The organism is Xanthomarina sp. F2636L, assembly GCF_026410195.1.
In the GTDB taxonomy this organism is placed as follows: Bacteria; Bacteroidota; Bacteroidia; order Flavobacteriales; family Flavobacteriaceae; genus Xanthomarina.
On sequence record NZ_JAPMLM010000057.1, the window covers coordinates 57,672 to 115,342 of the forward strand.

The 57,671-nt window shown below is 34.1% G+C and carries 45 protein-coding genes and 1 riboswitch (2 of these 46 cut by a window edge); of the genes, 37 read left to right on the plus strand and 8 right to left on the minus strand.

Going from position 1 to position 57,671, the window contains the following annotated elements:
- Positions 1–205, minus strand: partial view of a gamma-glutamyltransferase gene (gene ggt, locus OS191_RS03520; RefSeq protein WP_267154339.1) — the 5' portion only. Its footprint begins 1,523 nt before the window's first position; the window shows 205 of its 1,728 coding nt (coding positions 1–205); the start codon lies at positions 203–205; its stop codon lies beyond the left edge, outside the window.
- On the minus strand, positions 202–810 hold the full coding sequence (locus OS191_RS03525; protein WP_267154340.1) for an acyl carrier protein phosphodiesterase: 609 nt from the start codon (positions 808–810) through the stop codon (positions 202–204). The genes ggt and OS191_RS03525 overlap by 4 nt, the downstream gene beginning before the upstream one ends.
- A gap of 88 nt (positions 811–898) precedes the next feature.
- Between OS191_RS03525 and glmM the strand changes: the two genes are divergently transcribed.
- A complete protein-coding gene (glmM, locus tag OS191_RS03530) occupies positions 899–2,281 on the plus strand; it encodes a phosphoglucosamine mutase (RefSeq protein ID WP_267154341.1) in 1,383 nt (460 codons plus the stop codon).
- Positions 2,282–2,388: 107 nt separating this feature from the next.
- Here the strand turns inward: glmM and OS191_RS03535 are convergent, their stop codons facing one another.
- Positions 2,389–3,279: a lysophospholipid acyltransferase family protein gene (locus tag OS191_RS03535; protein WP_267154342.1), complete on the minus strand. Its 891-nt coding sequence runs from the start codon at positions 3,277–3,279 to the stop codon at positions 2,389–2,391.
- Between the two features lie 63 nt (positions 3,280–3,342).
- Between OS191_RS03535 and OS191_RS03540 the strand changes: the two genes are divergently transcribed.
- Entirely contained in the window at positions 3,343–3,993 is a 651-nt protein-coding gene (locus OS191_RS03540) for a rhomboid family intramembrane serine protease (RefSeq protein WP_267154343.1), read from the plus strand.
- 56 nt (positions 3,994–4,049) lie between these two features.
- Here the strand turns inward: OS191_RS03540 and OS191_RS03545 are convergent, their stop codons facing one another.
- Positions 4,050–5,177 carry a TlpA disulfide reductase family protein gene (locus tag OS191_RS03545; RefSeq protein WP_267154344.1) on the minus strand — a complete coding sequence of 376 codons (1,128 nt, stop codon included), beginning with the start codon at positions 5,175–5,177 and terminating at the stop codon, positions 4,050–4,052.
- Positions 5,178–5,294: 117 nt separating this feature from the next.
- On the opposite strand from OS191_RS03545, the gene mnmE reads away from it, so the two are divergent.
- The 21 genes from mnmE to OS191_RS03650 all read left to right on the plus strand — a co-directional run bounded on the left by mnmE (position 5,295) and on the right by OS191_RS03650 (position 28,684).
- The gene (gene mnmE, locus OS191_RS03550) at positions 5,295–6,683 is read left to right on the plus strand and encodes a tRNA uridine-5-carboxymethylaminomethyl(34) synthesis GTPase MnmE (RefSeq protein WP_267154345.1); all 1,389 of its coding nucleotides are present in this window, start codon (positions 5,295–5,297) and stop codon (positions 6,681–6,683) included.
- 153 nt (positions 6,684–6,836) lie between these two features.
- Positions 6,837–7,256 (plus strand): helix-turn-helix domain-containing protein, encoded by a 420-nt coding sequence (locus OS191_RS03555; protein ID WP_232225197.1) that lies wholly within the window; start codon positions 6,837–6,839, stop codon positions 7,254–7,256.
- Positions 7,257–7,262: 6 nt separating this feature from the next.
- On the plus strand, positions 7,263–8,357 hold the full coding sequence (locus OS191_RS03560; protein ID WP_267154346.1) for a site-specific integrase: 1,095 nt from the start codon (positions 7,263–7,265) through the stop codon (positions 8,355–8,357).
- Positions 8,357–9,361 carry a DUF6617 family protein gene (locus OS191_RS03565; RefSeq protein WP_267154347.1) on the plus strand — a complete coding sequence of 335 codons (1,005 nt, stop codon included), beginning with the start codon at positions 8,357–8,359 and terminating at the stop codon, positions 9,359–9,361. The genes OS191_RS03560 and OS191_RS03565 overlap by 1 nt, the downstream gene beginning before the upstream one ends.
- Before the next feature lie 210 nt (positions 9,362–9,571).
- Entirely contained in the window at positions 9,572–9,874 is a 303-nt protein-coding gene (locus OS191_RS03570) for a helix-turn-helix domain-containing protein (RefSeq protein WP_027885460.1), read from the plus strand.
- On the plus strand, positions 9,871–10,167 hold the full coding sequence (locus tag OS191_RS03575; protein WP_267154348.1) for a helix-turn-helix domain-containing protein: 297 nt from the start codon (positions 9,871–9,873) through the stop codon (positions 10,165–10,167). Before OS191_RS03570 ends, OS191_RS03575 begins: the two co-directional genes overlap by 4 nt.
- Positions 10,154–11,062, plus strand: coding sequence for a BT4734/BF3469 family protein (locus tag OS191_RS03580; RefSeq protein WP_267154349.1), 909 nt, complete (start codon positions 10,154–10,156; stop codon positions 11,060–11,062). The genes OS191_RS03575 and OS191_RS03580 overlap by 14 nt, the downstream gene beginning before the upstream one ends.
- Positions 11,059–12,798 (plus strand): DUF3987 domain-containing protein, encoded by a 1,740-nt coding sequence (locus tag OS191_RS03585; RefSeq protein ID WP_267154350.1) that lies wholly within the window; start codon positions 11,059–11,061, stop codon positions 12,796–12,798. Before OS191_RS03580 ends, OS191_RS03585 begins: the two co-directional genes overlap by 4 nt.
- A gap of 163 nt (positions 12,799–12,961) precedes the next feature.
- The gene (locus tag OS191_RS03590; RefSeq protein WP_267154351.1) at positions 12,962–13,252 is read left to right on the plus strand and encodes a helix-turn-helix domain-containing protein; all 291 of its coding nucleotides are present in this window, start codon (positions 12,962–12,964) and stop codon (positions 13,250–13,252) included.
- Between the two features lie 23 nt (positions 13,253–13,275).
- Positions 13,276–15,339 carry a Piwi domain-containing protein gene (locus OS191_RS03595; protein WP_267154352.1) on the plus strand — a complete coding sequence of 688 codons (2,064 nt, stop codon included), beginning with the start codon at positions 13,276–13,278 and terminating at the stop codon, positions 15,337–15,339.
- 86 nt (positions 15,340–15,425) lie between these two features.
- Positions 15,426–15,797: a hypothetical protein gene (locus tag OS191_RS03600; RefSeq protein ID WP_267154353.1), complete on the plus strand. Its 372-nt coding sequence runs from the start codon at positions 15,426–15,428 to the stop codon at positions 15,795–15,797.
- 118 nt (positions 15,798–15,915) lie between these two features.
- Positions 15,916–20,331: a CusA/CzcA family heavy metal efflux RND transporter gene (locus OS191_RS03605; protein WP_267154354.1), complete on the plus strand. Its 4,416-nt coding sequence runs from the start codon at positions 15,916–15,918 to the stop codon at positions 20,329–20,331.
- 16 nt (positions 20,332–20,347) lie between these two features.
- Entirely contained in the window at positions 20,348–21,556 is a 1,209-nt protein-coding gene (locus OS191_RS03610) for an efflux RND transporter periplasmic adaptor subunit (RefSeq protein ID WP_267154355.1), read from the plus strand.
- A 107-nt stretch (positions 21,557–21,663) separates the two neighbouring features.
- Complete coding sequence (locus OS191_RS03615) at positions 21,664–21,993, plus strand: P-II family nitrogen regulator (RefSeq protein WP_113966046.1); 330 nt, start codon at positions 21,664–21,666, stop codon at positions 21,991–21,993.
- A gap of 20 nt (positions 21,994–22,013) precedes the next feature.
- Positions 22,014–22,427 carry a Fur family transcriptional regulator gene (locus OS191_RS03620; protein WP_113966047.1) on the plus strand — a complete coding sequence of 138 codons (414 nt, stop codon included), beginning with the start codon at positions 22,014–22,016 and terminating at the stop codon, positions 22,425–22,427.
- A gap of 56 nt (positions 22,428–22,483) precedes the next feature.
- Positions 22,484–22,846: a DUF3703 domain-containing protein gene (locus OS191_RS03625; RefSeq protein ID WP_113966184.1), complete on the plus strand. Its 363-nt coding sequence runs from the start codon at positions 22,484–22,486 to the stop codon at positions 22,844–22,846.
- Positions 22,843–24,789 (plus strand): heavy metal translocating P-type ATPase, encoded by a 1,947-nt coding sequence (locus OS191_RS03630; protein WP_113966048.1) that lies wholly within the window; start codon positions 22,843–22,845, stop codon positions 24,787–24,789. The genes OS191_RS03625 and OS191_RS03630 overlap by 4 nt, the downstream gene beginning before the upstream one ends.
- A gap of 100 nt (positions 24,790–24,889) precedes the next feature.
- Positions 24,890–26,083, plus strand: coding sequence for an IS256 family transposase (locus OS191_RS03635; protein ID WP_267154356.1), 1,194 nt, complete (start codon positions 24,890–24,892; stop codon positions 26,081–26,083).
- 854 nt (positions 26,084–26,937) lie between these two features.
- On the plus strand, positions 26,938–27,234 hold the full coding sequence (locus OS191_RS03640; RefSeq protein WP_267154357.1) for a helix-turn-helix domain-containing protein: 297 nt from the start codon (positions 26,938–26,940) through the stop codon (positions 27,232–27,234).
- A 246-nt stretch (positions 27,235–27,480) separates the two neighbouring features.
- Positions 27,481–27,954, plus strand: a complete 474-nt coding sequence (locus OS191_RS03645; RefSeq protein ID WP_267154358.1) for a DUF6943 family protein — start codon at positions 27,481–27,483, stop codon at positions 27,952–27,954.
- 88 nt (positions 27,955–28,042) lie between these two features.
- Entirely contained in the window at positions 28,043–28,684 is a 642-nt protein-coding gene (locus OS191_RS03650; protein WP_267154359.1) for a DUF6266 family protein, read from the plus strand.
- A 485-nt stretch (positions 28,685–29,169) separates the two neighbouring features.
- Here OS191_RS03650 and OS191_RS03655 read toward each other — a convergent pair whose 3' ends face one another.
- The 3 genes from OS191_RS03655 to OS191_RS03665 all read right to left on the minus strand — a co-directional run bounded on the left by OS191_RS03655 (position 29,170) and on the right by OS191_RS03665 (position 33,135).
- Positions 29,170–30,468, minus strand: a complete 1,299-nt coding sequence (locus OS191_RS03655; protein WP_267154360.1) for a BspA family leucine-rich repeat surface protein — start codon at positions 30,466–30,468, stop codon at positions 29,170–29,172.
- Between the two features lie 347 nt (positions 30,469–30,815).
- On the minus strand, positions 30,816–32,024 hold the full coding sequence (locus OS191_RS03660) for a M24 family metallopeptidase (protein ID WP_267154361.1): 1,209 nt from the start codon (positions 32,022–32,024) through the stop codon (positions 30,816–30,818).
- 157 nt (positions 32,025–32,181) lie between these two features.
- Positions 32,182–33,135: a tRNA dihydrouridine synthase gene (locus tag OS191_RS03665; RefSeq protein ID WP_267154362.1), complete on the minus strand. Its 954-nt coding sequence runs from the start codon at positions 33,133–33,135 to the stop codon at positions 32,182–32,184.
- A gap of 653 nt (positions 33,136–33,788) precedes the next feature.
- Between OS191_RS03665 and OS191_RS03670 the strand changes: the two genes are divergently transcribed.
- From OS191_RS03670 to OS191_RS03730, 13 genes are all read left to right on the plus strand, one after another.
- Positions 33,789–34,202, plus strand: a complete 414-nt coding sequence (locus OS191_RS03670; protein WP_267154363.1) for an HYC_CC_PP family protein — start codon at positions 33,789–33,791, stop codon at positions 34,200–34,202.
- Positions 34,203–34,331: 129 nt separating this feature from the next.
- Complete coding sequence (locus OS191_RS03675) at positions 34,332–38,138, plus strand: efflux RND transporter permease subunit (protein ID WP_267154364.1); 3,807 nt, start codon at positions 34,332–34,334, stop codon at positions 38,136–38,138.
- The gene (locus tag OS191_RS03680) at positions 38,135–39,367 is read left to right on the plus strand and encodes a TolC family protein (RefSeq protein ID WP_267154365.1); all 1,233 of its coding nucleotides are present in this window, start codon (positions 38,135–38,137) and stop codon (positions 39,365–39,367) included. Before OS191_RS03675 ends, OS191_RS03680 begins: the two co-directional genes overlap by 4 nt.
- An 81-nt stretch (positions 39,368–39,448) precedes the next feature.
- Positions 39,449–42,166, plus strand: a complete 2,718-nt coding sequence (locus OS191_RS03685; RefSeq protein WP_267154366.1) for a heavy metal translocating P-type ATPase — start codon at positions 39,449–39,451, stop codon at positions 42,164–42,166.
- A gap of 6 nt (positions 42,167–42,172) precedes the next feature.
- A complete protein-coding gene (locus tag OS191_RS03690; RefSeq protein WP_267154367.1) occupies positions 42,173–42,655 on the plus strand; it encodes a DUF305 domain-containing protein in 483 nt (160 codons plus the stop codon).
- Complete coding sequence (locus tag OS191_RS03695) at positions 42,645–44,405, plus strand: efflux RND transporter periplasmic adaptor subunit (RefSeq protein WP_267154368.1); 1,761 nt, start codon at positions 42,645–42,647, stop codon at positions 44,403–44,405. Before OS191_RS03690 ends, OS191_RS03695 begins: the two co-directional genes overlap by 11 nt.
- 35 nt (positions 44,406–44,440) lie before the next feature.
- Complete coding sequence (locus OS191_RS03700) at positions 44,441–44,917, plus strand: heavy-metal-associated domain-containing protein (RefSeq protein WP_267154369.1); 477 nt, start codon at positions 44,441–44,443, stop codon at positions 44,915–44,917.
- A 240-nt stretch (positions 44,918–45,157) separates the two neighbouring features.
- Positions 45,158–45,676 (plus strand): c-type cytochrome, encoded by a 519-nt coding sequence (locus tag OS191_RS03705; protein WP_267154370.1) that lies wholly within the window; start codon positions 45,158–45,160, stop codon positions 45,674–45,676.
- Between the two features lie 192 nt (positions 45,677–45,868).
- A riboswitch (SAM-I-IV-variant riboswitch) is annotated at positions 45,869–45,965 on the plus strand.
- Positions 45,966–46,168: 203 nt separating this feature from the next.
- The gene (locus tag OS191_RS03710) at positions 46,169–47,335 is read left to right on the plus strand and encodes a Pycsar system effector family protein (protein WP_267154371.1); all 1,167 of its coding nucleotides are present in this window, start codon (positions 46,169–46,171) and stop codon (positions 47,333–47,335) included.
- Positions 47,336–47,354: 19 nt separating this feature from the next.
- Positions 47,355–49,691 (plus strand): hypothetical protein, encoded by a 2,337-nt coding sequence (locus OS191_RS03715; RefSeq protein WP_267154372.1) that lies wholly within the window; start codon positions 47,355–47,357, stop codon positions 49,689–49,691.
- Between the two features lie 17 nt (positions 49,692–49,708).
- The gene (locus OS191_RS03720; protein ID WP_267154373.1) at positions 49,709–53,374 is read left to right on the plus strand and encodes a metallophosphoesterase; all 3,666 of its coding nucleotides are present in this window, start codon (positions 49,709–49,711) and stop codon (positions 53,372–53,374) included.
- Positions 53,375–53,605: 231 nt separating this feature from the next.
- A complete protein-coding gene (locus tag OS191_RS03725) occupies positions 53,606–54,823 on the plus strand; it encodes a serine hydrolase domain-containing protein (protein WP_267154374.1) in 1,218 nt (405 codons plus the stop codon).
- Between the two features lie 169 nt (positions 54,824–54,992).
- Positions 54,993–55,514 (plus strand): hypothetical protein, encoded by a 522-nt coding sequence (locus OS191_RS03730; protein ID WP_267148220.1) that lies wholly within the window; start codon positions 54,993–54,995, stop codon positions 55,512–55,514.
- A 65-nt stretch (positions 55,515–55,579) separates the two neighbouring features.
- Here the strand turns inward: OS191_RS03730 and OS191_RS03735 are convergent, their stop codons facing one another.
- Complete coding sequence (locus tag OS191_RS03735) at positions 55,580–56,311, minus strand: YoaK family protein (RefSeq protein WP_267154375.1); 732 nt, start codon at positions 56,309–56,311, stop codon at positions 55,580–55,582.
- A 179-nt stretch (positions 56,312–56,490) separates the two neighbouring features.
- On the opposite strand from OS191_RS03735, the gene OS191_RS03740 reads away from it, so the two are divergent.
- Positions 56,491–57,671: the 5' portion of an FUSC family protein gene (locus tag OS191_RS03740; RefSeq protein WP_267154376.1), read on the plus strand. Its footprint extends 1,042 nt past the window's final position; the window shows 1,181 of its 2,223 coding nt (coding positions 1–1,181); its start codon is at positions 56,491–56,493; its stop codon lies beyond the right edge, outside the window.

A 57,671-nucleotide genomic window follows, 5' to 3' on the forward strand; every position in this document is an offset into this window, starting at 1 on the left:
AAGCCATTTCTGTGGCCATCATGGCATCAAAGACGTTGCCTCCTTTTTCCAAAATGTCGCTTCCAATTTTAGACGCTTCTTTTCTGGCAGAAACAACCATGGCTTTTTGTGTGATGAGCCCACGTTGAATAGGCGTTTCTTTAGTAGTTGTTTTACATGAAAGAAAACAGCCTATGATAAAAATGATTAGTATTTTAATTTTCATAATTGTTCGGAAAATTTATCAGTTATTTCTTGTCTCTTTAAATTAGCGAAGCTTATTAATTCTTTAAAAAAAAGTGTAAATTCTTCTTCAAACTCTTTGTAATATTGCTTTAGTTCTACGGTAGCCTTGTTCATCCCGGATATAAATTTTGTTCGTCGGTTCATCCCTTCTAATACGCTTTGTATCCCTTCAATACTTGCATAATTTAGCAACCAATTTCCAGAAATCATATAAGGCATCATGTGTAGTGTTCTTTCTGGGAGAATTTCGAAATGTTTTTTAGTTATTTCATAAAAATTTTGAACATATATATCTAATGGTATTTCAGAATAATTTGACCAGTTTTTTGCTAAAAAATGATCGTAAAAAATATCTACAATCACCCCGCTATAATGGCTATAATTCTTATGAAGTCTTTTGGTACTTTGCCTTACAATTGGATGTGCATCTGTAAACGTATCAATTTCCCGATGTAGCAAAATACCAATCTGTACGTCTTTAGGATAGGTTTTATATTTATTTCCTCTGATTCCATCGGCCATAAAGTTGCCCATAGTTACAAGTTCGTTATTTCCAGATAGGTAGATATGTGCAAGAAAATTCATTCTGTGAATTTACAAATTACTCCTGAGGTTTTACAATTAGATTTACAATTTGTAATTGTATATTTGTTTAAATTAATATAAACTATTTATGACATTAATAAAATCTATATCAGGAATTCGTGGAACTATTGGAGGCGATGTAGGAGAGAATTTAACGCCAATTGATGCGGTTAAATTTGCTTCGGCCTATGGCATTTGGCTAAAACAACAACGTAATAAAAAAAACTACAGAGTTGTGGTTGGACGTGATGCTAGAATTTCAGGAGAAATGATACAGAATTTAGTGATGAATACGCTGGTAGGTTTGGGAATTCATGTTATTGATTTAGGGCTTTCAACTACGCCAACTGTAGAGATTGCTGTACCCATGGAACATGCAGATGGTGGGATTATTTTAACAGCCAGTCATAATCCTAAACAATGGAATGCTCTAAAACTTTTAAATGCGAAGGGCGAATTCCTAAATGGTGAAGAAGGAGCTAAAATTTTAGAAATTGCTGAAAGTGGTAGCATGTCGTTTTCTGATGTGGATAGTTTAGGTAGAATTTCTAAAAATGAAGCTTATATCGACATTCATATAGATGAGGTCTTGAACCTAAAACTAGTAAATAAAGAAGCTATTGAAGCAGCCGATTTTAAAGTGGTTGTAGATGGTGTAAATTCCACGGGAGGAATTGCAATTCCTTTATTATTGGACAGGTTAGGGGTGGAAGCTGTTAAATTGTATTGTGAACCTACCGGACACTTTCCTCATAATCCTGAACCTCTAAAAGAACATTTAACAGATCTATCTGAAGCTGTAGTAAAAGAACGTGCCGATTTTGGAATAGTAGTAGATCCAGATGTAGATAGATTGGCTTTTATGGACGAAAAAGGCGAGATGTTTGGCGAAGAATATACTCTTGTGGCTTGTGCAGATTATGTGCTAAGTAAAACCCCGGGAAATACAGTTAGTAATATGAGTTCCACAAGAGCTTTAAGAGATATTACCGAAAAACATGGAGGAACTTACGAAGCTAGCGCCGTGGGCGAAGTGAATGTGGTTGAGTTAATGAAAAAAAATAACGCTGTAATTGGTGGCGAAGGCAATGGAGGAATTATTTATCCGGATTCTCATTATGGACGGGATGCGTTGGTTGGAGTTGCTTTGTTTTTAAGTTTATTGGCTGAAAAACAAATGAAAGTAAGCGAATTGAGAGTGAGTTATCCAAGTTATTTTATGAGTAAGAAAAAAATAGAATTAACACCAGATTTGGATGTAGATGCTATTTTAAAGCAAATGGAAGCAAAATATGCTCATGAAACTTTAACGACTATTGATGGTGTGAAAATTGATTTTGCTAATAGTTGGGTGCATTTACGTAAAAGTAATACAGAGCCCATTATTAGAGTGTATACGGAAGCGCCAACCCAAAAGGAAGCAGATGAATTAGCAGATAAGATAATTGCTGAGATTAATTCAATTTCTTAATAAAGTAATTTATACAAACTTCCTTATTTGTTTGATGAGTCAAATAAGAATTGCTTCAAAAATTAAGGTTTAATCTTAATAACAAACATTTATAGAGCATACACATTTTACTTATAGCTCTCAGGCACTTTATCTCTGTGTTTCCAGCGTTTATGTGTCCAAAGGTAAAATTCTGGAGCTTCATTAATTTGTGCTTCTACCAATTTTATAAATTGATCTGTAATTTCGTAATCTGGATAATCTTTTGGATTGTAAGCAATGGTTTTAAAAGAGGTTTCATAATATCCACGCTTTAATTTTTTTACACCGAAAAATACGACCGACATATCTATTTTTTTTGCTAACATCTCAGCACCTGTGTGCACAGGAACAGTTATACCCATAAATTTATTCCAATGAAAGGCTTTATCGTGTTTTGGGGATTGATCTGATACAAAACCACAGACGGTAACTTTGCCTTCTTTTTTTGCTTGTAAGAGTACAGAAATACTTTCTTTTGTGGTTATTAAGTGACTATTATATTTAGCGCGAATCCGTTTAACCAGTCGATCAAAATATTTGTTGGCAAGGCGTTTATAGATGGCATATCCTTTAACATTCATATAGGTTTGAAGGATAAAAATCCACTCCCAACTTCCATAGTGTGCGCACATTAAAGCAATACTTCTGTTTTCTTTTTCAAGCTGTTGTATCAACTCGATATTAGAAAACGTAAAGCGTTTTTTCATCTCTGCTTCTGAGATAGTCATAGATTTGATTGATTCTACAATCATATCACATAAGTGATGATAGAATTTTTTGGTGATAATTTTAATTTCTTTTTCAGACTTATCAGGAAAAACAAGATGTAGATTCTCTTTAACGGTTTTCTTTCTATAGCCTATTATATGGAAGATAAGTATAAAAACTCCATCTGAAAAAAGGTAAAGCAATCTAAATGGAAGTATGGAAATACCCCATAAAAACGGATAAATTAAAATGTAAGCAAGAAATTGCATGAATTAATTTTAGATTTGCAGAAACAAATATATGTTTTATTTAAAAACTAACGAATAGAATTTATGGGCAATTTAAGTCTGGTGTTACTTGTAATAATAGCTGCAAATGCGATTATCTCTTTTAAAGGGTTTAAGGATTTTGCTTTTTTTGAAAAGTACAAGTTTAATGTAGGAAGTATAAGTAGAGGAGAACAATTTAGAATGTTTAGTTCTGGATTCTTGCATGTGGACATGGCTCATTTGTTTTTTAACATGTTTACCTTGTATATTTTTGCTGATATTGTTGTAGCCTATTTAGGCACTTTATATTTTTTAATAATCTATGTTGGAAGTTTGTTATTAGGGAGTTTGTTATCATTCTATTTTCATAAAAATGAATATCATTATAGTGCAGTAGGAGCAAGTGGTGCCGTAACAGGAATTTTATATTCAGCTATTTTGTTACGCCCAGATATGAGTCTATATCTCTTTTTTATTCCCATTCCTATTCCTGCATATGTATTTGGGATAGGTTATTTGTTATATTCAATTTATGGGATGAAAAATCAATTGGGAAATATTGGACACGATGCCCATTTTGGAGGAGCTATTGGTGGCTATGTCATAACTTTAATCCTGGCTTCATGGTTGTTTAAAGAACACTTATTAATGATTGTATTATTAGCTATTCCTATTATACTTTTGTTTGTGCTAAAGAAACTTGGGAAGTTATAAAAACAACAAAGCCTTTCAAAATTTTGAAAGGCTTTGTTAAACTAATACATTTGTTTTTAATTTAAAAGCTCAGCAATTTTAGCTTCTAAAGCATTGCCTCTTAAATTTTTAGCTACAATAACTCCTTGGCTGTCCAAAATATAGGTAGCAGGAATAGATTGAATGCTATATAATTTAGCTATAGGATCGTTAAAGTAGTTTAAATTTGATACTTGGTGCCAAGTAAGATTGTCTTTTTTAATAGCCTCTACCCAAGCTCCTTTGGCATCTTTCTGGTTAGGAGTCCCATCTAGAGACACGCCAATAATTTCAAGACCTTTATCGTGATATTTCTCATAGACTTTTACAACGTTTGGATTTTCTTTTCTACAAGGTCCACACCAGGCAGCCCAAAAATCAATAATAGTTACTTTTCCTTTAATATCTTCTAAACTCACTAATTTACCTTCTGGATTAGGAGCCGAGAAGTTTGGAGCCATACTACCAATATCGGTTGTTGCTTTTGTAAGATTTTCACTAATTGCTTTTCCAAATTTACTAGAAATAACTTCTTGAGAAAACGTGTTAAATATGTTTTCAGCTTCTGTTTTGTTAATTCCTTTTGCTAAAAGAATGTTTACAAGAATAGCAGCGCTGGTAACCAAATCTGTATTGTTTTTAACCAGTTCCAAATGCTTGGCATGAGTTTCTTCTATTATTTTGGTAAATTCCGACTTTATTTGGTCCATTTTCACGGTGTCTCCTTTGCTGTTAGCAGTTTTATATTGTTGACCAAATTGGGCATTTTTCATTTTTAAATCCTCGGAGTCTTCTTGATATATTTTTAATAAATCGTTTTCTTTACTACCAGTTATTACAGATTTTTCAATTTTGTCTGAATTAAGCTTGATTGAGACCTCTTCATTTTTCAGCATAATAGGCATAAACCCTGGAATACCATCGACTGCTAAGTAGTAAAGGTCTGTAGCTTCTACCTTTCCTTTTAAGTTTAATGCGCCATTTTCTATGGTAGTTGAATCTAAAACAACTTCTTTATTGGTATTAAGACTAATTAATTTTACTTTCTTATTGTTATTGGACGCATCGATTTCACCTTTAATGATAAAGCCATCATAAGCAGGTTCATCTTTGCAAGAAAATAACGTGATTAGAATAAGTAAAAGTGTAATCTGGTTTCGTAACATGTTTAAATAAATTTAAATTAATTTTTGCAAATATAATAGGATTTAGAAATATAATTTGTTAAGAATAGCTTAATAAATAGTCCTGATTTTGTGCTTGTATTTTAGTATTTTTGCAAGATGACACAAAACGATACTATTATAGCTTTGGCCACAGCTTCTGGAGCAGGAGCTATTGCTGTTATTCGCTTATCTGGAACTGACGCCATTAGCATAAGTTCTAAATTGTTTAAATCCATACATGGTAAAGATTTAGAGTCTCAAATAACACATACCATTCATTTAGGTCATATAATGGATGGTAATCGAACCATAGACGAGGTTTTGGTTTCTGTTTTTAAAAACCCGAAATCGTACACCGGAGAAGATGTCGTTGAAATTAGCTGTCATGGTTCTGTTTATATTCAACAGGAAATCTTACAACTGTTTTTGCGACATGGCTGTAGAATGGCAGATGCTGGTGAATTTACTTTAAGAGCCTTCTTAAACGGGAAATTAGACCTAAGTCAGGCTGAGGCTGTAGCCGATTTAATATCTAGCGATAATGAAGCTTCGCACCAAATAGCTATGCAACAGATGCGTGGAGGTTTTTCTTCGGAAATTGCTAAACTTCGGGAAGAATTACTAAATTTTGCCTCGCTAATTGAACTGGAATTAGACTTTGCAGAAGAAGATGTGGAATTTGCAGATAGAACGCAATTTAAAGAACTTGTAGAGCGTATTACATTAGTTTTAAAAAGACTAATTGATTCTTTTGCCGTTGGTAATGTGCTTAAAAATGGAATTCCAGTAGCTATTGTTGGAGAACCAAATGTTGGAAAGTCTACGTTGTTAAATGCCTTACTAAATGAAGAAAGAGCCATAGTTTCTGACGTTGCTGGAACCACGAGAGATACTATTGAAGATGAAATTTCTATAGGAGGTATTGGTTTCCGTTTTATTGATACCGCAGGAATTAGAGACACAAAAGATGTGGTTGAAAGTATTGGTATTAAAAAGACTTTTGAAAAAATTGAACAAGCTCAAGTGGTTATTTATTTGTTCGACTCTACTAATTTTAAAGCGCAATGTTCGGTTTTTAAAGTAGAGCTGGAAAAAATTAAAAATAAGTATCCATTGAAACCGTTACTAGTTATTGCTAATAAAATAGACAAAGTAGACGATGTACTTATTGCAGAAATGCAAGCTGAAATTCCTGAGATTCAACTGTTATCTGCAAAAACAGGTTTCGGGGTGGAAGAGTTAACAAACAAACTTCTTAATTTAATAAATACAGGAGCTTTACGTAATAATGAAACAATTATTACCAATACACGTCATTACGACGCGCTTTTAAAAGCATTGGAAGAAATTCAAAAAGTAAAATACGGTTTGGAATCTGATTTGTCTGGCGATTTGCTTGCTATAGATATTCGAGAAGCGCTTTATCAGTTTGGATTAATAACAGGAAGCGTTACTAACGACGAGCTTTTAGGTAATATATTTGCCAATTTTTGCATCGGGAAGTAATTAAGCTTCTTTTGGTTGGTTTTTGCTTGTTTTTCAGCGGTTTACATATTCTTTTTTGTTGCCTAATTGCCCTTTTTTAACTATATTTGTTTCATATATGTTGCCCAACATACGGATTTGTTGCCCAAATCTGTTGGCAAAAATAAAAGCGAAATGATGCACCATATTGCCCCACGTTGCACCATAACGCTACATAAAGCACCATTTATGAGCAGTAATTTATACATCCCGAAAACTTGTAAGCATTGCGGTAATGCTTTTACAGCACGTACTACAGTAACTAAATACTGTGGTAATTCTTGCGCTAAAAAAGCCTATAAGGCCAGAAAACGTAAAGAAAAAATTCAATCAACTCTTAATGCTGATATGAAGCAAAAGAATGAAGTGGTTGAGGTTCAAAATACAAATGCTGTAAACAATAAAGATTTTTTAAGCGTTACAGAGGCTTCTCAATTAATTGGTGTTAGTAGATGGACCATTCAAAGAATGATTCAACAAGGACGTTTAAAAGCTGTTCCTTTTGGAAGAAAACGTATTGTAGCCAGATGGCAAATAGAAAACCTTTTTAATTAGCATCCTATGAAAGTAACATTAAGACAACGCAAGAAGAATGACAAAATAAGTTTGTATTTAGATTACTATCATAAAGGCAAACGTAAAACCGAATATTTGCGTTTATACCTTACACCTAACCCTAAAACTAAAACCGAAAGAGAGGTTAACAAGAAAGCCAAACAATTAGCGGAAACTATTTGCGCTCAACGACAGATTGAAATTCAAAACGGTATTTATGGATTCCAAGATATTGAGAAATTAAAAGGGAGTTTTATTACTTATGTAACAGCATTAGCAGAGAAAAAGAATACAAGCTCTGGTAATTATGGTAATTGGAACAGTATGCTAAAACATCTAAAAACTTTTTGTCCAACAGACGTAAGTTTTCAAGATATTGATAAGGATTTCGTAGAACGCTTTAAAGAGTATTTAGATAAGGATGCTATGGCAAGAGCAGGTAAAAAATTATCTCAAAACTCTAAATATTCTTATTATGGTAAATTTAATGCAGCATTAAAACAAGCTGTTAAAGATGGTATTTTAAGAATAAACCCAGCAAATGGTGTTGAGTATTTTAAACAAGGTGAACCTCAACGAGAGTTTTTAACTTTGGATGAATTACAAATAGCAGTTAACACAGAATGTGAGTTACCACTTTTAAAAAGTGCTTTTATATTTTCTGCGCTTACCGGTTTACGTTGGTCAGATATTGAAAAACTGATTTGGTCAGAAATTCAACATTCTAAAGAAATGGGCTATTATATTCGTTTCAGACAAAAGAAAACAAAAGGAGTTGAAACTTTACCTATTTCAGACCAGGCAGCAGGATTTTTAGGAGATAAAGGTAAACCCGAAGAAAAAGTTTTTCAAGGTTTACATTATAGTGCTTGGTCAAATTTAAAGTTGCAACAATGGATGCTTAAAGCAGGAATAACAAAAAATATCACGTTCCATTGTGCGCGTCATACCTATGCAACTTTACAATTAACTTTAGGAACAGATATTTATACTGTTTCCAAGTTATTAGGTCATAAGGAATTGAGAACTACGCAGATTTATGCAAAAGTTATTGATGACAAAAAGAAAGAAGCTGCTAATAAAATTAAATTGGATTTATAATGGCTAAAGACCTATTTATTGACTTACTGTATGTGGAAAAGGTTACTGACGATAAAAGAACCGACAACCAATTTAAAGAGCTTTTAAATGGCTTTAAAAAAGAATATCCTATAACTACGCCTAATTATGAAATCGACTTTAAAAAAGCATATTCAAACAAGCGTAAATATTACTTTAAACTAATTGAAAACGATTATATCAAAAAGTTTAATGCTATTAATGATACCCTTGAAGCAAATTCAACACCTGGTCATTTGTCTTTCCTCTATGACAAAGAATTTAACCGAATTACAAATTATTTAACCCAGATTAGCAATTACATTTCTGAAAATGATCTTGATGAAAGTTTATATTTAAAGCCTACTAATAATGACAAATCAGATGAAGCTTATATAATTTCATTTTTAAAAGCAAATGCAATGATGCTTTTTATGGAGCTTCAAGAACGATTTTCAGATTTAAGTGATACAGAAATTTATACTATCGAAGAGCTACACGAAGTATTTTTTACCGAAGAACCACCACAAGAATTAATTATAAATGTTTATAGCGGTGCAGAAATAAAGACAGTTAGAAAACCTAAAAAACAAAGTTCTATATTTAAAGCTATACAAGGCGATTTTAGAGCGGAAAACAGCGAGGTATTATCATATAACGAGTTAATAGACAAAACCAAACAAAGAGAGTTTTCTAAATTAGAGGAAACCTTAAATGAAAAAAACATCATCGATGATAAATACAACTTTATCAAGAAAAAAGGTAATAAAATATTACTTGCAGCTTTTATGGTTAAACTAACAGAAGCTAAATATTTTAATGAAAGACTGTTTTTTAATGATAACCCACCAAAAAAAATACAACGTAAACATATTTATAAATTCTTTGCTTATCGTTATGGTCCAAGTAGCAATGCTAATAGAGAGTACCGTAATTTTTTAGGTACAGAAAAAAGAGCTTATCAAAATTTGGTTGATACTAACTTTTGGTTAGACCAAATTAAATAAATCTTCACTTTTATAAAGTGGTATTATCTCTACTTAATACCAAATAGATAATACCAAAAACAATTTAACTTATTGTTTTTCAATGGCTTAATAATACCATTTTTTCTCTTTTCTATTATACCAAACACCTTTTTCCATATTTGCTATATCCTTGACAATCAAGGGTGACTTTTGCGCAGAAGTCCATTTTTAAATTAAAATTATAAAAAGATGGACGTTAAAATTATAGAACGTTTAGAAAGCATCGAAAAGTTGTTAATAGAACAACAAACGTTGCAAAAGCAAGTATTGAACTTCAATGAAACTTGCAAGTATTTAGAACTATCACAATCGCACTTGTATAAACTTACAAGTACGGGAGCCATTCCACATTATAAACCGAATGGAAAAAAAATCTATTTCCAACGTCAGGAGTTAGACCAATGGTTACTACGTAACCGTATGGATTCCCAAGATGAAATCGAACAGCAAGCTGCCGATTACCTAATCAAAAAAGGAAAGGTAAAGTTATGACTGAAATAATCGATTTACTCTTGGCACTCTCACAAGAGATTAAGGATATAAAAGCACGTATCGAATTAATAAGAGCATCGAGAGCAGAATGCTTAAAAGATACGTGGATTGACAATCAGGACGTAATGCAAACGCTACATATTAGCCAACGTACATTACAAACGTTCCGAACAAATGGTACGATTCCATATAGCAAGGTACAAGGTAAATTTTATTACAAGGTATCAGATATAGAGGAACTATTACAGAGCAATTATTACAACCCAAATTTCAAATGCGATGGAAATAAGTAAAGAAAACATCTTGAAGAAAACGCATTACGGTTTAAATATATATGCGTATGTATTAAGGCAGTATTATCCCAAATCAACAGTCCTTTCCCTAAAAGGAAAGGACTGCGGGGTAACCCGTAACCCTTTTAACGGTGGTAAATCAACTTTGCAAATTAATGTTGTCAATAATAGAGCGGTGCATTACGATACAGAGTTAACCGATTTTAAAGGTGATGTTTTTGATTTTGCATCTTATCATTTTAAACTCGTAGATGATGAAGAATTGTTGCTAAAAATTAACAAAGAACTACATCTAAATCTTGAAGTAAAGCAAGAAGATGAATTATCCTGGTTAGATGAACCCGATGATACTTGGTATGCTTACAGCAGTTTTTACAAAGCACCAATTAGAAATGTGTTTCCAACTGAAAAAGTACGATTACATCAAATATTGGAGCGTATTACAAGCGATAAGTATAAAAGTATCACAGAGCAATTTAGAGCGATTAAAGACCCAAAAGAAGCACGAAAATTTAAAGCAAATCATTTTGATTATGTAACATTTTCAGGTGTGTTTTCTAAACGAAATGATGATAGTTTAATTGAACACTCATCATTATTGACAATCGATTTTGACCATTTAGAAAATCTTGAAGAACTAAAACAACAATTATTAAACGATGAATATTTCGAAACCGAATTGTTGTTTACATCACCTTCAGGAGAAGGCTTAAAATGGATAATTAGAATCGATTTATCCCAAGTGTCACACAATGAATATTTTATTGCGGTGGCCAATTACATAAAGCAAACATATAACATTGAGGTAGACCAATCAGGTAAAGACATTTCCAGAGCGTGTTTTTTATCCCACGATCCATTGGCATACCTACATAAAAGACATCAGAAATTATGACAAAAATATTTAACCCAAAAGATTGGTTAGCTGTTCCAGAGCAAAAAGAAGTACCTAAAAAACCAATCAACAACAACCCAACAACAGTTGTTGCAAATGATATTGAATCATATGTCAGCGCATTAGAACAATCAGGTATAGACATTACAGATACGTATGAAAAATGGCGTGATATTGGATTTGCAGTTTCAGAAGAATACGGAGAAGCTGGACGTGATTACTACCATAGAATAAGTAGAAATTATTCAGGTTACGACCATAAAGAATGCGACGAACAGTATAATAAATGCTTACAAGCAAAAGGACACGGTATAAGCATTGGTACTTTATACCACCATTTACATCAAGTTGGTATTAAACCACAACAGCAACAACAAGTTGTTGAAGTGTTGCAACAGTCAGAAGAAGTAAAACAACCATTGCCAACAATACCAACAACAGTTTACAACAATATTCCAACATTTTTGCAACAAGTAATACAACCTTCAAGCAGTAATGAAGAACGTGATATTTTGTTGTTGGGAGCATTAACAGCATTTAGTGCCTGTTTTCCAAAACTATTTGGTGTGTATGACCAAAGTAAAGTATTTAGCAATTTGTATTTATTTGTTACTGCACCAGCTTCAGCAGGAAAAGGAAGATTAAACCAAATTAAAAATTTGGTAAATCCTGTTCACAAACAACAACGTGAACAATCCAAAATCCTAAAACAACAACATCAAGTTGAAATGGCAACTTATAATATGAATAAGGGTAAAAGTGAAACAATGGAGAAACCAAATAAACCACCTGAAAGAATGTTGTTTATCCCTGCTAATAATAGTGTAACAGGTGTTTATCAATTAATATCGGATAATGAAGGTAGAGGGTTAATTTTTGAAACCGAAGGAGATACTTTAGCACAAGCCTTTAAAAGTGATTACGGTAATTATTCAGATGGTTTTCGTAAAGCATTCCACCACGAAACCATTAGTTATTATCGAAGAACAGATAGAGAATATGTTGATATTGAAAGACCTTGCTTATCAACAGTCCTATCAGGTACACCAAAGCAAATTCAAGCGTTGGTTCCAAGTGCTGAAAATGGGTTGTTTAGTCGTTTTATGTTTTATTATATGAATATCAAACCGACTTGGAAAAACGTTTTTCAAACAGGCATAGCAAATGGTTTAGATGAATACTACGACCAATTAGGAAAGGAATTTTTTGAGCTATATAAAACTTTAAAAAACAACCGACCTATTGAAGTAAGGCTAACAACAGAGCAACAACAAAAATTCAATGTATTTTTTGAAAAACTACAAACCAAATATCTAAATCTACAACCAGATGATTATATAGCAACTGTAAGACGATTAGGTTTAGTTTCATTTAGAATTATGATGTTATTTTCTGTGTTTCGCATTATGGAAGATGGCGATGTTAACCAAGTTAGATATTGTGAGGATATAGATTTTGAAAATACATTGGAAATAATTAGTGTGTTAGTAAAACATAGTAGTAAGGTTTTTAATGATTTGCCTATTGAACAAAAGCAAGTTAAACGAGCCAATCGAAAAGAACGTTTTTTAGAAGGATTACCTTATCAATTTTCAAGACAAGATTACCTAAATATAGCCGACAAAAATAAAATACCCCACAAAACAGCTGAAGGCTATATTACCAAATTTGTTAGTGCGGGATTAATACATCGAGAAGCACAAAATAATTATACAAATCCTGCAAAGGCACAATAAGGTTATTGAGGATTTTAAGGAAACAAGGGTTTGCAAATTTACTGCATATCCTCATATTCTTAACTTCCTCATTTTCTGTTTATAAGTGTTAATATCTTTTTCTTACTTCTTACTTTCTTTTTCTTACATTAGACAAATATTGACAAGTCGAAATATCCCAAAAATGACATTTGGTGAATACATCAGAGAAATACGAGAAGAAAAGCAATTATTATTAAGAGAAGTTGCTTCTCAAATGAATATAGATACCGCATTATTAAGTAAAATTGAACGTGGCACTCGTATAGCTCGTAAAGAACAAGTTGAAGCATTAGCTAAAGCATTAAAGCAAAACAAAAGTGAATTACTTCAATATTGGTTGGCAGATAAAATTGTCTATATGTTAAAAGAAGAAAAAAACATTACGGAAATCCTCAAAATTGTAGAACAAAAAATTAATAGATTGAGCAAGTAGTAGAATTAATAAACCCAAGTCTTATGAGTCAGGAACTTTATTTTAATATCATAACATTTGATTTACCAGACAAACCAATAACTTTTTACTTCAGTAAAGAGAAAATTGGTAATGCACAAAAGTTGTATAAAACAAAGTTTCCAACCAATATAGAAGATTTGTTTCCTGGTATAAAAGAAGAAAATCCTGATTTTATCTACACATCATTTATTTATGAAAAGGAAGGCTATTTGCCTTTAAAACTCAATTTAAAAGAACAACCAACTGACCTTATAAAGCATTATTATAATTGGCGAATTAAAAAATACTTTAAAAGTATCAACAAACTGGTTGATAAGAACTTTGTAAAAGACAACCAAATATGGGTGGGTAATAAATTATATAAAAACAACAATTTTTATAAATATTTTAAATTTACAGTAAAAGTTCAGATTAAGGAAGTTAGTGAATATGGTGAGTTAGTTGTTTCTTATGATGGTATGGCCAAAGTGTTCAAAAAGCCAATTTCAGAAATCATAAAATACACTTCAACAACTAACCTCAACAATATAATTTATAAAAAGAGGATTTTAAAATACCATAAAGATAAACAGTACATAGAAGATAATACAAAGGCTTATGCAGTTTTAAATAATGATTTACGTAATGCTTTTAAAATTAAACCAGAGCCTAAAGACGATTCTAATAAATACATTAACTATAAACAAAAAATAGATAAGTTTATTCAGAGCTTCATTTTAAGTGATGATTTTAAAGCAATTATTGCAGTAAATAACGACGATTACTTACCAGTAGAAATTAACCGTATTCGAGAAGTAGATGATATATGTAATGAATTGGTTTTTCAAGATGGCGTTGGCAGAGTACCTAAATCTGATTTTAGAAAGCTAAAACCTTTGAATCCTTGTCAGTTAGATAATGTGCATTTCTTTTTCATTCACCACACAAGTTATACAAAAGAGGTAGCAACATTGCAAAAATTATTAGAGGATGGTACAAGTTGGTATAAAGGTTTAAATATTTATGCTGGGGTATTAGCACATTTTGATAATAGTGTCAACATAATATTTGATGATTTAGAGAACCCATTACCTCAAATAAAAGATGGTATTAAAAAATTTAAATCAGACCCTAACATCAATTATGTAGCTATTTATTTAAGTCCTTTTAATAAACACGAACCTAATCTTGAAAAGAAGTTAGTGTATTATAAGGTTAAAGAGCAATTACTTTATAAAAGAATTATATCTCAAGTAATAGATTTTGATAGATTTAGAAGAAACCAACACAAATTTATTTATGATTTAACCAACATATCATTAGCCTTATTAGCAAAATTAGATGGTACACCTTGGCAACTTAATGTTAAACCAAAAAATGAATTGGTAATTGGTGTTGGTGCTTTTAAAAATACCGAAGAAAATATACGTTATGTAGCAAGTGCATTTAGTTTCAAAAACAATGGCAGGTTTAATGAGTTTCATTATTTCAGTAAATCTGATGTCAAACAATTAGGTAACGCTTTAAGCGATGCTATCTATCAATATGTACCAACCAACAAAACACCTGAAAAAATTGTAATTCACTTTTATAAGGATATGAAGGATGAGGAAATCCAACCTGTTTTGGAAATGATGGATAAACTCAAATTACCTTGTCCACTTTTTGTCTTAAACATAAATAAAACAAAATCAGAAGATATAATTGCTTTCGACCAAAATTGGAATGGAGAATTAATTCCTATTAGTGGCACATACATCAACATAGGGCCTAAAGATGAACACAAATATTTGTTGTTTAATAATTTAAGATATAAGAAAACAGTTCAGTACCCAAGTTATTCAAGTTATGCGTTTCCAATAAAACTTAAAATATCAAGTCCTACACCAGAAGCTTTAAATGATAGCAAGATGATTAGAAAATTAATTGAACAAGTATATCAATTTAGTAGGCTATATTGGAAATCCTTACGTCAACAAAACGTACCAATAACAATTAAATATCCTGAAATGGTTGCAGAAATAGCACCTCGTTTTGAAAGCAAGGAAATACCACCTTTTGGTCAAGAAACCTTATGGTTTTTATAATCCGAAGCCTTTTTTCTTTGCACAACCATTGCATTCAATAATTTGTATCTTTGTGAAACTTTATGAAAATATTCTTTTCCATATCAATGTCAATTTTATTCTTTTTTCAGGGAATTAGCCTTGATATGGACTTTTGTGGACCAATAAAAGAAATTTCAAACATCATTACCCATTATCAAGACCATAAAATGTATGGCGACTCTTTCCTTGAATATGTAGTTGAAGATTACATTGACAATGATGCAAAAAATGAAGGGCATCATAATAACCCAGATAAGGAAAATACACCAGTTCATTCTCATAATCAATGTTGTCATCCTTTAGTATTATTTATTGCGAACAACAATTCGGCCCTAATCAATCGACTAAAGTTTGAAGATAAAGAGCCGTTCAATTTATATACAGTTAACTTCTATTCCAGATATCTGGAATCTCTCTTCCAACCCCCGCGAGTATAATTCAGTTTTTTTTAAGGATAGCTATATCCTAACGTGATGCTTCTCAAAGTAAGCATTGCTTTATAAATGCGTTGCACCCATTCGCACCGTAAATTTTCAACTGAATTAATACATATTTATGATTAATAAAATCATTTCATTTTCCATTAATAATAAATTTATTATTGGGCTATTTATAGTGGTGCTTATTGGCACAGGCATATACTCAATGGCCACTATAAATTTGGGTTCCGTGCCTGATATTACCAACAATCAAGTTCAAGTTATAACAACTGCCCCTAATTTGGGAACGGAGGATATTGAGCAATTTGTAACCTTTCCCGTAGAATTGGCAATGGCAAATCTTCCAGACGTTATCGAACTGCGTTCGATCTCTCGTTTTGGACTGTCCGTGGTAACCATTGTTTTTAAAGACGAAGCAGGAACCTATCTGCCACGACAATTGGTCCAAGAAAAATTAACCGCAGTTGCGGAAGAAATCCCTGAAGGTTTTGGCACGCCTTTTATGGCGCCCATTACCACGGGCTTGGGCGAAATATTGCAATATACCTTAAAGGTTAAAGAAGGGTATGAAGAAAAATATGACGCAATGGAACTGCGCACCATTCAAGACTGGATCGTGAAACGCCAGATGGCGTTAGTCCCGGGAGTTGTTGAAGTAAATGCTTTTGGAGGCTATGTAAAACAATATGAAGTCGCTCTTAATCCTGCTAAACTAAAAAGTTTTGGCATCACAATGCACCAGGTCTTTGAAGCCCTTAAAGTGAACAATGCCAATACGGGTGGAGCTTATATTGAAAAAAACCACCAAGCCAATTTTATCCGTGGGGAAGGGCTGGCACGAAGTATCGCCGATTTGGAAAACACCGTTGTGACCACTCAAAATGGAAGCCCTGTTTTGGTAAGGGACGTTGCCGAAAAAGTGGGTTACGGTAACCAAGTGCGTTATGGTGCATTTACCCAGGATGGTCACGAATCTGTGGGTGGCCAAATATTAATGTTGAAAGGACAGAACCCAAGTAACGTTATAGAAAATGTTGAAAAGCGTATAGCCGAAATCCAAAAATCCTTGCCTGAAGGCGTGTATATCGATACATTTTTAAGCCAAAGCGAACTGATTGAGAGAACCACAAGTACCGTTAAAACAAATCTAATTGAAGGGGCACTCATCGTAATATTCGTTTTGGTACTCCTTTTAGGTAGCTTCCGTGGCGGTTTGATAGCAGCTTCGATAATCCCCTTGTGTTTATTGTTCGCATTTATTTTGATGAAGCAATTTGGTATTTGGGCAAATTTAATGTCCTTGGGTGCAATTGATTTTGGAATTATTGTTGACGGCGCGGTAATTATAGTGGAGGGAACGGTTTTTCACATTCATCAACGGATGAAGAAATCCAATGCAATTATGGGACAATCCGAGATGGATGAAATAGCCTATGATTCTTCTAGTAAAATGATGAATTCTGCCTTTTTCGGTCAGTTAATCGTTCTCATTGTTTTTACACCTATTTTGTTCTTGACAGGTGTGGAAGGAAAAATGTTCCGCCCAATGGCCTTTACCTTTGGATTTGCAGTTTTAGGCGCTATCATCCTTTGTCTTACCTATGTGCCAATGATGTCGTCATTATTTTTAAAACCTGCCAAAAACCAAAATAGTTGGTTTGCCAGATTTGAAAATCGGATGGATAGGATAAGCGATAAAATTATGGGCCTTTTGAATCGCGTGTATCTGCCCATACTGAATTTTTCACTTCGTTTTAAAGCAGGGGTCGTAATAGGTGCGGTTGCCTTGCTATTGATTGCAGGATTTGTATTCAAAAATATGGGAGCTGAATTTATCCCGAAATTTGATGAGGGCGATATTGCGTTTCAAGCATTAATAAAACCGGGGAGCAGTCTTACAGAGACCATCGAGGCTTCAAAGAAACTCGAAAATCTAATAAATGAATTTCCTGAAGTTAAAACTGTAGTTTCAAGAATCGGGGTAGCCGAAATCCCAACCGACCCGATGCCAATGGACATTGCGGATAGTTACATTATTCTTGAAAAAGATAAAAGCAAATGGACTTCCGCCGACAGCAAAGAAGAACTCATTGAAAAAATACAAGAAAAGATTTCGGTTGTTCCCGGTGTCAATTTTGTATTTACCCAGCCCGTGGAACTTCGTTTTAATGAGTTGCTAACTGGAGTTCGTGAGGACGTGGCAATCAAATTGTACGGAGAAGATTTGGATGTGTTGGCAGATAAGGTACAGGAAATCGCAGCGGTAATACGTGAAGTACCGGGTGCAGCAGACCTTAACGTAGAGGCTACAAGCGGTTTGCCACAAATGACAGTGGTGTATAACCGCGCAAAAATGGCACAATACGGTGTAACTGTGGATAAATTGAATGATTATGTAAGTGCCGCCTTTGCAGGCGAAAAGGCAGGTGTGATTTTTGAAGGCGAAAAGCGTTTTGATGTGGTTATCAGGTTGGCAGAGGACTTTAGGCAAGACATCAATAGCTTAAAAAACCTTTACATAGACCTGCCGAACGGTGCTCAAGTGCCTCTAAAGGAAGTTGCGGATATCAGTTATAAAGCTGGGCCAATGCAAATTTCAAGAGACAACACTATGCGTCGTATATCTGTGGGTGTAAATGTTCGTGGACGCGATGTAAAATCGATGGTCGAGGAAATTCAGCAAAAACTGGAAACGGAAGTGGAACTGCCACCAGGTTATTACGTCACTTATGGAGGATCATTTGAAAACCTGCAACGTGCATCAGACCGATTGATGATAGTAGTGCCCATCGTTCTACTAACAATATTTATCCTGCTTTATTTCGCTTTAAATTCATTTTCACAGGCTTTGATGATTTATATGGCAGTGCCTTTGGCGGCAATAGGCGGGGTTTTCATTTTGTTGATCCGTGGAATGCCTTTCAGTATTTCGGCAGGGGTCGGGTTTATCGTACTCTTTGGAGTAGCGGTTTTAAACGGTCTGATACTCATAAACAAATTCAATGAACTAAAAGAAAGTGGAATGACAGATTTAAAAAAACGTATATACGAAGCTACGCACGAACGTTTACGTCCCATTTTATTGACTGCCATTACCACAATTATGGGCTTTATCCCAATGGCAGTTTCCACCTCTGGTGGTGCAGAAGTACAGCGACCATTGGCAACAGTAGTCATTGGAGGAATGCTTACGGCAACATTTTTGACCTTGGTGGTTATTCCTATTCTTTACTATTGGCTGGAATCGAGAAAGGAACGAAACAATACAAAGGGGGATATAAGCTATGTCAACAGGTCAACAAACATTATAACGGTATTATTGATGGTTGGAGGTTTGATGGCTTCTGGAACTTCATTTGCCCAAGACAATAGTCAAGATGGTACAATTCCAAAGACCTTGACCATTGATGAGGCCATTGCTATGGCAAAACAGAATTATCCTACGCTCAAGGAAAGTCAGGCATTTATTGAACGGGAAAAGGCGATGAAAGGCACCAGTTTTGACCTTGGCAGCACCGAAGTTTTTACAGGCAAGGAAGAATATGGCAATAATCTTCCTGGAGTTCAAACCACTATCGGCGTACAACAGGGAAATATTGATTTGCTTTCCGGTTTCTCAAAATCGAAGTTTTACAAAGAGCGCATTGCATTGGGAGAAAAGTTTTTTGTGGCAAGTGAACAACAGTTGGTGCGTAATGTGATGCAGGCGTATGACCAAATTAATTATTACAAGGCACAGTTGCGTTTTGCTGATCAATTGGACAGTGTTTATGCCAATTTTAAGACCGCTGCCCAACTTCGGTATGATACCGGAGAAACAGGCAAGTTGGAATTTATTGCAGCCTCTTCCGAATTTCAACAGATACAAGTATTAAAACAACAAGCTTTTGATGATATTGAAATCGCCAAACGTGCCTTAAAACAATATTTGGGAACCGATGAAAACATCGAGACGGTTGATGGCGTTTACGAGCCATTGGATTTTATGGCTACATTAGATTCAACTTCAGTGGCAAATAATCCAATGTTGCAATATGCCTTGCAAAATGCCGAAGTAAGCAAGGCAAACGTGGGTGTCGAAAAATCCCAATTTCTACCTAAATTTAGTTTATCGTATGGCAGACAAGTTGTAGATGAAGTGTCAGGCTTCAATACTTTTCAGGCAGGCATTAGCATTCCACTATGGTTTTTTCCGCAAAAGGCAAGAGTCAAGTCAGCTAAGGCAGACGCAATGATGGCAGAATATCAATATTTGGAACAAAAAGAAGTTACGGAAAGCCGTGTTTCGCAATTGCTCCAATCCCTCGAAAAAACTAAGAAGACATTGCAATATTATAAAGAAAGCGCACTGCTATTGGCAGAAGAACAGATAGCCACGGCACAATTGGCATCCAAGGAAGGTGAAATTGATTACGTTAATTACATTACAATTCTAAACAGTGCCATCCGTATCAAACAAAACCATTTACAATACCTCAATCAGTATAACCAACAGTCTATTGAGGTACAATATCAATTGGGTAATCTATAATCATAAAAAGAGAAAAATGAAGAATATACTATTAGTAAGTACCGTATTATTTACACTTATGTTTATGAGTTGTAACGATGCCCCAAAATCTGAACTTGGCCACAACGAAACGGAAGTCGGGGAAGATGCGCACGGCGAAGGCCACGACGAGGAAGAAGGTGTTGTGGAACTCACAAAACCACAGGCCGAAACCATTGGTTTGGAAATGAAACCTCTGGAGGAACGAACTTTAGGAAACAACATTAAGGTAACAGGAACGCTGCAACTTTTTCCACAGGATAAGGCGAACATCAGTCCGTTTGTTGGTGGAAATGTGAGTTCCATTAAGGTAGTACCTGGAGATAATGTAAGTAAAGGACAGGTATTGGCATATATTGAGCATCCCGATATCATTGCAATGCAACAGGAATTTCAGGAAAAAAATGACGAACTGGTCTTTTTGAAACAGGATTTTGAACGCAAGCAGACCCTTTATGATAAAGGCGTTTCTTCTGGCAAGGAATTTCAGATGGCGCAGTCAAAATTTCGTTCCACCACATCCAGTGTCAATGGGTTGCGTTCCCAATTGAAACTGTTGGGCATTAATCCCGACAAAGTGGCGGAAGGTCAAATATATTCCGCTGTTCCCATTACCACGCCAATAAGTGGATACGTGGCAGAAGTAAATATAAGTTTGGGCGATTATGTGGGCGCACAATCCAAAATGTTCTCAATAAGCGATAACTCAAAAATTTACGTCAATTTTAAAGTATATGAAAAGGACATATACCAAATAGAGAAAGGGCAACAAATATATTTTTCCACGGCCTCCCACCCGGACAATTTGCTTAAAGCCACCGTTCGGTCTGTTGGTAAAACCTTTAACACCGACCCAAAGGCTTTGGAAGTCTTGGCGGATATTGAAAACAAGGATAAAAACCTATTGCCGGGAATGTATGTGGAAGGGCGCATAGTGCAGGGCGAGAAAAAAGGTTTCGCTATTCCTGAAGCTGCTATCATAAAAGAAGGCGAGCAATCCTTCATTTTCATTTTGGATGAAGACGAAGAAATGGAAGCGGGCAAAATGAAATTCAAAATGATACCTGTAACGGTCGGGATTACTGATTTAGGCTTTGTTGAAGTCAATCTTCCTGCCGAAGTTTCAAAGGATGCCAAAGTTGTCATAAGTGGAGCTTATAACCTGTCTTCGGAAATGGTTAAAGGCGAACTGGAACACGCACATTAATTCAATCACCATCAAAGATTTTGATTCCGGGTTTGTTTATCGTCTTAATAAGTTAGTTAAAAATTAAAAAACAGGCTCGGTTCAAAATCGATTAAAAATTTAAAAAAATGAAGGAAATAAAAGCATTTATAAAACCGAACCGGATCCAAAGGGTAATTGAAGCTCTTGCTGATAGTGGTTTTAAAAGTATGACCCTGTCACAAGCAGAAGGCACGGGAGCGTTCAAGGCAAAAGGCGCAAGACCGTCGCTGGATTTTCACGTGACAGATAGTCCAGTGGTCAAGCTGGAACTGGTTTGTCAAAATGAGGAAGCCCAAGCCGCAATTGAAACAATTCTAAGAAATGGTAAAACGGAAGAACCAGGAGACGGGATTATTTATATCGCAAATATAGAAGATGCCTTTCACATTAAAACGGGAGAATCCATAGGGAAATAGATGGTTAAAATCACAAGTTAATGACTGAAATAGAAAAATTTTTAGAAGACAAAAGGGTTCGCCCTACGGCAATGCGTTTGCTTATATATAAGTTTCTTGCAGAAAAAGAAATAGCAGTAACATTAAGTGACATTGAAAATGCTTTTGAAAAAGCAGATAGAACTACCTTATACAGAACTATTAAAACATTTGAAGATAAAGGAATAGTCCATCAAATAGACGATGGCACAGGGATAACAAAATATGCGTTATGCGAAGAGGGATGTAATTGTGATATTAAAAACGATTTGCATTTACATTTTCATTGTAATAATTGCAATGAAACCATTTGCTTAACAGAACATAAAATACCTCAAATAAAAGTGCCAGATGGTTTTGTGTCAGAGAATGTAAATTTGGTGGTAAAAGGTATTTGCGATAAGTGTAGTGTCTAATTATTGCACTTCCATTGCACTTACTATTAAAGTACATTTATCCAAAATTAGAGGATATGAAGTTTAATACTAAAATACCTAAACATCTAAAACAGGCGTATAACCAAGAATTAAAACAATACAGTTTCTGTTTAGAAAATAAGCAGTTTGGTAATGCTTGGTATCATTTAGAACGTAGTCATATAATAGGACAATCTTATCCTATAGAACATACCTATTCACATTGGCTTATGCTAAAGTTTGGATTTATACAAAAAGATACGAAAGAAGTAATAGGTCAAATAATTAGGTTGCTTGTGGGTGGCTGGAAATCATTTATAAATCACGTTCCACTTGGTAATACTGGTGGAGCAAACGTGCCACCATTAAAACGAATGCCTATTCCCAATGACATTGAAAAATTATTAGATATTAAATGAAAAAAAAGAAAGTCAATTTAAGAGATTTAAAACCAAATTCAGAAGTGCAACACACGCATAATGATGGTCATAATCACGGTAATGGAAGTGCATTCAAAACCTACGTGCCTGCAATAATAAGTTTTACAATGCTTATCATTGGTATAGGTTTAGATTATTTTGATGTTTCATTCTTTAAGGATTGGATTCGTATTGCTTGGTATGGTATTGCATATCTTCCTGTAGGGTTTCCTGTTGTAAAAGAGGGTTGGATTAGTATTAAAAAAGGTGATGTTTTTACAGAGTTCTTTTTAATGTCTATAGCAACCATTGGTGCATTTGTTATTGGTGAATATCCCGAAGGTGTTGCAGTAATGCTATTTTATGCAGTAGGCGAATTATTTCAAAGTGCTGCTGTAAATCGTGCAAAAGGAAATATAAAAGCATTATTAGATGTTAGACCTAAAGAAGCCAATGTATTTCGTGAGGGAGATTATAAAAGTGTTTCGCCTGAAGTTGTCAATATTGGAGAGAAAATTCAAATTCGTGTAGGTGAAAAAATTCCATTGGATGGCATTTTATTATCCGAAAAAGCATCTTTAAATACAGCTGCGTTAACAGGAGAAAGCAAACCAGATTCCATTCAAAAAGAAGCAAAGGTTTACGCGGGTAGTATTAATTTGGAAAGCGTTATTGAAGTTGAGGTAACCAATAAGTTTGAAGACAGTTCTATTGCGAGAATATTAGACTTGGTTCAAAATGCAACAGCACGTAAATCTAAAACAGAATTATTCATCAGACAGTTTGCTCGTATCTACACACCAATTGTAGTGTTTTTAGCTATTGGTGTTACTTTTATACCTTACTTTTTTGTAGATGATTATGTGTTTAGAGATTGGTTATACAGAGCATTAATTTTCTTGGTAATATCTTGTCCTTGTGCGTTAGTGATTTCAATTCCATTAGGATATTTCGGTGGATTGGGAGCAGCTTCAAAAAATGGAATATTATTTAAAGGTGCTTCATTTTTAGATGCTATGACCAAAATAAATACTTTGGTAATGGACAAAACAGGAACCGTTACCAAAGGTGTTTTTAAAATCAAAGAAGTAAAAGCAATTGGTTGGAATGAAACCGAATTTATGCAATACTTAATGGCGTTGGAAGAACAATCCACGCATCCAATTGCTAAAGCCATTTTAGAGTACAAAGCTGAAGGAGAAGATTTTAAAGCACAAGACGTTTCTGAAATTGCAGGTAAAGGTTTAAAAGGCGTTGTTAATGGTAAAACAGTTTTAGTAGGAAATAAAGCCTTAATGACTGCGAATAATATAAATGTTCCATCTGAAACGGAATCTATTGTAGAATCGATAGTATTAGTTGCAATCGATAATCAATTTGCAGGTTATGTAGTCATAGCAGATGAATTAAAGGAAGATGCAAAAGAAACTATTACAGCATTACACAAAGTAGGCATTAAAAATATTATGATGCTTTCCGGTGATAAAGATTCCATCACGCAACAAGTCGCTAAAGAGTTGAATATCGAAAATGCTAAAGGTGGTTTACTTCCAGAAGATAAATTAAACGAAGTTGAAATTTTAAAGAAAAATCCTGAAAACAAAATAGCCTTTATAGGTGATGGTATTAACGATGCACCTGTTTTAGCAGCAAGTAACGTTGGTATTGCAATGGGTGGTTTAGGTAGTGATGTAGCTATTGAAACAGCAGACGTTATCATTCAAACCGACCAGCCTTCAAAAGTAGTTAGAGCCATTAAAATAAGTCGTTCTACAAGAAAAATTGTTTGGCAAAATATCATTTTAGCGTTTGGAGTTAAAGTTATTGTCTTGATATTAGGAGCAGGTGGTTTAGCCACAATGTGGGAAGCAGTTTTTGCAGATGTAGGCGTAGCATTATTAGCAATTTTAAATGCAGTTAGATTACAACGAATGAGTTGGTAATTGTCGGGACTATAAAATATTTTGTGTTTTTGCTCTCAGATAGTTGAAAAAATGATTTTGAAATTCATAGGCAAAAAATTTACCTTTAAATTTTTATCTTATGAACACAGAATTAGAAAAACAATTGGAAGCCTTGATAGGCGAGATCAAGAACAAAGAAGACTTTGACAATGTTAAGGAGCAATTGCTAAAACGCGGCATCGAATCCCTCTTGAAAGCCGAGATGACAGCTCATTTGGGCTTCAGGAAAGGCGAGGCCGCAATAGCCAACAACCAGCGCAACGGTTTTTCCCAAAAGACCATCAAGACCCATAACGGGGAACAACGCATAAATATCCCTCGGGACAGGGAAGCAAGCTTTGATCCGGTAACGGTGCCGAAACACAAGTCCATGGGACAGGAACTGGAGGACTGCATCCAGCTGCTCTATGCCAAGGGGATGAGCAACAGTGATATCATCGATTTTATAGAGCACACCTATGGTGTACATTATTCCACGTCACAGGTCTCCATCATTACCAACCAATTATTGGAGGACATAAAGCTTTGGCAGAACAGGCCATTGGAGGACGTCTATCCCATAATTTGGATAGATGCCATACATTACAAGATACGCCATGAGGGAAAGGTCATCTCAAAGGCCTGCATGATCGTTCTGGGCGTGAATGTTGAAGGGCAGCAGGATATTTTGAGCATGAGTATTGTCGAGACCGAAAAAGCCTCTTCCTGGATGTCCATCCTGGATGACCTGCGCACCCGTGGCGTAAAGGATATTTTCTTCCTGTGCTCGGATAACCTGGCCGGTCTGGACAAAGCTGTGGAGGCCATTTTTCCAGACAGCATCCGACAGATATGTATTGTACACCAAATCAGGAACTCACTTAAATACGTGAGCTATAAAGACCGAAAAGCAATCATGGTGGATATAAAGGCTATATACCAAGCAGATAATGAGAAATTTGCCTTGGAGGCGCTACAGATATTCAAAGAAAACTGGCAGGACAAATATCTATCCGCTGTACAGTCCTGGGAGAACAATTGGGACAACCTAACGGTCTTTTTAAGCTATCCGAAAGAGATCAGAAAACTGATCTACACCACCAATATCATTGAGAGTTTTAACGCTAGCTTGCGTAAATACACACGTAACAAAAAGGTGTTCCCACATGATGATGCAGCCTTGAAATCCATATATCTGGCAGCTCAGGGAATCAGCAAAAAATGGAAGAAAACACGTTTTAAATGGGGCCAGATATACAACCAATTGTATATTTGTTTCCCAAACAGGTTATAACAACCAGTATTTTAACCTATGAATTTTGAAATTATTTTTCAAAAACACAAAATTTTGGATAAACTCTAATTGTCCCCACAACCCAAAACCCAGTTTTTTCGTACCTCAAAATCCTCTGTCTTTTGTTTTGTTCCGCTATCCACCGCACTTGTAGTTTTTGGTTGCCAACCCTCACACAGCACATTGCTTATTTTATTTGCTATTATATTTTAAAAGTAGTACAATAAAAAAGCAAAGAGCTGTTGCCATCCCTCACACCAAAAACTACCCCAAGCTATGTTTACATAATACAAGTTATAGTAGCAAATGGCACTTTTCAAAGGTTTGCTATCGCAGTTTTAATGCATTTTGTAGCTATAACTGGTATTATGTAAAATATCCGCTATTCCAACGCTCACACCCGTACATATAACGATATTTTGAACAAGCATTAAACGGTTGTAAATTTAAAAGATTGAATAAGTTTAGTATTATATTGGTTATCTCATTCAAGCTGCACAAAACCATCGTTAAGTCCAAGTATTCCTTACCTCAAGTCTTTGTTTGTTTCATTTCGTTAACAAATATAATAGTCCACTTTTCCCCACCACCCAAGTCAGCGGTTATAAAAAAATAGGCTAATAATATGCAGTAATACGCCATAGCATATTGCTTTTTATCGTGCCTCAAAAAAACAAAAAGCTATTGTCTAAAAGTCCTGTATAAGTAGCTTGTTTAAATGCTGTTTTATCAAACAACTATTTAAAACGCTACCCATACAAACGCTTCATCCCACGCTCAAATTGGATATAACCTATTTTTTTAAGAGTTTATGCCCCAAAAAGTGTTGTTCAATAAATTAAATACATTTCAATATGATTACAAAAACAATCCAAATTACAGAAGTCACAGTTGATGAATTAGCGGATAAGGTAGCAGATAAATTATTGTTTAAAATTGAAGACTATCTTAAAGAACTATCAAAACCAAAAAATGATGAATTACTAACACGAAAAGAAGTAGCTGATTATTTAAGAATAAGTTTAGTAACAATACATTCTTGGAATAAACACGGTATTTTAAATCCAATTCGTATGGGCAACAGAATCTTATATAAAAAACAAGATATTTTAGATGTTTTAGAAGAACAGTCAATAAATAAAAAAAGGTAGCAAATATATGTGGCTACCACAGCCAACGCGCAAGGCTATAAAGGTCAAGCCCTACGGGTTTTGAATAAAACTTTTTTCAAAAGCATTTTTCAAAATGATTAAACATTTAAACTCAAAAAACTTTTATCCAAAAACCTTGACAGCCTTATCCACGCCACAAGAGCATTAGGCTTTCTTTTTTTATTGTTTTTCTTTTAAAAAATTAATGGTGCGAAGCGTAGCGAAGCAATTTTAAATTGGATAGCTATGTCAACTTTTGAACTAAAAACACACCAAATCGGAAGAACCTACTCACAACCTCATTTTTTTATTCTGAACAAAGGGCAAAACAGCGGAAAGCCCTTAATAAATCCCTGCCCTAATTGTTTTGTGGTATCTACATCAACCGAAGAAGAAAAACAAACCCTTTACCATTTATCAATGATGTTGCAAATAGGCGGTTTTTATGCTTATTATTTAAAAGGGAGTGTTATTCCGTTTATCTCAATAGATGATTGCAGAAACACCTTAAAAAATAGTTACACATCGTTGTTAAATGATGAATTTCAGTTACAAAAGCATATTAATATAGTGTCAGCAATTTGTAAAAAAGAAGCTGAACTTCAAAAAGTCATTTCAAAAATGGCAGATTTAAAAGTGTCATATATACAAAATCTATTTTCTAAAAAGCAAAATCGGGCAACAAAGGGCAACAAAAACCAAATCAATCTATTAGCATAGTATTTGCCATATATTACTTGTGTTGGTTAAAGACCGTAACAAGTCCGAACCAACTTCGAACAAGTATTAATTTTAAATTTTATATACAATGGGTGTTATTTCACAAGGAATCCTGGGCGGTGTATCAGGTAAAGTAGGAAACGTAGTTGGTGCTTCTTGGAAAGGTATTGACTATTTGAGAATTAAGCCTTCAAGTGTGGCAAATCCACGAACAGAAGGTCAAGTTAACCAAAGAAACAAGTTTACTGTTACTTTGGAGTATCTTCAACCGAATTTAGGTTTTATCAAGAAAGGGTATAAATCTTATGCGGTTCAAAAAACAGAGTTTAATGCAGCAATGTCTTATGTATTGAATAATGCGATTACAGGAGCTGCACCAAACTTTACTGTAGATTATTCTTTAGCTTTATTAAGTAGAGGTAATCTATCTGGACCATTGAACCCTGCAACAGATTTAGCAACTGCGGGACAAGTAGAATTTACTTGGGATGATAACTCTGCTGAAGGTAATGCAAATGCAACTGATAAAGCAATGATTTTAGTTTACAATCCAAGTAAAAAAGAATCAATGTATATTCTTGATGGTGCTGATAGAACTGCAGGATCTCAAATCATTACAATTCCAAGTACCTATGCAGGTGATACAGTCGAGCTTTTTATGGCATTTATTACTGCTGAAGGTAATACCGTGTCAAACAGCGTTTATTTAGGCTCTGGAACAGCTAATTAACGGTTGATGTTTTTATGTATGAAACCACTCTTTATGAGTGGTTTTTTTATGCTATATTCGTAATTGAATTTATTAATGATTGCCCTTAATTTACCCTTTTTAGGTGTTTTTTGTATCCTATTTGTTGCCCAAATGTTCTAACCCCAATAAATACAAGGAAAGTTACATATTGCATCGGAAAATAGGAGGTTCTAAATTTGTAGATTTCGCAGAATTGTACACTAGAAGTACAATTTTGTTGATAAACATCAAAACTTTGGATGACACAAATTGATAATTATAAAAATATCCTACAAAACCTATTGAGTTTTTGTAGGATATTATTCAGAAAGTATGGCTAATAATTCTGGTTATACCTTTAGAAATCTTCCTAGTGTACTATTTCCATTAGAACTGTTTTTATAAATAAACTCTCATGTTTATGGCACAAGGTACATGACGAAATACTTTTAATCCATAGATGTGTCATTCATTTTAAGCTTGTATTAAAAGCAGGTACCCCATGTTGGTTTATTACCATCCGTTAGTGCACTTCCGAAAGCAAAATTAATAGGTTCTGTAGGAATATTTATAACACACCAGCTGGTTAGGTTTTGGTTAAAGTTGGTTGCATTGGAAAACATATAATCCATATTGGTGACACCACTTACAATCCAGTTACTAATATTTCCGTTGAAAAGGGAAGCACCATTGAACATGTGTTTCATGTTTGTTACATTACTAACATTCCATGCGTTGAGATTTTGATTAAAGGAAGTGGCTCGGATAAACATCCCTTCCATATTTGTTACTTGACTCACATTCCAATTACCAATATTGCTGTTAAAGTTGTGGGCGTCATGAAACATAGATTCCATATTTGTAACGCTGCCCACATTCCAATTGCTTATATTTACGTTAAAAGCGTATGCTGCCAGAAACATTCTATACATATCAGTTACGTTGCTCACGTCCCAGTTGCTTATATCGCTGTTAAAGGTTATGCTACTCAAAAACATCCTACTCATATCCGTTACGTTGCTCACATCCCAACTATTAAGGTCTCCGTTAAACACGTCAGTTAGCGCGAACATAAAGCTCATATCCATCACGCTGCTTACATCCCAGTTACTTATATTTCCGTTAAAAAGACTTGCATTCCGGAACATATAGCTCATATTTGTTACACGGCTCACATCCCAATGGTTTAAGTCTTGGTTAAAGCTAGAAGCTTTATAAAACATCCGGTTCATAGTTGTTACAGCGCTTACATCCCAATGACTAATGTCTCCGTTAAAATTTGTTTGGTCCAAAAATAATTCAGACATATCTGTAATACCAGTTGTACAGGTGGTTTCGGCATTTTCAGGTGTAATTTGGTCGGCCGTACGTTTGGTGTAGGTTATACCATTTACAACACCGGAATCGCCCACGGCAGCATCTGGTGCTAGTATGGTTACGTCGTTTTCTGCTAGATAAAACAGGTCTCTTTCAAAGACTGCTGTTACGGTTTTAGATTCATTTACAGTCAGCTGCATCGGGTTTTCGGTTCCCGTTACATCGCCTTGCCATGCTTTAAATTGCCAGCCGTTAGCAGGAATGGCAGTGATATTTATTTGTTGATCTTTATCAAAGTTTCCACTTTGTGGGGAAACCGTTCCGCCCTCACTTGGGGAGGCATTTATAGCTACCTGATAGGTTATTTTTGCAGGAGTAACGTCATCGTCATTGCTACAACTGCAGAAAGCAGCGGCAATACATAATAAGATTACTAATGGTTTGAAGTTTATTTGTAAATTTTTCATGTTTATTTTTTTATTAATTAATAATAGCTAATCTAAATTTTTGAGATACTAAGCTGTAGTTGATGTTTTTGTTTTCAAATTTTAAGTGTGATATTTAGTTAAAAATAGTGTTATAATTAATTTGTGTTAAAAAATGAAAAAGGTAAACATGTACTAATGAAAAAATAAAAGTCTAAAAAATGAGAGCATGAAAAAGAGTTCGTGGGTTCGTGATAAAATAAGACTAGAATTATTATAATTTGTTGGTGACTATTGTTGTTTTTATCAATAAAAAATCCGTCATACTAAAAAGCATGACGGATTCAATTAAATTCCAACTTTGTAAAAAAGCAAGCTATATTTTTGGCTTAGACTCCAAATGGATTTTCAATACTATGTGCTGGTTCTGTAAACCATTTTGGACCATTTTCTGTCATATAAATATGATCTTCTAAACGGATTCCGAATTCATTAGGGACCACAATCATGGGTTCAATGCTAAAAGCCATTCCGGCTTGCAACTTTATGTCGTTTCCTCTTAGAATAAATGGATGCTCATGTATTTCAAGTCCAATACCATGACCTGTTCTATGTGGTAATCCTGGTAAATCATAATCTGGTCCTAAGCCATCTTTTTCTAATTGTACTCGTACTTGATCATCTATATGCCCACACGGTTTTCCTAGTTGTGCAGCTTCAAAAGCAGCCAATTGCGCAGTTTTTTCATTTGCCCAAATTTTCTTTTCCTTATCTGTGGCGTCTCCATAAATATAAGTTCTGGTAATATCCGATAGATAACCATTGTATCTGGCACCAGTATCTACTAATACAATATCATTTTCTTTTAATGGATTTGGCGACTTGACTCCATGAGGAAAACTAGAATCTCGACCAAATAACACAATACAAAAGTACGAACCACTAGCTATTCCTAGTTTTTGATGCGCTTTATGAATAAAGTTTTCAACTTCACTGGTGGTAATGCCTGGTTTTAAAATTCGTGCAACAGCTTGATGTACTTGCATGGTTAAGTCCATCGGGTATTGGATATGTGCAATTTCGGCTTCACTTTTAAGTATTCTGATGTCTCTAATTAATTCTTCAGCACTGCTAATTTTAAACTTTTTATGTTCCTGAAAGCGTGAAACCATTGTAAATGCTGTAGTATCATCAATAGCTAGTCTTGTACCTTCAGCTACAGCTTCTGATATTTTCTGTACAGGAGATTCATGTTCTGCCCATGGTATAAGCTCTCCCTTTATTCCTATAAAATCATTGAAAGTTCCTATTTCAAATTCAGGAACCACATATTTAAGACTTCCATCTGCAAAAAGAATTGCGCCAACTAAACGTTCAGATGGATTCCATTTTGTATTTGTAAAATAGTATAAATTAGTGCCAGCATTAATATATAAGGCATCCAATCCTTTTGTTTTTAAAGCTGTACATGCTTTATCAAGTCTGTTTTGGAATTCTTTTTCACTAATAGGAGCTGGTTTTGTTGTTGGCTCACTTAATTTTGAAAGTTCTTCTTCGGGTGTACTACCACCAATTCCGTATGATCTGTTACTATTCATAATATGTAAGTTTTTTAATTAATGCAATCACGTTTAGTATTAAGAGATTCTATCCCGTTTTTAATTTGTATAAACAACTAAATAGAATAGAAAATCTTTTAGACTTAATACAAGTAAAATGGCAAGTTCTTAAATTTTAGATTAAACACAATTGCATTTAACGTTTCATTTCCGTTTTTAATATCTGATCTACTGCCAATCTATATTTTATTGGATTAGTAGCTTTTTTTATGGCCTTATATGTTTTTTTAGGATTTGAAGTTGCTTGAGAAAAATACTCCCAAAATCCTAACATTTTCATTTTTATAGGAGTTGGCCCAGATAAATATTCATCGTATTGTTGATAAATACTGTCATGAAATTCCGAAAAAATCTCCCATCGGTTTTCAGGATATTCTGTGCTGTTATTTTTAATCATATTGGGTAAAAATGGATCAGCAATCAGCCCTCGTCCAATCATAAAATGATCAATACCTGGAAATCGTTTTTCAATCTCTTTAAATGCAGTAACACTGGTAATATCCCCGTTATAGTATAATTTATGCTTGGTACTGCCTATACATTTTTCAAAAGCATCTAAATCTACAGGACCTTTATAAAGTTGTTTACCTATTCTAGCGTGAATTGCAATACTTTTAAGTGGATATTGATCTAAGATAGGAAAGGTTTCTAAAATTTCTTCAGCATTTTCATATCCCATTCTCATTTTCATAGAAACCAAAATATCCGTTTCAGTATGAGCTTTATCTAAGACCTCGTTAATTCTATTTGGATTGCAAATTAACCCAGATCCCATACCAGATTTAGTAACCATAGGATACGGACAACCTAAATTCCAATTTAATTCTTTATAACCTAAACTTTGTACATATTTAGCAACATATAAAAACTCGTCTGCATGATTAGTAATAACTTGCGGAATAACCTCTAAAGTTGTGTTGTTCTCTGGAAGTAAGTCGTTCTGATAAGATTGTTTGATTTTCAATTTTCCATTGAGTCGAATATATGGAGCATAAAAAGTGTCTATGCCACCAAAGTAATGATGGAAAGCATTTCGAAATCTGAAATCTGTAAACCCTTGTAAAGGTGATGAAAGTAATGTGAGAGCCATCTTATTGTTTAGGTGCGCAAAGATAGGATTTTTGCCTTTTATATTTGTTTAAAAATATTCAGTCGTATTTGAAAAATGATATCAATGAAATTATATTATAAGATGTCTTTGTCTCAGTTTCCAGTAATTAAACCGAAATCTTTAATTTGTAGATTATTTTAGAAAATATACCATCTAAAAATGTAGTTTAACGAAACTCTTGAAAGCTATATAATACAGGTTTAGAACCAATAGCGTCCTAAACAATTTTATAACAAACTCTCAATGGCTTCATTCAATTAGGTTTTCACGGTGTTTTTAACTTTTACGATTGTTTTTTACAAAGCCCATTTTTGGCTTCTCGAAAGTTTATCGTAAAATTTGAAGTGAAGGACTCGTAAAATTTTAGGCTGTTTGAGCCAGTCGAATTAATCCTCAGAGAACTATATTTAATGGCGAGTTCCTAAATTTAGAGGATTAGCAAAAAAATTAGATAAAGTTTCGTAAGCCTAGATTTTCCTGCCCGACGATGTTATTCAGGCGGGTTTGGTTCGTTTTTTCATCAATGGAAAAAATGAACAAATTAAATATTAAAGGACAGGATTGTTTTAGAACCTAAACTTCTGTTAAACAAAAACAATAGTTCTTGTATTTTTATATATTTGTAAATAGATATGAAGCAGATTTTCCATAAAATAGGGTCTTTATTGATGGCTTTTGTAGTGTTATTCTCTACAATGTCATTTACTTTAAATATGCACTATTGTGGAGATACTTTAGTAGAAACTGCCATCTTCCACAAAGCAAAAGGTTGTGGTATGGAAATGGAAAAACCCTCTACCGAAACATGTTCTATTACTAAGAAAAACTGTTGTGATGATAAACAATTGGCCATTGAAGGTCAAAATGAGTTACAACTTCAAGTTGATAAAGTAACGTTTCAACAACAGGTATTTATTGCTTCATTTATTTATTCTTATATCAACCTTTTTGAAGGTTTAGATAAAAATGTATCTTCTTTTGAAGCATACAAACCACCACTCGTCGTCAAGGACATCTTCAAGATAGACGAGACCTATTTAATTTGATTTTTAGTAGTTGGTTATAATACAAATTGTTTTGTGTTAGGACCTTTTTGTGTTTTGATGAAACTTTAAAATTTGTTTCTCAACACAAGGTATTTGATACTTTGTACTCACTACTAAAATCTTATTTCAATGCTAAATAAAAGCATCAAATTTTTAATAGAAAATAAATTGGTAGCTGTTTTGCTACTCACGCTCTTTATAGGTTGGGGATTGGTAAATGCACCCTTTAATTGGGAGCAGTCCCGATGGCTATCGAGGTTACCTAGCAACCCTGTGGCTGTAGATGCCATTCCAGATATTGGCGAAAACCAACAAATAGTTTTTACCAGATGGGATGGTCGTTCTCCACAAGATATTGAAGACCAAATTACCTATCCGTTAACCACAACTTTGCTTGGTATTCCGGGAGTAAAAACCATTAGAAGTTCGTCTATGTTTGGGGTTTCAAGCATCTATATCATTTTTGAAGAGGATATAGAATTTTACTGGAGCAGGAGTCGGATTCTAGAAAAACTAAACTCATTACCCAATGGCTTATTGCCCGAAGATGTAAATCCAGCTTTAGGACCTGATGCCACCGGCTTGGGACAGATATTTTGGTACACCCTAGAAGGTCGTGATGAAAACGGCCAGGTAACTGGTGGCTGGGATTTACATGAATTACGCAGCATTCAAGACTATTATGTAAAATATGCCTTGTCGTCGGCAAGTGGTGTTTCGGAAGTGGCTTCAATTGGCGGCTATGTTCAGGAATATCAAATAGATGTCAATCCAGAACTCATGCGCCAATACAATATTGGATTAAATCAAGTTGTAAAAGCGATTAAAGAAAGCAATAAAGACATTGGCGCTCAAACTTTAGAAATTAACAAAGCAGAATATTTAGTACGTGGTTTGGGCTATGTAAAGTCTATTTCTGATATTGAAAATGCCGTAGTGCATTCTGAGGATTTCACGTCTATTAAAATTAAAGATATTGCAAAAGTTGCCTTAGGACCTGCAGCACGAAGAGGAATATTAGATAAAGAAGGAGCCGAAGTTGTTGGTGGTGTTGTTGTAGCGCGTTATGCTGCCAACCCAATGGAAGTTATCAATAATGTAAAAGAAAAAATAAGTGAATTAAGCGCCGGATTACCTTCTAAAGTATTAAAAGATGGAAGAACATCACAGCTAACTGTAGTACCTTTTTATGATCGATCGGAACTCATTCAAGAAACATTAGCCACTTTAAATGAAGCCTTGACTTTAGAGGTTTTAATTACCATTTTGGTCATTATCATTATGGTATTTAATCTTCGGGCTTCTATTTTAATTTCCGGTTTATTGCCCGTTGCCGTATTAATGGTTTTTATTGCCATGAAAATCTTTGGTGTCGATGCTAATATTGTCGCATTATCTGGTATCGCTATTGCTATTGGAACAATGGTAGATGTTGGCGTTATTCTCTCTGAAAACATTATTAGACATTTGGATGAGGCAAGTGAAAAGGGAAAAGTGAATAGTGAAAAGTTAAAAGTTGAAAGTGAGTTTAGCGATGCAGATTCTGAAGATGAGATTCTTCACTCCGTTCAGAATGACAAACGTTCAATTAACCAAATTGTTTATAATGCGACGGCTGAAGTATCTGGTGCCATTGTAACGGCTGTGATGACAACCATTATTAGTTTCATTCCGGTGTTTACCATGATTGGCGCCGAAGGAAAACTATTTAGACCCTTAGCCTTTACCAAAACCTTTGCTTTAATCGCGGCTCTTATTGTGGCTATATTTTTAATTCCACCGTTTGCAGCCTTTTTGTTTAGAAGAAAAAGTAATAAAAAAAGTTTTAAGTATCTTATAAATGCAGCTTTAATAATAGCAGGATTAATAGGGTTAATTTATGGCTATTGGTTGGGCTTAATTCTGATAGCTTTTGGAGTCACTGGCATTTTAAAACTTCAAGAGAAAATGACTTCTAAGCAAGCAAATCTTCTAAATATCATAATTTCTGCAACAGCTATTGTATTTCTTTTAGCAGAATATTGGCGACCATTAGGGGTTGACAAAAGTATTTTCTGGAACCTCATTTTTGTAGGTCTTATTTGCTTCAGTATATTAGGTGTGTTTTCCTTATTTATAAAGTTTTATACACGAATTTTAAAATGGTGTTTAGATAATAAATTATTGTTTTTATCAATACCAACCGCTATTGTAATTGCAGGGTTTTTCATTATGAAAAACACAGGCAAAGAATTTATGCCATCATTAAACGAAGGTTCATTTTTACTAATGCCAACGTCTTTACCTCATTCTGGTGTTGAAGAAAACAAACGCGTTTTACAGCAATTGGATATGGCAGTAGCCAGTATTCCAGAAATTGAAACCGTAGTTGGTAAAGCAGGAAGAACAGAGTCTGCTTTAGATCCCGCACCATTATCCATGTATGAGAACATCATTCAGTATAAACCAGAATATATGCTCAATGAAAATGGAGAACGACAACGATATAAAGTGAATGATGATGAGGAATTTGTACTAAAAAACGGCATGTCATTGCGAGTGGAACAACGTGAAGCGTGGCAATCTCTAAATGCAAAGGAACAATTGATCCCAGACAACAATGGCGAGTTTTACCGCAACTGGCGACCAGAAATACAATCCCCAGACGATATTTGGAATGAAATTGTGCGCGTAACAAAATTGCCAGGTGTTACTTCTGCGCCCAAATTGCAACCTATTGAAACCCGATTGGTCATGCTGCAAACAGGTATGCGTGCGCCAATGGGAATAAAGGTTAAAGGGCAGGATTTAAAACAAATAGAAGCCTTTGGGGTCCAATTAGAAGACATACTAAAACATGCCGAAGGTGTTAAACAGGAGGCTGTTTTTGCCGACCGTATTGTTGGAAAACCGTATTTATTAATTGATATCGATAGAGAGAAACTTGCTAGGTATGGCATCACGATTGAAGAGGTCCAAAGTGTTTTAAAGGTTGCTATTGGTGGTATGGTACTCACACAAACCGTTGAAGGCAGAGAACGTTATGGCGTTCGCGTCCGATATCCAAGAGAATTAAGAGCAAATCCAACAGACTTACAACAGATTTATGTGCCAGTTGAAAAAGGCAGTCCGGTTCCATTAAGCGAATTGGCTAGTATTAAATACGAACAAGGGCCACAGGTTATTAAGAGTGAAGACACTTTTTTAGTGGGTTATGTCCTGTTTGATAAATTAGATGACTTTGCAGAAGTCACTGTAGTCGAAAATGCACAAGCTTTAATTAAAGAAAAAATTGATAGTGGCGAATTAGTAGTTCCAAAGGGCATCTCTTACCAATTCACAGGAACTTATGAAAACCAGATAAGAGCTGAAAAAACCTTATCAATTGTGGTGCCTTTGGCTTTAGCAATTATATTCTTGATTCTATATTTTCAATTCCGATCGGTTACAACGTCTTTAATGGTGTTTACAGGAATTGCCGTTGCTTTTGCAGGTGGATTTTTAATGATTTGGCTGTATGGCCAGGACTGGTTTTTAAACATCAACTTTTTTGGTGAAAATATGCGAGATCTGTTTCAAATGCATCCAATTAATTTAAGTGTGGCCGTTTGGGTTGGGTTTATTGCGCTCTTCGGAATTGCAACAGATGATGGTGTGGTTATGGCAACCTATTTAACGCAAACTTTCGATAGAAATACCCCAGAAACCCAAAAAGAAATTAGAGCATCCATAATTGAAGCAGGAGAAAAACGTATTCGTCCTTGTTTGATGACAACTGCTACAACCATTTTAGCCTTATTACCAGTGTTAACATCCACAGGTCGAGGAAGCGATATCATGATTCCTATGGCAATCCCAAGTTTTGGAGGGATGCTCATTGCGCTAATTACCTTATTTGTAGTGCCAGTATTGTATAGCTGGAAAGCTGAATTTCAACTTAAAAGAACGATGAAATGAATTATATAAGATCACATAAAAAAAACTTTCTAATTTTTAGTTTTTCATTTTTCATTTTTCACTTTACGAGTGGTCAAGAATTAGAACTGTTAATTGATGAAGCGTTAACAAACAATCCGGAGATTCAAAAATTTGATCTTCAATATCAAATTACTTCAGAAAAAATAAATGAAGCTAATAGTCTACCTAACACCGAATTTAACGTGGGTGTTATGGCAGTAAAGCCCGAAATGGAAATGCCTATGGAACGATTTAGTGTTTCTGTCATGCAAATGCTTCCTTGGTTTGGAACCATATCAGCCAGAGAAAATTATGCTTCATCTATGGCCGATGCTCAATATATTGAAGTTACTATTGCCAAAAGAAAACTGGCACTGTCTGTCTCTCAGTTTTATTATCAACTTTATGAAATTCAGGCCAAACAACATGTCCTTGATAAAAATATAGCCTTGTTAAAGTCTTATGAACAATTGGCACTCACTTCTTTGGAAGTAGGAAAAGCTTCGGCAGTAGATGTTTTGCGATTACAGATTAGACAAAATGAATTACAGCAGGAAAAAGATGTTTTAACACAACAAAACAAAGGCATTCAGGCTGCTTTAAATAGTTTGATGAATCGTAAATATGATGATGTGGTAACTGTAGTTTCTAGTATGGAAATCCCTGAAGATGACAGTTTTTATAATTATAAGGCTTTGTCTCTGAACCCGGAATTACTTAAATACGACAAATTATATGAATCTGTAGAACAATCAGAATTGCTAAATCAAAAGGAGAGTGGACCAATGGTCGGGTTTGGCTTGGAGTATATTAATCAGGATAACAGCCCGATGATTACCAGTTCGTATAAAGATATGCTAATGCCTATGCTTTCGGTTTCTATACCCATTTTTAATAAAAAGTATAAATCTCAAACCAGGCAAAACGATTTGCGTAAACAAGAAATCGAATCACAAAAAAATGAACGCTTGAATATACTGACCTCAGAATTATCAAAGGCAATATCTAATCGTAATCAGGCGCGTATAAAATTTAATACCCAAGATAAAAACCTAAAACAGGCTAAAAATGCCGAAGAGATTCTTATTAAAAACTATGAAACGGGAACGATTAATTTTAATGATGTTTTAGATATTCAGGAATTGCAACTAAAGTTTCAAATGGGACAAGTTGAATCTGTAAAAGCTTATTATGAGCAAACGTCAATTATTAATTATTTGACTCAGTAAAAAGAAAGTGAAAACATCTAGATTTATAACTATCTTAAGGTTTAATAACAGATTTTAAAATTATTAAAAGCAGAATTAAAAATGAAACATATATATCACATACAAGGAATGACCTGCAACGGATGTCGCAGTCATGTTGAAGAAATACTTTCAAAAGTGGAAGGTGTTTCAAAAGCCACAGTCAACTTAGAAAAGAAAGAAGCAAGCATTGAAATGGTATCGCATATTCCTTTAGCGACTTTCCAAGAAGCTTTAAAAAAGGATGGAGATACATATTCAATTCATAAGTTAAAAGATGGTGAAACGGTACATACATACCATATACACGGAATGACCTGCAACGGTTGTCGCAGTCATGTTGAAGAAACACTATCTAAAGTGAAAGGCGTTTCTAAAGCTAGGGTGAATTTAGAAAAAGAAGAAGCTATTATTGAAATGGCATCTCATTTTTCGATAAAAACATTCCAAGAGGCTTTGAAAAATGATGGAGGTAACTATAGTATTCATAATCTAGGAGAACAGCCTAAGCACGATACAAAAGTTGAAAAACCTCAGGGCAAAGGCACAGGAACATTTTATTGTCCCATGCATTGCGAAGGAGAAAAGACCTATGACAAAGCAGGCGATTGTCCGGTTTGTGGAATGGATTTGGTGGAAGAGCAAAACCTAACAATTGGTAATTCAGAACAATGGACTTGTCCAATGCATCCAGAGGTTGAAAAGGAGGAAGCAGGTGCCTGTCCTATTTGTGGGATGGACTTAGTACCTATGGAGCCAGATTTGTCTTCCGAAGAGAAAACTTATAAAAAACTTATAAAAAAGTTTAAGATTGCCATAGCATTTACGCTGCCCATCTTTTTAATTGCTATGAGCGAAATGCTCCCTAATAATCCTTTATATGAGGTGCTAGAGCAGAAAAACTGGAATTGGATTCAGTTTGTATTGTCTATTCCCGTAGTGTTTTACGCCACTTGGATGTTTTTTGAGCGGGCCTATAAAAGTATCAAAACATGGAATTTAAACATGTTTACCCTCATTGGTATTGGAGCTGGCGTGGCGTGGTTATTTAGTGTGTTTGGTTTATTTTTTCCAGATTTTTTTCCAGAGCAATTCTTATCAGAATCCGGAGCAGTACACGTGTATTTTGAAGCAGCAACCGTAATACTAACCTTAGTACTTATGGGACAAGTGCTGGAGGCTCGTGCACATAGTAAAACCAATTCGGCAGTAAAAGAGTTATTAAAATTAGCACCAAATAAAGCCACGAAAGTTGTTAATGGTGAAGATGTCGAGGTCAGTATTGATAAAATCGAATTAAACGATATTTTAAAAGTAAAACCAGGTGATAAAATTCCTGTAGATGGTTCTATTACCGAAGGAGAAACCACGATAGATGAATCTATGATTACGGGAGAACCTGTTCCTGTAGATAAAGTGGAGGGAGATAAAGTAAGTAGTGGTACTATTAATGGCAATCAATCTTTTTTAATGAAAGCTGAAAAAGTAGGAAGTGACACCTTATTGTCTCAAATTATTCATTTGGTAAATACGGCTAGTAGAAGTCGCGCGCCCATTCAGAATTTAGCAGATAAAGTGTCTGGGTATTTTGTGCCGGTAGTGGTAATAATTTCTGTAATCACTTTTATTGTCTGGGCTATTTTAGGACCAGAACCTACTTATGTTTATGCTTTGGTGAATGCTATTGCGGTTTTAATTATTGCCTGTCCGTGTGCCTTAGGACTGGCAACACCTATGTCGGTGATGGTTGGTGTAGGTAAAGGTGCTCAAAATGGTGTACTGATTAAAAATGCCGAAGCCCTCGAAAAAATGGACAAAGTAGATACCTTAATTGTGGATAAAACAGGAACCATTACCGAAGGCAAACCAACGGTTGAAAGCGTTGGAGCTTTTGATGATAATTTTTCGGAAGCTGAGGTACTTCAATATATTGTCTCCTTAAATAATAATTCCGAACATCCATTGGCCGAAGCGACCGTTAAATACGGAAAAAAGCAGAAGACAGAAATTTTAAAATCAGAGGGGTTTAACGCCGTAACAGGAAAAGGTGTTGAAGCTACTATTAACAGTAAAAAAGTTGCGCTTGGCAATCCGAAAATGATGGATTATGCGAAAGCTGAAATTACTTCTGACATGCAGGAAGAAGCCAAATCTTTTCAAAAACAGGGTAAGACGGTTTCATATTTAGCCATTGATAAAATTGTTGTTGGTTATGTGGTTATTGGCGATAAAATCAAAGCCACAAGTGCCAAAGCTATTAAAGAACTTCAAAATAAAGGGATTGATGTAATCATGTTAACTGGCGATAATAAGGATACAGCACAAGCTGTAGCATCAGAACTTAATTTAGCAGATTTTAAAGCCAGCATGCTTCCAGAAGATAAACTTAAAGAAGTAGAGAAACTTCAAAAAGAAGGTAAAGTAGTTGCCATGGCCGGAGATGGAATTAACGATGCTCCAGCTTTGGCAAAAAGCGATGTGGGTATTGCTATGGGAACAGGAACAGATGTGGCTATTGAAAGCGCTATGATTACTTTGGTTAAAGGAGATCTTCATGGCATTGTAAAAGCAAAACACCTGAGTCATGCGGTCATGAAAAATATCAAGCAAAATCTGTTTTTTGCACTTGTTTATAACACCTTAGGAGTTCCAATTGCAGCAGGCGTTTTATTTCCGGTTTTCGGATTATTACTATCGCCAATGATAGCAGCTTTAGCCATGAGTTTTAGTTCGGTTTCTGTAATTGCAAATGCCTTGAGATTAAGAACTATTAAAATATAATTATTTATGAAAGATTCAAAAGAACATTCAAATAAAGAAAATTACAAAACCTTTTTTATAATGCTGGCCTGCTCATTTGTGGCCATGTACGTTACCATGTATTTAAATACCTATGCTATAGATCACGTGTATTTTAGCTTGACTCGTTTTTATATGACCTGTTTGGGTATTTCGGCAATGGCAGTAATTATGTGGTTTTTTATGCGAAAAATGTACATTAACAAAAAGAAAAACATAGCCATTCTTATAGGTAGTTTCATTCTGTTTGTTGCAGCATTAGGCTTGGTAAGAGCACAAAAACCTATTGTTGGAGATTTACTTTGGTTACGTGCTATGATACCACATCATTCTATAGCTATATTAACAAGTGAAAGAGCTGACATAAAAGATCCAGAAGTTAAAAAATTGGCCAACGAAATTATAGAAGCACAACGAAAAGAAATAGAAGAAATGAAAGCAATGATTAAACGATTAGAAAATGAAAAATAAAAAGCTATTTATAAATATAGGTTTATTGGTCATGGGTATATTACTAGGTTGGTTGCTTTTTAGTGATTCATCACATTCAGATGCAACCCACAATCATAAGGAGGTATCAGAAACCAATCAAATGTGGACCTGCTCGATGCATCCACAAATCATACAACCCGAACCTGGTGATTGCCCCATTTGTGGTATGGATTTAATTCCTGCAGAAAACGGTTCAGAAGGTTTAATGCCAGATGAATTTAAACTCACCGAAAGCGCCATGGCCTTGGCTAATGTACAAACCACTATAGTAGGTACTGGAAATAAGAAGGGTCAAAAGATAAAACTATCCGGTAAAATAGTAGAAAATGAAGAGGCAAATACCGTTCAAGTCAGTTATTTCTCTGGAAGAATAGAACGATTATATGTCAGTGTTACCGGTGAAGAAATTAAGAAAGGGCAACTTTTGGCAAGCATTTATTCGCCAGAATTATATGCTGCACAACAAGAGTTGCTTACAGCAGCTTCGTTGAAGGAATCGCAGCCAGCTTTATACAAAGCCGTTCGGAATAAATTAAAATTATGGAAGCTATCGGAAAATCAGATCGACCAGATAGAAGAATCTGGCAAAGTCACAGAGAACGTCCCTGTTTATGCCACAGTTTCTGGTACAGTTACCGAAAAGTTGGTTAATCAAGGCGATTATGTCAATCAGGGACAACCCCTATTAAAAGTTTCCAATCTCAACACGGTTTGGGCAAATTTTGATGTCTACGAAAACCAAATCGATCTGTTCAAAAAAGGGCAGGAGGTCCTGGTCTCTACCAATGCTTATCCAAATAAAGAGTTTCAGGGGAAAGTCGATTTTATCAATCCTACCTTAAATACGAATACACGAACAGTCACTTTACGGGTTATTTTGAATAATAAAAACGGTATTTTCAAACCAGGTATGTTTGTAGAAGGAAAAATAGATGGCGGAATTTATTCGTCTAAAAATCAAGTATTAACAATTCCAGCATCTGCTGTTTTATGGACAGGAGAACGTTCTGTGGTTTATATTAAAACAAATCCTAATGAGCCTGTTTTTGAAATGAAAGATGTAGTTCTGGGACATAGAATGGCAGATAATTATGAGATAAGTGAAGGATTATCTAATGGTGATGAAATAGTTACCAATGGAACATTTACCGTTGATGCTGCAGCACAATTGCAAGGTAAAAAATCGATGATGAATAAAGCTGGAAGTAAATCATCTACTAACCACGAGAGCCATCATGCAATGGATCCGGAAACAATTAACAAGAATGAAAGATTGAAAGTGTCGGTTGATTTTCAAAATCAATTGAAAACAGTTTTTAACGATTATATTCAATTAAAAGATGCTTTAGTTAAAGACGATACTAAAACAGTAGTAACCGATGCTAACAATTTACTCAATCATTTAGCCAACATCGACATGAAAACTTTAACAGACGACAAGGCACATAATCGTTGGATGCGTTTGGAAAATGAAATTAAAAAATCTGCTCTTTTAATTGTAGTTGAAAAAGGAGTGGAAGCACAAAGAAAACATTTTAAACAGTTGTCGTTGCACGTAATAAATGCTGTTGAAACATTTGGAGTTAACCAAAAAGTCTATCTTCAATTTTGTCCTATGGCAAATAACGACCAGGGAGGCTATTGGTTAAGCACAGAGGAGCATGTTCTAAATCCTTATTTTGGAGATGCCATGTTAAAATGTGGAGAAGTCAAGCAAATTATAGAATAAATTAAAACCAAGTATAATTATTAAATTTTAAAACAATGAATTTTTCAAAGAAAACTCACGACCAAAAAAACAACCATGTAATTTGTATGAGTAAAAAAGTGATTTTAAGTATGGCTGTTGTGGCAGCTATCGGATTTACAAGCTGCAAAAACGAAGGAAAACAAGCAGCAGAAACAACCACTGAGGTATCCAGTGAATTGGCTATGACAGATGTATCTTTTGGTGTAAGAGGCAATTGTGGCATGTGTAAGAAAACCATTGAAAAAGCCGCGAATGCAGTGGAAGGGGTTTCAAGTGCCAATTGGGATGTCGATAAAAAGAAAATCGATGTATCTTTTGATGACACTCAAATAGATGTCCAGGAAATTCATAATGCTATTGCAGCTTCTGGCTACGATACAGAAAAAGCAACTGGCAACTTAGAAGCCTATGATAATTTACCTGGATGTTGCAAATACGATCACGATATGTTGATGAATCAGTCAGGAGAAGTGAAAGCAGACGTACATTAAATTATATTAGAGATAATGAGGAGAGCTTTTTAAAGCTCTCTTTTTTTAGCTTAGAAAGCTGATAAATTTCTGTTTTCACTAAAATTATTCACAGGCCATATATTATAAACCACAATAAATTTAAGATTTCTTAAAGGAGCTCTCGAGCCTAAATGATACCTTTTGAATATATAATTTATAACAAATCTAAAGGAAATTTTACTTATATTTAATTTTCAATTTATTAAAAATCAAGATATTATGAGGTTTAAGAAAAAAATACGCACGCTTTTTTATAGTATTGGAATTCTATTAATGGTATTGGGACTTTATGCTTTTAAGTCGCATTCTGGAGCAGGTAAAGAATACGTACTACAAACTCCTTGGGATAATTTAAAAATCTTACCTCAAGATATTTCAAAGGATAGCTTAACACACCTCATGAAAAACTATTCTAAATCCCTAGGCGTTGATTGTAATCATTGCCATGTACCTAGTAAAGAGGATCCAACGGAATTAGATTTTGCAAGCGATAAGAAAATAGAGAAGGAAATTGCACGGGGGATGATTAAGATGACCAATGATATTAACGCAAATTATTTTCAACCTCACTTTCCAGACCCAAAACCCGCTCAAGTATATGTGGTAAATTGTGTTATGTGTCACAGAGGAACATCTAATCCAGAAAAGTACTTATCTCAAATGGGGGCTATGTATAAAACATACCATCCAGATAGAGATAACAGGAAAGAGAAAATTCTGGAAAAAATGAAAAAATAAGTATGCACAATTAACCTTTATCGAGGCAACTTCCAATTAATAAAGTGGCACCTTTTTATCGAAACTGTACATATATGTAAATGTTTCATCGTATTGAAATAGGCGGTCAAACTATTTCTGTATATCTATTAAAAAACTAGCCTATAAATATAGGTTAGACAAAGGTGAATCTTAAAAACCTTCTTGTATTTCAAATATCATTTAGAATCACATATAGTGATAGCAACCTGTCCAATCAGACGAAGATGCCAAGACAATGAGCTTAGTTCTAGGAAAAATATGATTTACTCTTTTTTTATTAATTATAGCAACATTTTTTTAAGTTTTTAGAATCTGTTTCGTCTAAAGAACTTGTAGAAAGTATAAAACAATTTTGAAATGATATTTAAATTCGTTTCTATTTATAGTATTTTAGAGATTGTATTCACTTTTAAAAGATGTAAAGATGAGGTTTCTTGTTTACATCACTATTAAACTATGTAAATTTGTAATATGAAAGAAGAGCTTTTACTTCAAATAGAAATATATGTAGCAGAACTGTTAAATAAACAACTCGCATCTACAAATTATTACCATAACGCTATTCACGCCAGGCGTGTGGTAGCTAACGCTAAAGAATTAGCAGGCTTGGAAGCTTGCACAGAGCAGGAAACCTTTGCCTTGTTGGTAGCAGCATGGTTTCATGATACAGGTTATATTCATACAGACATTGGGCATGAGGTAGAGAGCGCAAAAATTGCAGATGCTTATTTAAAAGAAAAAGAAGTGTCTGAAGACACATTAAATCTGGTTGAGCAATTAATTTTAGCTACTAAAAGTGACTATAAACCGAAGCATAAATTGGAAGGAATTATTAAAGATGCAGATTGTGGCCATATAGCAGCTGAGGATTTTGAAGATATTTCCGAGAATTTGTTGAGAGAATTGAATTCCAAAAATCAAAGTCATTTATCAGAAATAGAATGGATGAAACAAAATCTGGAGTTTCTTAAAAATCATTCTTTTTATTCTAATTCTGCAAAACAACTTTGGCAACCTAAAAAGGAAATAAACCAATTAGAAACTCAAAAACAAATAGATAAACTTTCGGCTAAAGAGAGCAAAAAAGAAAAAAACACAAGATTTGGTAGAGGAGTAGAAACCATGTTTCGTGTGCAATTAAAAAATCACATAGAGTTAAGCGCGATTGCAGATACCAAAGCTAATATCTTACTCTCAGTAAACGCTATAATTATTTCTGTTGCCTTATCTAATTTGGTTCCAAAACTGGATAGTCCGTCTAATTTATTTCTAGTGTATCCTACCTTAATTTTAATGCTTTTTAGCGTTGCATCAATAGTGTTATCAGTTTTATCTACGAGACCTAAAATATCTAATGTCGCAATTACTAAAGACATGATAAGAGAAAACAAAACGAATATTCTCTTTTTTGGAAACTTTCAAAAGATGAATTTGAAAGATTTTGAATGGGGAATCGACTACTTAATAAATAATCAAGAAACTTTATATAATTCGCTAACTAAAGACTTATATTATTTGGGACTAGTGCTTAATAAAAAATATAAACTATTACGAATTACCTATACTGTTTTTATGTTTGGAATAATTATTTCAGCAGCAGCATTTATTTATAGTTATTACATCTATTTTTCTGTATAATTTTAATAAAAACAAACCAATGAAAATAAGAGATAAGGGTCCTTTTAAAGTAATTATTTCTTTTCGCTTATTAAAAGAGAAATTTGAAGCCTTATTGGCCTCTAATAACTTAAGTGTTCAGAAGCAAGCGGAGCAAGCTTTAGAGCTTTTTACTCAGCATCCTAAGTTAATAACCGGAACAGACTTAAAAGAAGATATCCAGAATAATACAGCTGTTCTAGATCAGCTAATGTCTTTTGTTTTCCCAACAACCTTAACAAACAATGAAATTAAGGCAGCTGTAACTCCTTATACTAATGAGATATTTTATTGTAGTTCCAGACTTCAAAATATTATTAATAAGGCAAATACAGACGAAAATATATTTATTGACCTGTATAAAGATTATGAAGATTCTTTCGACTTATTTATATACGCCATTATATTAAATGTTTATTATAAATATCAAGTAGATTTTGAAAGACCTAAAACCCTGTCTATTACTGATAAGAATGGAGAAAGAAAAAGATACCGTGTAGCTTTTAATGCCGATTTTATTGATATCTATCCGAATAAAAATGCCATAGAAATTACAAAAGAAATTTTAGACGAATTATTAACTAATGCAGATAAAGTTGAAGTTTGGGAGAAGTATTTTCCAAAAAACTCCTGGACCATTGAAGGATTTGGAATAGTAAATCTTTTTGATACTTCTTTAGACGAGCGTATAGACGATTTTAAGACCCATTTAATTGAACCTAATACAGAAAGCTTCCAATATCTAATGGAAGATATTAGACGCATATTTAATATTCCAGATTTACAACTTGGTAGCTATAGTGTAGCAGATAATGTAATTACGCCACCTTTTGATAGAAGTTTCGATATGTTAACCATTTTACCAAACGAAAAAGTTGGTGTTGGAAAGTATGCTTGTAATCATATTAATAACGGTTTATTTAAAGATTGTAAACCAGTAATTATTTCAAATGTAGAAACCTATCACAAGCAAACCAATGGCAATAGATTAAGTAAGATTTTGTTAGATAGAGGATTAAAAAGTGCGGCTTTAATTCCTATTCCAATTAATGGAGAGCTTGGTTTTATAGTAGAATTGGCAGCTTTTAAGCCAAACCAGCTAAATGCCATTAATATGGTTAAGTTGGATGCTATTATGCCGTTTATTTTAAGTTATTCTAGACGGACATATTCGGAATATCAAAATGAAATAAGTGCTGTTATACAGCAGGAGTGTACTGCTATTCATCCTTCTGTAGAATGGCGTTTTCAAGAAGAAGCTAGACAATATATACAAGAAAGAAACTATGGGGAAAACCCTGTGTTTCATGAAATTGTATTTAAAGATGTGGTTCCTCTTTTTGGACAAGTAGATGTAGTTGGTTCATCAAATGCCAGAAACGAAGCCATTAAATTAGATTTAACAAAACAGTTAGAAATTAGTAAAAAACTACTTATAGGTAGAACTAAAATAAACTTACCGTTTTACGAGCAATTAATTTTTCAAATAGATAATTACCTAGCAAGCTTGAACGATAACTTTACTACCAATTCAGAACATGAAATCAGTCTGTTCTTTGAAAAGCAACTCATCCCTTTATTTGAACATTTTCTGCATAATTCAAAAAATAAAATAGAGCTAGAAGAATTTTTAAAATCCCTAGATAAAACAACTAACAGCTTATATCTCGCCAGAAAATCACATGATGAGACAATAAAAATGGGAAATGAAGCATTGGCTACATTTTTAGAAAAACAACAAATAAAAGCGCAGGCTATTTTCCCTCATTATTTTGAGAAATTTAAAACAGATGGTGTGGAACACAATCTATATGTCGGGCAATCTATTACAAAGCAATTCCACTATCATCCAACAGTTTTATACAATTTGCGTTTGTGGCAGCTTCAGGTAACTTGCGAAATGGAAGCCATGTATTATGAAAAACAAAAAGAGTTTCCGTTGCAATTAGAAGTGGCATCTTTAATCTTAGCTTATAATGAGCCTATTAGCATTCGCTATAGAATGGACGAAAAACAGTTTGATGTTGACGGAGCTTATAATGTGCGTTTTGAAATGATAAAAAAACGTATAGATAAAGCACATATAAAAAACACCAACGAACGTTTAACACAAGCCCATAAGCTGTGTGTGGTTTATTCTAGTAAAGAAATTGAGCGTGAGTATTTATCTTATTTTGAGTTTTTACAAGCAAAAAACTATGTCGGACAAAACATAGAGTTACTGGAATTAGAAGAACTGCAAGGAGCAAGTGGTTTAAAAGCTATTCGTGTAGATTTAAATAAAGAATTACAAAAAGTATCCGATATATTCACCCTTGAAGACATACAAGCAGTTTAATAACATAGAGTTATAAAATGAAAAAATACATATTAGTTAATTCTATAATTATATTACTGGTTCTAAGTGGCTGTGCTACTTATAATCCACATAATACAGATAATAGTAAACCAGAACTACAGCAAATTAATAAGGAAACAACTAATGTTTTTTTAATTGGCGATGGAGGCATGCCCAATGAAGATGGTAGTCCGCCTATAACTTTAGGAAAATTACAAAGCCAATTTAAAAAGGCAGATAAAAACGATTTACTTTTATTTTTAGGAGATAATATCTATCCTAAAGGAATTCCTTTAAAAGGCGAACAGGCTATTAAAGACGCAGAAACTGCTTTAAACTTACAATTAGATGTGGCTAAAACTTTTCCTGGACAGGTGTATTTTGTTCCTGGTAATCACGATTGGTATAGCGGTTTAAAAGGCTTAAAACTGCAAGAGAAAATGGTGGAAGCAGCTTTAGGAAAAAACACCTTTCAACCAGAAAATGGCTGTGCTTTTAAAAGAGTCAAATTAAATGACGATACGGTATTGTTAATAGTAGACTCGCATTGGTATATTACTAATTGGAATAATCACCCAACTATTAATGAAAAATGCGAATTAAAAACTCGGGAAGATTTTCTGGATGAATTTAGGAGTGAAATAAAAAAAGCTAGAGGGAAAATAACTTTAGTTGCCATTCACCACCCCATGTATAGTGAAGGTCCACATAATGGACGCTATGATGTTAAAGAACACATGAGTCCGATACCCGTTCTTGGAACCATTAAAAACGTTATTAGGTCGACCAGTGGGATAGTTAATGCCGATCTATCAAATCAGTTTTATAACGATTTAAGAAAAAACTTAATAACTGCAGCTCAGCAAAATGAAAACGTTATTTTTCTTTCCGGTCATGAGCACAGTTTACAGTATCTAGAATTTGATAATATTGTACAGATTATAAGCGGTGCTGGATCTAAAACAACAGCTATTAGAATGCGTGACCCTGATAATTACGGACATTCAGTTCCAGGTTATGCGGTTCTAAATATTTCTAAAGATAGAGCTGTAAATGTTCAGTTTGTAAATTCAAATACTGAAGAAGTAGAATTTTTTAAGCAAATAAAAGAACCTGAAAGTATTTCAGAAGTACAATACCCTAAATTAACTTCAGACTCGATAAACGCATCTATTTACACTAAAGAAGAAACAAATAAATCTAGTTTTCATAAGTTTCTTTGGGGAAAAAGATATCGGGAAGATTATAGTACCCTTGTTTCTGCTCCGGTTGTTTATTTAGATACCTTAATGGGGGGATTAAAACCCTTTAGAAAAGGAGGAGGGACACAGTCTAAGAGTTTACATTTAAAAACTTCTGATGGCACACGCTATGTGATGCGTGCCATGAAAAAGCAAGCAAATCAATTCTTACAGGCTGCTATATTTAAAGACCAATATGTAGAAGGACAATTTCAAGACACGGCTTCCGAAGCCTTAATTGAAGATGTTTTTACGGGTGCTTATCCTTATGCACCTTTTGCACTTGCTACATTATCAGATGCTATTAATTTAGCGCACCTAAACCCAAGACTATATTATATTCCCAAGCAGGATGCTTTAGGGAGTTTTAATAAAGATTTTGGAGATGAACTGTATCTTTTTGAAGAACATGCTTCCGATGGACATTTAGAATTGGGAACTGGACGTTTTACAGGAGAGATTGTTAGTACGGTTGATATGTTGGATGAGGTATTGAGTGATGAATCTAAAGTTATTGATGAAACAGAGTTTATAAAAGCGCGACTGTTCGATATGCTAATTGGAGATGCCGATAGACATCAAGACCAATGGCGTTGGATGGTTTTTGAAAAAGACAATAAAACAGTTTATAAGCCTTTGCCAAGAGATAGAGACTTAGCCTTCTCCAAAATGTCTGAGGGCTTTTTGTTTGGAACAGCAGTTACTCTGGTTCCAGCCGCTAGAAAGTTTAGAAAATACGAACCGAATTTAAAAGATGTTAAAGGCTTTAATATTTCAGGATTTCCGTTAGATGTTGCATTCATTTCTGAATCAAATAAATCAATTTGGGATGAGCAAGTACAATTAATCCAATCTCAGATAACAGATGAGGTGATAGATCAGGCTTTTAAAAATATGCCGAAAGAAATAGATGCTAAAACACTTGTAAAAATTAAAACCATATTAAAAGATAGACGTAAGAATTTACAAGAAATATCTGATAGATATGTTAAGGTAATTAGTAAAAATGCCGTCATAACCGCTACAAATAAAGATGATTATATTCTTGTTAAAGCCATAGAAAAAGGAGCTGTAGAAGTGTCTGTATATCGTAAAAAAAAGGATACAATAAAAGATCGGTTTCATTATAAAGTTTATCAACCTAACACAACTAAAGAGATCTGGATTTACGGTTTAGATGATACCGATAGCTTTGAAGTTCAAGGGAAAATTTCTAAAATCAAAATCCGTTTAATTGGCGGACAAAATAATGACGACTATAAAGTAGAACATGGTAAAAACATTGTTATTTACGATTATAAGTCAAAGAAAAATAATATAATCCAAGCAAATAAAGCAAGAATTAGATTAACAGACGACTATAATACCAATGTGTACGACTACAGAAAAGTAAGAAATAATACCAATCAGTTTCTTCCTCTTTTAGGAGCTAATCCAGATGATGGTTTCAAATTAGGCTTTTCTAACACTTATACGGTTTACGGATTTGAACGAAACCCGTTTACATCGCAACACAAATTAAAAGGAGCCTATTACTTTGCAACCAATGGTTTTGAACTAAACTATCAAGGAGAGTTTGCAAATGTTGTTGGGGATTTTAACTTTGGTTTAGAGTCTCATTTCCAAAGTCCTAATTATAGTGTTAATTTCTTCGGCTATGGTAACGAAACCAAAAACTTCGACGATAACTTTGGAATGGATTATAACAGAGTTAAAACTAAAATGTTTACTATAAGTCCTCAGTTAATATGGAATTCAAAACGGGGAAGCATCATTCATTTTGGAGTAAATTATGAAATCTATGAAATTGATAATACAGATAATCGTTATGTAACGGATGATATTATTCTACCAAAGCAATTATTTGATGAAAAACATTTTATAGGGATTAACGCTAAATTTGATTACTCCAATTACGATAATTCGGCTTATCCAACCAATGGTTTGATTTTTTCGCTTGAAGCAGGATATAAAGATAATTTAAAAGTAAGCAACCGTAGTTTTGGCTATCTTATTTCGGAATTAGGAATTGCAAGAAAATTAATTCCTTCAGGGCGATTAGTTTTAGCCTCTAAGGTCAAAACTCATATAAACTTTGGTGATGGTTTTGAATTTTATCAAGCCGCTTCAATTGGGGGAGAAGACGGACTTCGTGGATTTAGAAACCAAAGATTCACAGCTAAAAACTCCCTGTATCAAAACACAGATTTACGCTATAGTTTTAGTAGTTTAAAAACGCCTCTTATCCCTATTAAAATAGGAATGTATGGAAGTTTTGATTACGGACGTGTTTGGCTGGAAGATGATAGCTCTAAAAAATGGCATAACTCTTATGGTGGAGGTGTCTTTATTAATGCCATAGATCTTATATCTGCTAATTTAGGTGCTTTTCATTCTGTAGATGGTATGCGTATTGCTTTTGGGCTTGGCTTCGGGTTTTAAAGTCAAGTGCAAAGTGGCTAAATGTTTATAAATTAGTACATATATACTCACCATTAAACAAAGCTTAATATTATTTCTTTTCGCACTAATTTGTTTTACTTTCGCCTTATAAATAGGCAGTATTAAGCCTATCTGTTGCTAATAATTTAAGTGTAAGTTCCTTAAGAGATTAAGTAATTATACTTGCTTATTTAAACAATAAAACTTCTAAACAATAAAATTTCAGTAAAAATGATCAATTACAAATACATACTATTCACCGTAATTTTGGCTTTTTCAACACTTTTTGGTACTGCCCAAAATTGCGAAATACTTGAAACAAAAGATCAAAGTATTGAAATAGCTAATATTCCAGGAACAACTATGGGACAAAAACTTGAAAGCCTGCTCTTTTGGTCCCAGGAAGAAAAAGAAAGACGTTTTCCAATCATGCAGGAACTTTTTCCAAGTATTCCTGTTGCAGCAGCTGCACAAAGTTCTGCATTCGAAAAAACTGAAAATATAATTCCACAATGGGAAAATAATACCACATTAACTTCTTATATGAACAACAATAACGTTCAAGGAGTGATTGTGATACAGGATGATACTATCAAATTAGAAAAGTATGCTCCAGGAATTAATAAGGAAACTTTATGGACTTCTTTCTCTGTGGCAAAATCGGTTTCTTCCATGTTAGTGGGAGTGGCATTGAAAGAAGGTGCTATTGAAAGTATAGACGATCCCTTAAAAAAATATATTACCGATTTAAATGGATATGATTACGGAGAAGTAAGTGTTCGTCAGTTATTAACTATGACTTCCGGTATTGAATGGAACGAAGATTATGTAGACCATAATTCAGATGTGGCTCAAATGTATTTACAGCCTTGTAACGGAACAGAGTCGCATATTTTAACCTATATGAAGCCATTAGAATTTGCACACCAACCTGGTTCTACATGGAATTACAGTACCGGAGAAACCGATTTAGTAGGTATTTTGGTTCAGAAAGCTACAGGTAAAAGTTTAGCTGAATACCTTTCGGAAAAAATATGGAAACCATTAGGCATGGAGCATTGTGCTTATTGGCTTGCCGACGAATGCAGTAATTTAAATATTGGTGGAAGTGGATTGTCTGCCAGTTTAAGAGACTTTGCACGCTTGGGGAGTTTAATGTTACAACAAGGTAAGTTAGGCGATGATCAAATTATTTCAGAAGAATGGCTAAAAGATGCCACATCTGTTTTATATAAAACAAATGAAGAAGGTGATGGATATGGTTACTTATGGTGGCGCTCAAATAATGGGAGCTATGCAGCTGTTGGTATTTTTGGACAGATGATTTATGTTGATCCTAGTAAAAACCTTGTAATTGCTCAAATGGCGGCCTGGCCAAAAGCAAGTTCAGAAGAACTAACTGCAGCTCGTACAGAGTTTATAAACGCTGTCCAGAGAGCCGTGGAGTAATCTGGCTGAGTTGTTAATTAAATAAAGACAATTAGTAAACAAGTATTATCTGTGAAAAACCAAGCTAAGATTGGAAAAGTAAAAGTTATAGCTAATTTTTAATTGATTGTGATGACATTCTTATAAAGTTTCGATGGCATATTGAAACCTTTTAAAATCCAATACAATTATGACAACAAAATTTAATCTTTCAATCGTTTTTACCTGTCTTTTAGTTTTAATGTCTTGCTCATCTGATGACGATGATGGAGCACCAATGGAAGTGACTCCAGAAGGAACTTGGAAACTGGTTTCGTTACATATAGAAACAGCCTTCGATTTTAATGGTGATGGGATATCAGATACAAATCTGTATGATGAAACACCTTGCTACGATAATGATTTTGTACAATTAAACGCCGATGGCTCTGCGCGTGTTGTAACCGCATTAACGGATATTTCTCCAGAGGTTACTGCACCTGATGATTACACTTATGTTTACACATGTTTAGACGGCTTTGACGTAGAAACTAATTGGACTCAAAACGATAAGACCATCAGTGTATCTTATGGTAGTTTTGATTTTGTAGGCAACATTGTTGGAAACCAATTAAAAGTGAAACTTCCGGATTTCTTTGAAATTGAATTCTACAATGGTGTAGAATACTATACTGTAAAAGAAGATGCCCACCTGGTATATGTAAAAGAGTAATTCTATAACCAAGGCTATATGTTTTTTACTTCTAAAATAGATATAGCCTTAAAGTTGTTTTACATTTATGTTTTTCTATGTTTCCTTTTAGATACAAGCAACCAGAACCTAAGATCATCGTAAAATAAACTCATCAATAAAACAGCAGCTCCAATAAGTAAGGTGTTTAGTCCTAAGTCTAATCTGGAAAAGAAAAAGCCACCAGCAAGTCCGCCTAAAAAGAAAAAACAAATAATATAAATCCGTAATTTAATTGTAGCTTTAATACTCGCTCTTTGTAGTGTTGTTTTTGGGAATAATAATTGGGACAGTTCGATCCCTAAATCAGTAAATAGTCCGGTTAAGTGTGTGGTTCTAACCACAGCATTTGAGATTTTTGTTACATAGGAGTTTTGAAGTCCCATAGAAAAAAGTAACAAGCAGATGATGGTATTTGGATGAAGAAGGCCCGTAAAATGGCTTAAAGTTGCAATACTTATTAAAATGAGAGACTCAATAATTGTGGGGAGAGCAAATACATTCATTTTTTTGGTCTCGTTAAACTTCTCTAGTAAAAAAGCAGATGAAAACGAGCCTAGTAAAAACGAAAAGATATACAAAAAGTAAATAGTGCCTTTCCAGAATTCAAAATTAGATACATCGTTTACAAAAAGAGCAAAATGCCCCGTAACATTTGTTGTTAATTGCTTAAAAGATAAAAAGCCAGTTACATTAACTAAACCAGCAACAAATGATAATACCGTTGCAAGATGGATGTTGTGTTTTAAGGTCCGACTTTTACCTTGATGTCTAAACATGTGTTTTTTTATTATTCGAATAAGCTAAAGTACAGAAAATGATAAGTTTTTTTATCTTAAAATCTATCATTTTTTTGTTATAAACTGGATGTTTTCCAATTTTGAATTCTTTTTCTTCATTTAAAAAAAAGCCTTCATTTATTTGCTAAATTGTACCTTTACGAACTTAATACATAAGTTTGGGTCAAGTCAATCAGATTATCTCTAAAAATTATAAGCAGCTTTTACAGTTTTTTAAAAGCAACGATTTCTCAAAAGCTGTTTTGATTGGAATTGCAGTTACGGTACCTATAGTTTTAGGGCTGTTTTTTGATCATTTAGATATTGGACTAGCTATTTGTTTTGGAGCTTTTTGGTGTTCTCCTAGTGATGTTAGCGGAACACTAACTCATAAAGTTAATGGAATTTTATTTTCTGCATTACTAATTATGATTGTGAGTTTTCTGGGAGGATACTTACATTATCAAACATGGTTAATAATTCCCGTTTTAGGGCTTCTTACTTTCAGTATTGCTTTTATTTCTATTTATGGATTTCGAGCTTCCTTAATTAGTTTTTCAGGGTTATTGGCATTGGTGTTAAGTTTTGCTCACACAAGTCAAGAATTGGAAATTTATCAATATGCTTTTTTGATTGGAGTAGGTGGACTTTGGTATTTATTATTAGTGGTAGTCTGGCACTATATAAATCCAAAAGCCCAAACTGAAGAAATTTTATCTGATACTTTTATTCTGACTGCCGAATTTCTTGAAACTCGAGGCAAATTAGTAGGTCCACAACCTAACCGAGATAGTTTACAGGCAAAACTATTAGGTTTACAAGCCGAACTTGTTGAGCATCATGCTAGTTTAAGAGAAATTTTAATTGAGTCTAGAAAAAAAACTGGATTATCACATTATAAAGGGAAACGTTTATTAATCTTTGTGCAGCTGGTTGAAATATTAGAGGCTGCTGTTGCAAATCCCGTAAATTATGAAAAGATGGATGTTTTTCTAAAGAAACATCCCAATTATATAAAAAGCTTTCAAGATTTTATTTTTGAAATAGCCAAACAGTTAAAACAAGTGGCTGATGCAGGAAATGATATTAAAAAACTACCTAAAACCAATAGATTAAGTGTTTGTTTTGAACAACTAAAAAAAGAAGTTGACTTACTTAAGACATCTGAAGATAAAACAGATTATGAGGGATATATAATGTTACAAAATCTACTGGAATATCAAGAAAAGCAATTTATTAAGATTAAACGAATCAAATGGCTTTTAGGGAATCCAGATATTGAAGTGAAAGATTTTATTGATAGTAATGAGTCAAAGCGTTTTATCATTTCACAAGATTATGATCCTAAAATACTATTGCG

Excerpts from the sequence above, each read along its gene's own strand:
- OS191_RS03525 (WP_267154340.1), bottom strand. The coding sequence starts at position 810 with ATGAATTTTCTTGCACATATCTACCTATCTGGAAATAACGAACTTGTA.
- glmM (WP_267154341.1), top strand. The coding sequence starts at position 899 with ATGACATTAATAAAATCTATATCAGGAATTCGTGGAACTATTGGAGGC.
- OS191_RS03535 (WP_267154342.1), bottom strand. The coding sequence starts at position 3,279 with ATGCAATTTCTTGCTTACATTTTAATTTATCCGTTTTTATGGGGTATT.
- OS191_RS03540 (WP_267154343.1), top strand. The coding sequence starts at position 3,343 with ATGGGCAATTTAAGTCTGGTGTTACTTGTAATAATAGCTGCAAATGCG.
- OS191_RS03545 (WP_267154344.1), bottom strand. The coding sequence starts at position 5,177 with ATGTTACGAAACCAGATTACACTTTTACTTATTCTAATCACGTTATTT.
- mnmE (WP_267154345.1), top strand. The coding sequence starts at position 5,295 with ATGACACAAAACGATACTATTATAGCTTTGGCCACAGCTTCTGGAGCA.
- OS191_RS03555 (WP_232225197.1), top strand. The coding sequence starts at position 6,837 with ATGATGCACCATATTGCCCCACGTTGCACCATAACGCTACATAAAGCA.
- OS191_RS03560 (WP_267154346.1), top strand. The coding sequence starts at position 7,263 with ATGAAAGTAACATTAAGACAACGCAAGAAGAATGACAAAATAAGTTTG.
- OS191_RS03565 (WP_267154347.1), top strand. The coding sequence starts at position 8,357 with ATGGCTAAAGACCTATTTATTGACTTACTGTATGTGGAAAAGGTTACT.
- OS191_RS03570 (WP_027885460.1), top strand. The coding sequence starts at position 9,572 with ATGGACGTTAAAATTATAGAACGTTTAGAAAGCATCGAAAAGTTGTTA.
- OS191_RS03575 (WP_267154348.1), top strand. The coding sequence starts at position 9,871 with ATGACTGAAATAATCGATTTACTCTTGGCACTCTCACAAGAGATTAAG.
- OS191_RS03580 (WP_267154349.1), top strand. The coding sequence starts at position 10,154 with ATGGAAATAAGTAAAGAAAACATCTTGAAGAAAACGCATTACGGTTTA.
- OS191_RS03585 (WP_267154350.1), top strand. The coding sequence starts at position 11,059 with ATGACAAAAATATTTAACCCAAAAGATTGGTTAGCTGTTCCAGAGCAA.
- OS191_RS03590 (WP_267154351.1), top strand. The coding sequence starts at position 12,962 with ATGACATTTGGTGAATACATCAGAGAAATACGAGAAGAAAAGCAATTA.
- OS191_RS03595 (WP_267154352.1), top strand. The coding sequence starts at position 13,276 with ATGAGTCAGGAACTTTATTTTAATATCATAACATTTGATTTACCAGAC.
- OS191_RS03600 (WP_267154353.1), top strand. The coding sequence starts at position 15,426 with ATGTCAATTTTATTCTTTTTTCAGGGAATTAGCCTTGATATGGACTTT.
- OS191_RS03605 (WP_267154354.1), top strand. The coding sequence starts at position 15,916 with ATGATTAATAAAATCATTTCATTTTCCATTAATAATAAATTTATTATT.
- OS191_RS03610 (WP_267154355.1), top strand. The coding sequence starts at position 20,348 with ATGAAGAATATACTATTAGTAAGTACCGTATTATTTACACTTATGTTT.
- OS191_RS03615 (WP_113966046.1), top strand. The coding sequence starts at position 21,664 with ATGAAGGAAATAAAAGCATTTATAAAACCGAACCGGATCCAAAGGGTA.
- OS191_RS03620 (WP_113966047.1), top strand. The coding sequence starts at position 22,014 with ATGACTGAAATAGAAAAATTTTTAGAAGACAAAAGGGTTCGCCCTACG.
- OS191_RS03625 (WP_113966184.1), top strand. The coding sequence starts at position 22,484 with ATGAAGTTTAATACTAAAATACCTAAACATCTAAAACAGGCGTATAAC.
- OS191_RS03630 (WP_113966048.1), top strand. The coding sequence starts at position 22,843 with ATGAAAAAAAAGAAAGTCAATTTAAGAGATTTAAAACCAAATTCAGAA.
- OS191_RS03635 (WP_267154356.1), top strand. The coding sequence starts at position 24,890 with ATGAACACAGAATTAGAAAAACAATTGGAAGCCTTGATAGGCGAGATC.
- OS191_RS03640 (WP_267154357.1), top strand. The coding sequence starts at position 26,938 with ATGATTACAAAAACAATCCAAATTACAGAAGTCACAGTTGATGAATTA.
- OS191_RS03645 (WP_267154358.1), top strand. The coding sequence starts at position 27,481 with ATGTCAACTTTTGAACTAAAAACACACCAAATCGGAAGAACCTACTCA.
- OS191_RS03650 (WP_267154359.1), top strand. The coding sequence starts at position 28,043 with ATGGGTGTTATTTCACAAGGAATCCTGGGCGGTGTATCAGGTAAAGTA.
- OS191_RS03655 (WP_267154360.1), bottom strand. The coding sequence starts at position 30,468 with ATGAAAAATTTACAAATAAACTTCAAACCATTAGTAATCTTATTATGT.
- OS191_RS03660 (WP_267154361.1), bottom strand. The coding sequence starts at position 32,024 with ATGAATAGTAACAGATCATACGGAATTGGTGGTAGTACACCCGAAGAA.
- OS191_RS03665 (WP_267154362.1), bottom strand. The coding sequence starts at position 33,135 with ATGGCTCTCACATTACTTTCATCACCTTTACAAGGGTTTACAGATTTC.
- OS191_RS03670 (WP_267154363.1), top strand. The coding sequence starts at position 33,789 with ATGAAGCAGATTTTCCATAAAATAGGGTCTTTATTGATGGCTTTTGTA.
- OS191_RS03675 (WP_267154364.1), top strand. The coding sequence starts at position 34,332 with ATGCTAAATAAAAGCATCAAATTTTTAATAGAAAATAAATTGGTAGCT.
- OS191_RS03680 (WP_267154365.1), top strand. The coding sequence starts at position 38,135 with ATGAATTATATAAGATCACATAAAAAAAACTTTCTAATTTTTAGTTTT.
- OS191_RS03685 (WP_267154366.1), top strand. The coding sequence starts at position 39,449 with ATGAAACATATATATCACATACAAGGAATGACCTGCAACGGATGTCGC.
- OS191_RS03690 (WP_267154367.1), top strand. The coding sequence starts at position 42,173 with ATGAAAGATTCAAAAGAACATTCAAATAAAGAAAATTACAAAACCTTT.
- OS191_RS03695 (WP_267154368.1), top strand. The coding sequence starts at position 42,645 with ATGAAAAATAAAAAGCTATTTATAAATATAGGTTTATTGGTCATGGGT.
- OS191_RS03700 (WP_267154369.1), top strand. The coding sequence starts at position 44,441 with ATGAATTTTTCAAAGAAAACTCACGACCAAAAAAACAACCATGTAATT.
- OS191_RS03705 (WP_267154370.1), top strand. The coding sequence starts at position 45,158 with ATGAGGTTTAAGAAAAAAATACGCACGCTTTTTTATAGTATTGGAATT.
- OS191_RS03710 (WP_267154371.1), top strand. The coding sequence starts at position 46,169 with ATGAAAGAAGAGCTTTTACTTCAAATAGAAATATATGTAGCAGAACTG.
- OS191_RS03715 (WP_267154372.1), top strand. The coding sequence starts at position 47,355 with ATGAAAATAAGAGATAAGGGTCCTTTTAAAGTAATTATTTCTTTTCGC.
- OS191_RS03720 (WP_267154373.1), top strand. The coding sequence starts at position 49,709 with ATGAAAAAATACATATTAGTTAATTCTATAATTATATTACTGGTTCTA.
- OS191_RS03725 (WP_267154374.1), top strand. The coding sequence starts at position 53,606 with ATGATCAATTACAAATACATACTATTCACCGTAATTTTGGCTTTTTCA.
- OS191_RS03730 (WP_267148220.1), top strand. The coding sequence starts at position 54,993 with ATGACAACAAAATTTAATCTTTCAATCGTTTTTACCTGTCTTTTAGTT.
- OS191_RS03735 (WP_267154375.1), bottom strand. The coding sequence starts at position 56,311 with ATGTTTAGACATCAAGGTAAAAGTCGGACCTTAAAACACAACATCCAT.